Here is a 55,521-nt window from a genome sequence, read left to right on the forward strand (position 1 = left end):
GCCAGGTCTTTTCGGCCCGCCGTGCGATCGAGTCATTGCCGGGTGCCCCACTGACCGCTGCCCTGCCTGGGGTCACCCTCGATGAACTCTGGCGAACACTCTCCGTGGTGGAGCGTGGTTTTGCGCTCGTGGGCTGGGTGGTCTCCATCGGTGCCTTGTTGTCGGTGGCAGCCGTGACCCTGGTCTCATTGGCATCGCGCCGCAGAGAGTTCGCCATTCTTCGTGCTGTGGGGGCTGGCCCGGCGCAGGTGGCCTGGCTCATTCTGCTCGAGGCCACCCTGGTGGGCCTGGCGGGTGTGCTGCTGGGGCTCCTCATTCAGCAGGCCGCGGTCTGGTGGTTTGCCGACTTTTTACGAATTGAATATGGTGTGGCCATGTCAGTGCTGAATCTGCCACCCCAGGCATGGCTCTCGCTCATGGGCCTTGGGATGACCTCTGTGGCCATCAGCCTCCTGCCCGCTTGGCGGGCGCGGCGCCTGTCTTTGGTGGATGGCTTGCATCCTCCGGTGGCCTAGCATGCGGCGTTGGCTCTCCATCTTGGGCTTGTTCGTGCTGGGGGTGGCCTGGGCCAAGCCCGCCCTGGAGATCAGCTGGGATGACCTCATCGACGAAAAATGGGCCAAGCAGGTTCAGGTCGAGATGATGGCGCTTGGCCGGCTTGGTGGCCTGAAGGATGGCTCCGAAGCAGCCGACCGGGCCATGTCCAAGCTGCGCGAGAAGTGGGATGCCGCGCCGATTGTGTCCACCCATCTGGGCAAACAGGTGCGCATTCCAGGCTATGTGGTGCCACTCGATGCAGACCGATCTGCAGACCGGTCGTTTCTGCTGGTGCCTTACTTTGGCGCCTGTATTCACACCCCGCCACCGCCGGCCAATCAGATCATTCTCGTGGTCCCTCAGAAGGGTGCAAGGATTCGCGAGGTGCCGGAGTCCATGGCCACAGTCTGGGTGGAGGGCCGGCTCGAGGGCGTGCGCACCGAGACCAGTCAGGGCGTGACGGGCTACCAGTTGCTGGCCACGGGTGTTCGGCCCTATGAAGAGCCCAAGCGGTAACATTTGGGCATGACCACACTCTTCACCCACGACGCCTTTGCCGCCCATGAAATGGGGCCGCACCACCCAGAATCACCCGCGCGGGTTCGTGCGGTGCTGGCCGAACTTCAGGCCACCGGCCTTTTGGACCGTCTCGATGTGCAAGAGGCGCCCATGGCCCGCGACGAAGACATCCTTCGGGCCCACACCCCTGACCATTGGGAGGCGCTCAAGGCGGCCTCGCCGAGCAGTCGATACGCTGTCATCGACCCAGACACCGCCATGAACCCATTCACCTTAGAGGCCGTCTCGCGTGCCGCGGGGGCGGTCGTCGAGGGTGTGGAGGCCGTTGTTCAGGGCAGGGCGCAGACGGTCTTTTGCGCGGTTCGCCCGCCGGGGCACCATGCCGAGCGCGAGCGCGCCATGGGATTTTGCTTTGTGAACAGCGTGGCGGTCGGTGCCCTGTACGCCACCCAGGCACTCGGCCTGTCTCGCGTGGCGGTGGTCGATTTTGATGTTCACCATGGCAACGGCACTGAAGAAATTCTCGCGGACGTGCCGGGCGTGCTCATGGTCTCCACCTTTCAGCAGGGCATCTATCCAGGCCGTGGAGAGCGGCCCATGGGCCAGAACATGGTCAATGTTCCGCTGCCCGGTGGCAGCGATGGCAAGGCGCTGCGAGAGGCTGTACTTCAGGAATGGCTGCCCGCACTCAATGACTTCGCACCGGAACTCATCATCATCTCTGCTGGGTTCGATGCCCACCGTGATGACCCCCTCGCCGGCCTGCGCTGGTCGGAGGCGGACTATGAGTGGGTGACCGAGCAGTTGCTGGAGGTGGCGGCTCGCCATTGCGAGGGTCGCGTGGTCAGCAGCCTCGAAGGCGGCTATGAGGTGGCCGCGCTCGGGCGAAGCGTGGCCTGCCACGTGAGCGCCTTGATGCGATCGGAGACTGTCGAGGCCTAGCCTCCGATGGTCAGGGCGTTTAGGCCTTGGGCCGGTCGGCCCAGAGCGTGCCGCCAGTCGACCAGTCCTCTCGCTTGATGTCGTAGAAGAGGATGTCCACGGCCTCGGGGCTGCCACCCAGTGTGGCCACGGTGGCCTCTGTGAGGGCCTTGGCCAGGGCGCGCTTCTGTTCAGTGGTGCGTCCTTCGAAGAGTTCAACGCGAATGGTGGGCATGGTTCCTCCTGTTGTTTCTATTGGTCAAAGTCGGGGTCGGTGCGGGCGAGGCTGCGCAGCAGGGCCGGCCATTCATCGATGCCCTCAGGGGCATTCTGAGGCCCAGTCCATTGCCGCTGGGTCAGCGACACCACCGGAGCGGGAATGAGTCGGAGGCCGGCGGGGCTGCCCCCTGCAGTGAGTTGAATCTGGGCGGCGCGCTCAAAGAGGTGCATGAGCATGAAGGCCTCGGCCACCGTTCGACCCACCAGCAAAATGCCATGGTTTTCGAGAATCACCCCATCTTTGTCTGCCAGTGCGGCGACCAGTCGCGCCTGTTCCTGCGCATCGAAGGCCAGGCCCTCGTAGGCGTGGCGACCGAGTCGTCCCACCAGGCGCATGGCAGGCTGCGAGCATGGGAGCAGATCTGCACTGGTGGCTGCGAAGGCCTGGGCCCAGAAGGCGTGCAGGTGGAGCACACAGGTCACGTCGGGCCGAGCCGCGTGGATGCAGCCATGAATCGCAAAGCCGCTGGGGTTCACGGGTGCATTGGTGCTGTCGACCACCGCACCCTGAACATTCACCTTCACAAGGTTAGATGCGGTGACCTCCTTGAACTGAAGGCCGAAACGGTTGAGCAGGTAGTGCCCGTGCTCGCCGGGAACCGCTGCGGAGATATGGGTCCAGACCAGGTCATCCCAACCCCGGTGTGCGGACAGGCGGTAGGCCGCAGCAAGATCGCGGCGAATCGACGCTTCGCTGCTCAAGGGGGGCTACTTCGTTGCTTGGTCGTCTCGGATTTGGATGCCACGCAGCGCCAGCTGACGATCGAACAGAGAGCGTCCCACGAAGGCCCTTGAGATCTGACTCGTGGTCACCACACTGAGCATGGCCAGCACGGTCCACTCATAGCTGCCTGTCATCTCGAACACCATGATGATGGAGGCCAACGGAGCCCCGATCACCGCGGCGATACAGCTGGCTGCGCCCAGCATGGCGAAGCTGTGGGGCGAGTCCACTCCGAGGCTCACAAGGCTGAGGTCGACAACAGCGCCGACCATGGCACCCAGGAAGAGGGCGGGGGCAAAAATGCCGCCAAAGAGTCCAAAGCCAATGCAGGCGCTCGTGGCCAGAATCTTGAAGACAATGAGGACGAGGACCAGTGCCATGCCCAGCTGGCCTGAGAGGGCCAGGTCGATGCTGCTCAGGCCCGGCCCGAGCAAGTGTGGCAGGGCTGGTGAGAGCAGGATGAGCAGGCAGGCGGGCAGAAAGGGCCGCCAGCGCAACGGAATGCCAGAGGCCTTGGCCACGTTGGGGGCCGCCGTCACGGCCTTGATGTAGATGATGGAGGCCACGCCAACAGACACACCGACCACCAAGGCCAGGCCGATGTTGGCCACGGTGAGCTCGGGTGAGGTGGCTGCGAGGTCGAAGAGCCGCTCGTGGCCGATCGAGAGCTTGGCTGTCCAGTAGCCTGCGAAGGCCGCCAGAATGATGGGGCCCGCGCCGAACGCACCGAATCGACGCACGATGGCCTCGTGGGCAAACACCGCTGCGCCGATTGGTGAGAGAAATGCTGCCGAGATGGCCGCAGCGGCTCCGCTGCCAAGCACGATGTCTTTCGGAAGGTGGGGTGACAGCCGTGAGCCCCACCTGCGAAGGCCCGCACTCAGGCAGCCACCGAAATGCACCAGCGGCCCGAACATGCCCACAGATCCGCCACCCACCAGGCTGGTCAGGGCCAGTGCCGTCGATTTAAACCCAGCTTTGAGGTTCGGGTCTTCATTGCGTTGCGCCGCTAAAATGAGATCCGCAGGACCATGTGGGCGGCCGTTCTCAAGCGTGGTGAGGATCTGACCAGCCACCAGGGCGGCCAACAGCAGGCAGACGATGACCGTGACGCTGTAGCCCTGGAATAGGTTTGACCAAGACAAATCAACGGGGATCTGCAGGTCCCAGAGGCGCACGGCCCAGCTCACGATGCTCAGGAAACCAATGGCAGCCAAGCCAGTGAGCACCCCAATGGTGAGGGACGCCAGCATCACGCCGACCCGGGTGTCTAGGCCCCAGGGCTGTTCTTCATTGGTGTGGGTGTTGTCTTTTGGTGTTCGAATCATGGGCAGAAGAATACGCCATCTGTCAGGGTTTAACCGAAGTTTCACAAGAACTTTTGCAAAAGTGAGTTGTCGCCTCGCTCTTTCGCTTATAGACTTCGCCTAGCCAAAGCCATTGGCCACATAGGGAGAAGAAATGCCGCGCTCAATCCGCTTCGGAGATTACGTCCAGGCCATCACGGTCGACTCGGACGAAATCGCTTATTCCAAGCTCATGTCCCGTCCGCTGTTTGACCAGCAGGGAAATGAAGTTCCACAGAAACCAGAGAAGCTTCGCCTCGGCGGCATGGATGTCTACAAGCTCCTGCAGCCCTACCTGTCCGTGCGGTTCATGGAGCAGGCCAAGGCCGTGGTTCCCCTTGCGGCCTACCTGGCACTCTTCCAGCTGCTGGTGCTGAATCAGAGCATCCAAGACTCTGCCACGCTGGGCCTGGGCCTGCTGGCGGTGATGGTCGGTCTCATGATCTTCCTGGAGGGCCTGAAGCTGGGCCTCATGCCCTTTGGAGAAATCATTGGCAGCAAGCTGCCAACCAAGCTCCCGCTGGTCGGGGTGCTGTTCATTGCCTTCCTGCTGGGCATCGGCGTGACCTTCGCCGAGCCCGCCATTGGCGCCCTGCAGGTGGCCGGCCAGATTGTGGACCCGAAGAACGCGCCCTATCTCTACACGCTGCTCAATGACCGGGTGGACGCCACGGTGCTGGTGGTGGGCGTGGGCGTGGGCATCGCGGCCGTGATCGGCACCATGCGCTTCCTTTATAACTGGAGCCTCAAGCCCCTCATTTACTTGAGCCTCATTCCTTGTGTGCTGCTCACGGGCTATGCCTTCATGAACCCAGACCTCCGCACCGTGATCGGCCTGGCCTGGGACTGCGGCGCAGTCACCACCGGCCCCGTGACAGTCCCCTTGGTTCTGGCCCTGGGCATCGGTGTGGCCACGGCGGGTGGTGCTGGTGACAGCAAGCTTCAGGGCTTCGGCATCGTGACCCTGGCCTCACTCTTTCCCATCGTGGCAGTGCTCGGCCTGGCGATCTACTGGCAGATGACCGTGCCGGTGGAGACCATTCTTGCCGAGGCGGCTGCTAAACAGGCCACGCTTGCCGCCGCTGCTGCAGCCACGGGCCCCGTGGACTGGTGGACGGTCTCCCCAGGCATGGAAGTGGTTGGTGGCATTCGGGCCATCGTTCCGCTCGTCATCTTCCTGATGATCGTGCTCTTCGTGGTGCTGCGCGAGAAGCTGCCCAATGCCTTCATCATCTTCTACGGCATCTTTTTGTCGGTGGTGGGCATGTGCATCTTCAGCGTGGGCCTGACTTACGGTCTGGCCAAGCTGGGTGACGGCGCGGGCGGATTGGTGCCTGGCCTGTTTACGGCGATTGAGGCCATGCCGAATGCGCCCCTGTATTCCGCAGGTGTAGGCATCTTCATCGCGGCACTGTTTGCTTGGATCCTCGGCTTTGGTGCAACCCTGGCCGAGCCGGCGCTCAACGCGCTGGGCCTCACGGTCCAAAACCTCACCAACGGCGCCTTCAAGAAATCGATGCTGATGTACTCGGTGTCTTTCGGGGTGGCCGTCGGCATCATGCTGGGCATCGTCAAGTTGATCTTCGATTTCAGCATCCTTTACATCCTGATTCCTGGTTACCTGCTGGGCGTGATCCTCACGTACCTGTCCACAGAGGAATTTGTGAATGTGGGCTGGGACAGTGCGGGCGTGACCACGGGCCCTGTCACGGTGCCGCTGGTGCTTGCCATGGGCCTGGGTTTTGGCAAGGCCGTGGGCGCAGTCGAGGGCTTTGGCATCCTGGCGGCCGCCTCGATCTGCCCGATTGTGTCGGTCTTGGCGCTCGGTGTGTTTGTGCAGTGGAAAGTGAAGCGTGAGAACCAAAAGGCAATGGCCGAGGCCGAGGCCGAGACTGCAGCCGCTGCCCGTCAATAAACGGACCCGTACAACCAGCAATCAATTTTCAAGAGGGAATTAAAGATGGCCAAGCGTAAATTAGTGAACCTAACCGAAGTCGCCCTGATCACCTGTGTGGTCCAAAAGGGCATGGCCGATGCCATCAACCAGTCTTTGCTCGATGCGGGCGTTCAGGGCGCCACCGTCCATCAGGGTGTTGGCACCGGTATCCGGGAGTCAATGGGTTTCTTGGGCGTGGCCGTCGAGGTGGAGCGCGAGATCATCAGCGTGCTGGTGGCCAAAGACCAGCTCACCCGCATCTTTGAGCGCATTTACTTGGCAGCCCGTCTGGACACGCCCGGCATGGGCTACCTGTATGCCACGCCACTGGTGCAGGCAGCCACCTACGTTCCGGCACACCTTCTGGAGGACCGAGCCCAGGGCAGCATGGGAGCCATGGCATGAGCGCCAAGTTCAAGAAAATCCCAGAGGGTGTCGTCCTCGATTACACCCGAGAGGTCACGGTCATTCTCTATGAGGGTGGCGCGGCCGAAATCGCCAAGAAGCTGCTTGCCCGTGGTGTTACTGAGGTCTTCTACGACTCGGTGCGGGGCGCCCCACTTGGCCGTGCGTCGGAGTCCTCTGGCCTGCCGGAGATCCCCAAGACCGAGCAGCTCCATGCACTCGTGTCGGCCGACCAGGCCGACTACATCCAGGAAATGATTTACGACGCGGCAGAGCTTCACAAGCCACAGCGCGGCATCGTGTTTGTGAACAAGGTGCTGCTGTCGACGCGTCACACCCTCCCCTCAGATCAAGAACTTGCAGCCCGTAACGCTGCTTGAATTTGCCAGACACCCTTTAGGAGCCACAGAACATGAATGAAGCCACGAATATCCGGATCCAGAAAAACAAACGTCGAATCTTCGACGCAGATTCTTTTGTCCGGTTCAATTCGGCACAGGTGCTCGTTGGGCGCTCGGCCATCGAAGAAAACCGCACCATGGCCCTGGAGTCCTTCACGGCCGAGGCCAATGGAAATGGCACGCTGCTGGCCAGCACCTACGACGACGTCGTTCGCAATCGGCTTCAGATCCTCGAGTCGCTCGAGCCCTCTACCGATGAGGAGACCCGGTTCAGGAATTCCATGACCAACCGGGTGCGGATCGAGGCCATCGAGCAGCGGGCGTTGATGAATCGCAACCTGATTGACATCAACAAGCGTCTGAGTGAGATGAATAAGCTCTTGGTGGACATCAACATCCTCATCACGAAGTACAACAATGAGTTCTTCGATGCCATCGACGGCCTCACCAACAGCAACGCCAGTTGGATTGACGGCGAGCTGGAGGCCCTGATGAAGGCGGCCAGCCACGAGTCGAATGACGAGCGCGTCACCGAGAACACAGCACGCGTGACCGAGGTTCGTGAGAAGGCGGAGGCCAACCGGGCGAACATCATGGCCCTCTATGAGCAGGAGGAGGCCAGCCGCCACGCACTAGAGAAGGACCTGGAAGACGTCATGGAGTTGCGCAGCCAGATCGTGGCGCTGCGCGAGAAGGTGGTGGCCAACCAGCACCGTGTGGCTGATGGCATTGCCCAGTTGTAAGAAGCGGCTGTACCTGCAGGAAAGCCGCCCTCGGGCGGCTTTTTTTATACGCCGAGGTAATTCAATGATGTGCTGAGCAGTAGCAGCACAACGGCGATCCAGCCCAGCAGGGTGATGTATTTCATGACGCCATGGTATCGATGGATGCCTTGGCGACCAAATGCCAACGGGTGACTGCCGTGATGGACGGTGCACCCGCCACCGGGGTTTGGCCTACAGAATGAGAAATGGTGGCAGCAGGCACAGGCAGACCCCAATCGTGAGGTGCAGGCGAAGCCGTATCCAGGCCGGCGGCCAGCCCAGTGCGCGGCCGTGGAATTGGTCCATCCGGTAGCTGAGGATGGCGAGCACCGCGAGCGCCCCGAGCGGAGCCGTGTCTGGTAGGAACCAGAGCGAGACGGCCACCAGTGAGGGTGCCACGCTCCAAATCATAAGCCGCTTGCGCGCTGCAAGCGGCACAGCGGTGCTGGCCAGGGCCATTCCCCAAGACACCGCGCCCACGAAGGTCACGATGGAGATGCCATAGAGGGTCAGTGCGGTGGTGGCAAAGGCCTGAGTGTCACCACCACTCAAGAGGGCCAGGAGTGAGAGTACGAAGAATGGAATCAGCCCGCCATAGCCGAGCCATTTGAGTGTTGGGAGCAGTGGGGCGATGGAGGCTTGATCGGACATGTCAATGGTTGGTGAGGTGGATTCCAAGAACCGGAAGGAGCTCGTGCAGGCTGCCACCCACATGGTCTGGTGCGGGGCCGATGGCTTCGGGTGGCAGGCCTGCTCGATTGAGCCAGAAGGTTTGAAAGCCAAACCAGCCTGCCCCGAGGATGTCCCATCCGTTGCTCGAGACGAAGGTGATCGGCGCCTGTGGCTCGGGGAAATGACGTGCGACCAGCCCATAGGCGGTGGGTGATGTCTTGAAAGTGCGGGCTTCTTCAACCGAGATCAGCCGATCGAAGTGGGGCAGAAGTTCCGCATGCTCGAGCACCTTGGCCAGCGTGGTGGGGTCGCCATTGGAGAGCACGGCTGTTCGAATGCCCACGGCATTGAGCCTGGCCAGAACCGGCTTGGCATCTGGGAAGGGCTCCAGTCGGAGGTAGGCTTCCAGCAGCCGTGGCAGGGCATGGTGATCGAGCTGGAGTCGATCGAGCGTGTAGCGCAGCGCCGCGGCCGTGATCTCCGAGAAAGGCATGTAGTGGCGGCTGCCGTGAATGGGGTCTGGGTCGGAGAGGGCCACCAGGCGGCTGTACTCGATCTGTTTGTCTCGCCAGCCGGCGGCGATGGCCTGGCCTTGCCCAGGGTAGGCGGTCTCGGCCACCGTGGTGACCGAGAAGACATCCAGTAGCGTTCCGTAGGCATCGAAGACGACGAGTTTTGGCATGGGCTTGTCGGTCTGGTGACGTTAAACTGGCCTCCAAAAAAGGAGACGCCATGAAGAAAAAAGAAGTATATGCCCAGGTCCTCGAGCACCTTCAGATCGAACTCGTGAAGCTTCAGCAGTGGGTCGTGGCCACCGGTGCACGTGTGGTGGTGGTCTTCGAGGGGCGAGATGCAGCGGGCAAGGGCGGCGCCATCAAGCGCATCACCGAGGTCCTCAACCCACGTGTCTGTCGCGTGGCGGCCTTGTCAAAGCCGTCGGAGCGCGAGCGCGGCCAGTGGTACTTCCAGCGTTATGTGGCGCATCTGCCGTCGCCAGGCGAGATCGTCCTGTTCGATCGCTCTTGGTACAACCGAGCCGGGGTTGAACGCGTGATGGGCTTTTGCACGCAGCAGGAGTTGGCCGAGTTCATGCGCTCCTGCCCGGAGTTCGAGCGCATGCTCGTTCGCTCTGGCATTCATTTGGTGAAGTATTGGTTCTCTGTGAGCCAAGCGGTCCAAGAGGCTCGCTTTCAGGAGCGCGCCCGAAACCCATTGAAGCAGTGGAAGTTGAGCCCGATCGACTTTGTCTCCCGTCGTCGTTGGGCGGAATACTCAGAGGCCAAAGACGACATGTTCCGGCACACCGACATCCCCGAGGCGCCATGGCACGGCGTGGCCGCCGACGAGAAAGAGCGCGCGCGTCTCAATTGCATTGCACACCTGCTGGGTCAAATTCCATACCAAGCCGTGCGCAAGGGCCGCATTCGACTGCCCAAGCTGGAGGTGTCCAAGCGCCGCGTTCGGCGTCCGCCCATCGATGAGCAGCGCTGGGTGCCAGATGTCTACGAAGCTTTGGTGAAAACGGACTAGCGAAGGCGCGAGAGGGCCCGAAGCATTTTGAGTCGTTTGGCCGGCAGGCCGAAGCGCTGGCTGCGCCGCAGCAGTGGCTTGGCAAGGTGGTGCCGCAGTGCGCTCAGGCTCATGTTGCGCTGGTCGCCCAGCACGATCAGGCCGGGGTGTTCCGCGATGAGAGGGAACTCAGCCAGAATGGCATCAATGTCGCGCAGTCCTTTCTTGAAGATGAGGATGTGGCGAACGTATCGACCGGCAGATTCGAGATGGCCGGCGATGGCCTCCTCCTGCTCGTTGGCAGTCAGTGGATCGGTGCCGGCCTGCGTGAAGAGGTCGTTGTAGGAAAAGAGGCGGTGACCGATCTCCCGCCGCAGGCTGTCTTCGTCAAAGGCCAGAACGGCCGCGGACACCCTGGTCCAGGTCGAACTGTGCTCGCGGGCGGCCGAAATGCTTCTGCTGAGACTTGCCACCCGAATGGGCTGGTCGCCTGCCACATTGACCACGCCCGGCAGGAGTGGCAGCGCGTTGTCTGGGAGGCGAGAGGTGGCCTGCAGCGTGTCCGAGCGGAGTATGCGCTCCACGTTCTGGATGCTGGTGCCATGAAAGAGCAGGCTGTCGAGCCCAAGGATCATGTAATGGAGAGTTCCTCCTCGTGCAGGTCTTCATAGTGTAAGGCCGGGCGACGCGCATTGCGGCGCTGTTTGTCTCGGCGCGTGGCCTGCACCAGGAGGTCTTGAAGGCTCACCTGCTCAAGAAAGGCCAGTTCGGTCTCGTGGGCCCGTTGGACCAGCGAGCGTGTGCGGGCGCGAATGGGCGACTCTTCCTCAGCGGAACTGTCTTCGGGCTCTCCATCCGCCTGTTGGGGCTCGACCGCAAAGGCCAGGCTCGCCACGCTGATGTCCTGGGGTGGCATGCCCAATCGGTAGCCGCCACCGGGGCCGCGAACAGGCGATACACAGCCAGCGAGTCGGAGCGACTGAAAAATGCCCTCCAGGTAGCTCACGGACACGTTGAGCTCGCGGCTGATCACGGTGAGGTTCACGGGTGAGGATCCCTGCTTGAGCCCCACGTGCGTGAGGGCCTCGACTGCAACCTGAACTTTTTTCGAGAGTTTCATGTTTGCCATCCAGAAGTGGAAGTGAACACAGTAGACACCCGAATACGCGCTAAGATTCAGTTCATATTCGGTTCATCATCACTAAAACGGTTCAATAGGGGTGCATTTTATGGATACGCAACTGAGTGCCGCAGGGGTTTCGACGGATTGGGTGGTCAAGACGGGGGCGGCAGCCCGCCTGTCTGGCATTCCCGTGGAGACGCTGCGTGTGTGGGAACGTCGCCACGCGGTGTCGGGCGAACCGCTTCGCAGGGGCGCCCATCGGCTCTACAGCCGAGCACAGGTCGAACGGCTCGCGTTGGTCAAGCGACTGGTGGATGGTGGCCACGCCATTGGCAGCCTGGCAGCCCTCTCCGATGCCCAACTGGCTCAAATGATGTCGGATGCCTCGGGGCTGCGAGGCGCGGCGCCGCCGCGTCATCCGACCACGGTCACCGCCATTCGGGTGGGGCTGGTGGGATTTGGTGCCGCCAATCGGCCACTGATGTCGAGCCTTCGGGCGGCTGCAGTCGACATTGTTTTCACAGCGCCCACCCTCGAGGGCGTGGGCCACTTGCCAGAGGAGACCCTGGATGTTCTATTCGTGGAACTCAGCAGCCTCACGGCTGAGCAGAGTGCCCGGCTGGTTGCGCTACAACAGGCGCTTCTGCCCAATGAGACCTTGCTGTTCTACCGGCATGCTCCCAGTGCCTTGATTCGAGGGCTCATGCGCAAGGGCATTGAGGCCACCCGACGGCCCACATCCGCCGATGGTGTCGAGCAGGTCTGCGCTTCCGTGCTGCGTCGTCTCATGGCGGCGCAGGAAAATGGTCATGCACCAATCGGCTCGAATGCTTGCCTGTCGGAGGATGTTCTAAATCGGCTTCTGGATGTGAAGAGCGACCTCTACTGCGAATGTCCGCAACAGTTGGCCCACCTGCTGCTTGGTGTGGTGGCCTTCGAGCGCTACAGCGCGGAGTGTGCAAGCCGCGATGGCCTGGATGCCCTCATTCACATTCAACTGCAGCGTGTGGCCGCGGAGTCTCGCAGCCTTCTGGATCAAGCCCTGCGACGGCTGCTGGCCGCCGAGGGCATTGAGGTCTAGTGCTTACTTTGCACTGCCAAAGAAGAGCTGCTCACCGCCAATCTTGTGGCTGGCAATGGCGGCCTGGCCGGCCTTCGATGTGATCCAGTCTGCAAAAGCTTGGCCGTCCTTCACATTGGTCTTTGGGTGTTTGGCTGGGTTCACCACAATCACGCCATAGGGGTTGAACAGGGCCTTGTCTCCCTCGACCAGGATGGTCAGGTCGCCCTTGTTCTTGAAGTTGGCCCAGGTGGCCCGGTCTGAGAGCACATAGGCCGACAGGCCCGAGGCCGTGTTGAGGGCCTGGCCCATGCCGCAGCCGCACTCCTTGTACTGCGAGCCCATGGAGCTGCTGCCAGCGGCCTTCCAGTAACGCAGTTCGGCGGCGTGGGTGCCGCTCTTGTCACCGCGTGAGATGAATGGCGCATTTGTTGCAGCAATCTTGCTGAATCCCGCCAGCACATCCGACCCCTTGGCCTTGGCGGGGTCGGACTTCGGCCCAATGACCACGAAATCGTTGTACATCACGTCGAGCCGCTGGAGGCCGAAGCCTTCTTTCACGAAGGCCTCCTCTTTGACGGTGTCGTGAACGAAGAGGACATCCGCATCGCCCCGCTTGGCAATGTCAATGGCTTGTCCCGTGCCCACAGCCACGACCTTGACATCGATGCCGGTGTCCTTTTTGAAGGCCGGCAGAATGACGGAGAAGAGGCCGGAGGCCTCGGTGGAGGTGGTCGATGCCAAGGTAATGCTGCCGGCTGCATGGGCGGCGCTGGACAATCCAATGAGCAGCGCTGCTGCGCTGCGCGCAAGGCTGTCGCGGGTAGCGGTGTGACGTGCAAAAAACATGATGCCTCCTGAGAAGTTTTCCGATCGAACTCTATGCGGGTAGAGTCGGTTTGGCGATAAGCGCGAGACTTCATAGGTAAAAATGCTCGGAGCGGTATGACAACAACAGATGTGGCGGTGGTGGGAGCAGGCGCTGCGGGCTTGTTCTGCGCGGGCCTGCTTGGTCAGGGCGGACTTCGGGTGGTGGCCATCGACCACGCCCCCAAGCTTGGCGAGAAGATTCGCATCAGCGGTGGGGGCCGCTGTAATTTCACCAACCGAAGCAGTGGTCCCGCAAACTTCCTCTCGCGAAACCCCAATTTCGTTCGTGGTCCGCTGGCCCGATACACGCCGGCAGACTTCATGAGCCTCATGAACAAACATCGCATTGCTGTGCACGAGAAACATCGGGGCCAGATGTTCTGCGATGGCTCGGCCACTCAGGTCGTGGACATGCTCCTCGCTGAGGCCAGATCGGCGGGGGTGGTCTTGCAGCATCCGGCATCGGTGGAGGCAGTGACGCCCACGCCCGAGGGCTGGCAACTGCGAACAAGTGGGGGAGAGGTGAAGGCGCGGGCCCTGGTGGTGGCCACCGGTGGCCTGCCTGTGCCCGCCATCGGTGCCTCGGGCTGGGGCCTCGACTTTGCCGCCTCGCTGGGCCTGCCGGTCACGCCGATTGCCCCCGCACTCGTGCCCTTGTCCTTTACCGCAACATCGGAACAGTGGCTCTTTGCACTTGCGGGTGTTGCGCTCGAGGCGGAGGTCTCGGCCGGCGCACAATCGCTTCCGTACGGTGAGGCCGGCTTTCGTGAAGACCTCTTGATCACCCACAAGGGGCTGTCTGGCCCCGCCATTCTGCAGGCGAGCAGCCATTGGACGCCAGGCACAGACATCGTGGTCAACTGGCTCGGCGGACAGTCCTTCGACGAACAGGTTCGGGAGGCCACCCACGGCCGCCTGACCGTCGAGGCGGTGCTGGCCTGCCTGCTGCCACAGCGCCTTGCCCAGGGCTTTGCGGATTCCCTGTGTCTCGCGGGCCGGCGATGGGCCGAACTCGCAAAGGCCGACAGGCTTCGAGTGCGGCAGACCCTGGAGCAGTGGGTGGCACGTCCTGCTGGCACCCTGGGATGGAAGAAGGCCGAAGTGATGCTCGGTGGGGTCGACACCCATGCCCTCGAGAGTCGAACCATGGCGGTTCGGGGTCGGCCCAACTTGTCATTCATCGGGGAGGCTGTCGATGTCACGGGGCATCTCGGCGGCCATAATTTCCAGTGGGCCTGGGCCAGTGCCTTCGTTGCAGCCCAGAGCTTGTTGGCCCATTTACGAGCCACCCCATCGCTCGGGGAACGCTCTGCTTAAGGGTCCCACTCCACGCTGGCGAGCAGCGAGATGTAGCCGTGCCTGCCCACCTGCCCTTTGAACTCTGGTGTCTTGAAGACCCGCATGATGGCGAGTTTGAAGCCCTGGTCGGCCAGTCGCGTCTGAAGGCTCAGGCCCACGGCGAGCTGCGCGATTCCGATGCGCTTCTGAACAGAATGGCTGTTGTGAAAAAGGTTTCCATCCAGGGAGAAGTCCCAGGCCACCAGCTTGGTCTCGAGCAGGGCAAAGCCATGCATGCCCCAAGGGCTCGCCCGGTCGAGCGAGAGTGGCCGCAGGGGCGGGCGGTTGTCGGCACCAGGACGGATGGGGTAGGTGCCGAAGTCGTTTGGCAGGTTCCACCCAAAGCGTCCCTCGATGCTTCCCACGGTGGAGGTCTCGACATTCCCGAGGCGCAGCCCATAGCCCCAGATCATGTCGGAGGACCATCCCAGCTTTGCGCCGCCCAGGTCTGAGCGGACCTTGCGTTCGGCCGCCACGAGCACGGCTGGTTCATTCTTCAGTTGGTGATGCCAGCCTTGGAACTGAGGTGATCCAATCAGGTTGTGAATGGCGTTCTGGGAGGCCTTGGCCATGGAGGCCGGGCCCATCAGCCCGAGGCCGATCTCTCGCGTGTCGAGTACCTGCACGCCCGCCAAGGGGTCTACCCAGCGTCGGTTCCAGGCCAGGCTGCTCATCAGCAGCCCAGCGTAGGGGCGGTCCTCCACGATGAGGTCGGATCGATTTGGATCTCGGGGTGTGTACATCTGCTGGCCAAGTCGAAGCACGATGTTCTGTCGCGTGTTGAGTCGGCCATCCTCGGCCCAGAAGTCCGCGTCGACCCACTCAATGAGGCGCGCATGGCTGTCGGCCCAGAGCGGTAGGCAGTGCGAGCGCAGTGGCCCTGAGATGTCACGCGAGACCAAGGCCACCGAGACCCCACTCGTGTAGTCGCGGTCTGTGTTGATGAATAAATCGTTCTCGATCCGCAGGCTCGCGGCGTGAAAGGTGATCTCGTCTTCGGGCGAGCAGGTCAGCGCATGCGCAGAAGAACACAGGGCCCATCCGAGGGTGATGCCTAAAAGGACATGCGCGCGCACTAGAATCCGTGAATGACGAGAGATCCGGAAGCTTTGAGACTAACACCAACGCACGCGGTCTCAGAACCGCTTCTGCGACTGGTCTCCGTGGGCCATGCCCATGGTGGAGGGCCATGGCTCTTTCGCGGTGTGAACCTCTCGGTGCAGCCTGGCGAGCGACTGGCCATTCAGGGGGCTTCCGGCTGCGGAAAGTCCACGCTGCTGCAGATCATGGCGGGCTTGGAAGCACCCATCGAGGGCGAAGTCTACTGGGGTCAACAGCCCATGTCTGGCTGGAGTGATGCGCAGCGCCGCGCCTGTCGGCAGTCACAGATGGGCTTTGTCTTTCAGGCCTTCCATCTCTTGCCGCACCTCTCTGCCCTCCAGAATGTGATGGTGCCTGGCCTGCTGGGCGGTCAGTCGGCGCAGGTGGCCAAGGCGGCTGCTACCAAGCTGCTCGAGACGCTCGGCCTGGGTCATCGTCTTGAGGCCAAGCCGGCCACCCTCTCGGGTGGTGAGCAGCAACGGGTGGCACTGGCCCGGGCGCTGGTGCATGGGCCGGCCGTCGTGTTTGCTGATGAGCCCACGGGCAATCTCGATGCGGCGTCTGCCGCCAATGCGCTCGACTGTCTCTTAGACTTGTGCGCGCAACAACAGGCCAGCCTTGTGATGGTCACGCACGCGGATGCCGCTGCGCGAGCCATGGACCGGGTGTTGCAGCTCACGCCCGAGGGCCTTGTGTGACTCGTCCTGTGAGTCGGCCAGTGAGTCGGCCATGAGGCCGTCGGCCCCGCTCTTTGCCTGGATGCTCTGGGGCGCCACGGTTCGGGAGCGTGTGCGCTGGCTGGCCGCCCTCATCATGGTGGGCATTGGGGTCATGCTCGCCGTGGCGATTCACACCGTGAACCATTCCGCCTTGTCCTCCTTTGGTCGTGCGCTGGATGCAGTCAATGGACAGGCCTCTGCACAGTTGGTCTCAAGCCTTGGCGAGTTCGACGAGCGCCGATTGGATGCCCTCGAGCCGGGCCGCCTCGCGATGGGCATCACAGACATGAGTCCTGTCTTGGCCGTGCGCACCGACCGTGTGCTCGTGCTGGGCATCGATGTCTTTCAGGCTGCACGCGTCACACCTGCATTGCTTCCGGCTGCCGCCGAAGGCGCTGGCGGCCTGTTTGATGCGCGTTCCATTTTCTTGTCGGCCAGCGCCCAACGGACGCTTCAGGCTCGCGTGGGTGAAGACATTTTGCTTCGGCATGGCCTACAAGACGTGCGGCTGCGCGTGGCAGGCGATCTGCCGGGTGTGCCGGGAGAGGCCCTCGCGGTCATGGACATTGGCTCGGCTCAATGGGCCTTTGGTCGGCTGGGTCTGATCTCTCGCATCGACATCAAGCTTGCAAGTGAACAAACGGTAGAAGGCCTTCGCGACCAGTTGCGCGCTGTGGGTGAGCCGCTTGCGGTGATGGCCACCGAGGACCGAGACCGACGCATGTCGAATCTTTCGCGGGCCTACCGAGTGAACCTCACCGTGCTCGCCATGGTGGCCCTGCTCACGGGGGGCTTCTTGGTGTCCACCGCGGTGAACCTCTCCGTGATCCGGCAGCGGTCTGAGCTGGCCTTGCTCGGTGTGCTGGGTGCACCGGTGGCATGGCTGCGGCGACTGGTCTGGGTGCAGGGCGGCCTAGTGGGTGCACTCGGTGGCGGGCTTGGTGTGGGTCTGGGCTTGGCCTTGGCCTGGCTGCTCATGCGCCTGTTGGGCGGCGATCTTGGTGGGGGCTACTTCAGTCAGGCCCATGCGCCACTGGTGTTGGACTGGCCTGCATTGGCCGGTTTCTGGGCGCTCTCCACGTTGGTGGGCTTGCTTGCAGCCTGGCAGCCCCTGCGTCGCATCGATTGGCGAGCGCCCATGGCCCTGTTGCGGGCGGGGCAGGCAGAGGCCACGGGCTTGCAGCCACCGGGCCTGCGATGGAGTGGCTTGGGGCTGCTGACTGCGGGGCTGCTCATGCTGGTGCCCCCCGTGGGTGGACTGCCTTGGGCGGCCTATGCCGCCATTGCGGCCATTCTCTTTGCGGGGCTGGCTGCACTGCCATGGCTGCTGGCCCAGACCTGGGGTGGTCTGTCGCGGCGGTTGATGTCTCGAAAGACCAGCGATGCTGTGATGCTGATGGCCAGTTGGCGTCTGGCGCAGGCACCTGGCGTGGCCACGCCAGTGGTCACGGGCACCGTGGCAGCCTTCTCGCTGACCGTGGCCATGATGATCATGGTGGGAAGTTTTCGAGACTCTGTTTCAGACTGGCTCCAGCAGGTGTTGCCAGCCGATCTCTACAGCAGCGGTCAGTCGTTGGTGGATGCCCCCGGCTTTGACCCCTCGGTGGGCCCCGTCATCGCGGGCCTAGAGGGCGTGCGTCGCGTCGAGATGATTCGGCATCGAAGCCTTCGACTCGACACCGATCGGCCAGAGGTCATGCTCATGGCCAGGAATTTGAGGCTTGAAGACCCCATGCAGGCGCTACCGCTGGTGGGTGAGGCCATACTGCCGCCTGCCGGTGGTGATGCCGTCGTGGTGTTCGGCTCCGAGGCGATGGCGGGCCTCTATGGCTGGCGTGTGGGTACCACGGCCGTGCTGCCGCTTGGGCCCAGCGGACAGCAGTCGGTCTGGGTGGCGGGCCTGTATCGGGACTACGGGCGGCAGCATGGCTCGGTGGTGCTCCGAGAGGTGGACTACGAGCGCCTCACTGGAGATCGGTCGCGGTCGGGTCTGTCCATCTGGCTGCAGCCGGGCGCAGACCCAGCGGCCATCACACAGGCCGTGTCCGCTGCCCTGCCCGAGTTGGGCGTGCTGAAGTGGATCACGGCCACTGACGTCAGGGCCCTGTCCTTGCGCATCTTCGACCGCAGCTTTGCCATGACCTATGTGTTGGAGGCGGCTGCGCTCTGTGTGGCGCTCTTGTCGGTGGCGGCTGGCCTGGCGGGCCAGTTGCTGTTGCGCAGGCGCGAGTTCGCCTTGCTGGCACAACTGGGTCTGTCTCGAGGCGATCGGCTTCGTCTGGTGTCTTGGGAGGCGGGCCTGCTGTTGCTTGTGGCCGTGGCCTGGGGCAGTGTGATGGGCTGGCTCATGAGCCAGGTGCTCATACACAAGGTGAATCCGGAGTCGTTTCACTGGACGATGACCACCACGGTGGATGTCACGCAGTGGGCCGTGCTCTCGGCCGCACTGCTCCTGCTCGGTTTGGTCACCGCCCGCTGGGCAGCCCGTCAGGGCCTGGTTGAGAAACACCTCGCTTCAAGCCTTCGGGCAGACTGGTAGAGGCCAGCAGACACATGCATCGACGAGAACTGCTCAAGGCGCCCGTGCTTCTCTCTGCTGCGGGCTTGGCTTGGCATGGGCCGGGGATGTCTGCCGCGCAGGCGTCGTCGTTCTATCCGTCGGTGGTGCCCCGACCACTGGTGTTCCCGAGGGACTTCGGGGCCCACCCGAACCATCGAACCGAGTGGTGGTACCTCACGGGATGGCTGGGGGAGGGTTCTGGCGCCATGGGTTTTCAGCTCACATTCTTTCGCAGCCGCACCCAGCACGCACCCGAGAATCCGAGCCGGTTCGCGCCCAGGCAGCTGCTCTTTGCCCACGCGGCGCTGGCCATGCCTCACCTGCCCAGCCTGCGCCATGCAGAGCGTGCGGGTCGGCTGGGGCGTGCATCACTGCGGGCCTCTGAGCAAGACACCGACTTGAAGTTTGAGGATTGGTACCTGCGTCGGGTGGGTGCGTCGGGTTCCGAGCGCTACCTTGGCTACTTCGCAGGAGATGGCTTTTCTCTAGAGTTGGAGGCACAGGCCTCACAACCTCCTGTGCTTCGCGGTGAGCAGGGCTACTCCAGGAAGGGGCCGCGTCCCGAGCAGGCAAGCCACTATTACAGCCGTGCGCCCCTGTCGGTGAAGGCCCGTGTGCGGGATGGTCAGGCCTTGCAGCTGCGCGAGGGCCAGGCCTGGCTTGACCACGAGTGGTCCAGCCAATTGCTCATGCCTGGCGCAGTGGGCTGGGATTGGATCGGCATCAATTTGCTCGATGGCGGCACCCTCATGGCCTTTCGCATTCGAGATGACAAGGGCCAGACCCTCTACGACCACGTGGATGCCCGCAGCCCAAGTGGTGCGCCTGAGCTCGGCTGGAAGGGCCTGCGGTGGGAGCCCGCTGGCCGTTGGCGGTCCTCGCGCTCCCTGATCGAGTACCCGGTGCCCATGGCCCTGACGGTGGGGTCGCGTCGCCTCGAGCTCGCCCCCTTGATGTTGGCCCAGGAGGTCGACGCACGGGCGAGCACCGGCGGCTTTTATTGGGAGGGGGCGGTGGAACTGCGTGAGCGGGGGCAGTTGCTCGGCCGCGGCTACCTTGAGCTCACCGGCTATGGCGGGGCGCTGCGGCTCTAAAGCGGCCCTGGTGGGCTCCGAGGGGTTGTGAGGGGTCAAGTTTTCGGCCCAGCGACCGACCTTTAGATGTTGGTCATAACTTTTTGAGGTGGCAGCAATGGGCTGGCCCATGAGAATGCTTGTGTTGCGGGGGGCTTGGCTGGCAGGGGCGTGGCTTGCAGCCATGCCAGCCCATGCCCAGAACCCGGCAGGTGTTCTGGGAAGCGTCTGCTCGTCTGGGCCGGCTTCGTTGGAGTTGCTCAAGGCCGACCCCTTGCTGTCGGTCTTCTTTGAACAAACCTGCGGAAAGACAGTGGAGCAGGCCCTCGCGCAGCGCCCTGCCGAACCGGTCGTGGAGGCGCCGCCGGTGCTCCCCACCGACACCAATCAGAGTGCCAGCAAGGCCGTTCTTCGACCGGTTGCACCCGTCACCGTGGATGAGTCGGTGGTGCGCACGCCGGAACCCGCCCGGGTCGATTCCACCATGGCCAAGGAGATTGAGGGCGCCAAGGGCAGTTCGGTCTTCACAGGCTTTGTGGTCCGGGGGGTGACTGCCCTGCCCGTGGAGGACGTTCGCGCAGCCCTGGCCCCATTTGTGGGGGCCAACATGGACCTGCGCAGTCTCGATCGCATCACACAGGTGGTCAACAGCCTGTATCGAGAGCGTGGCTGGCTGGCCCGCTCAACCCTTCCCCCGCAGGACCTCTCTGAAGGTCGCCTGCTCATTCAGGTGGTGGAGTCAACCTTCAGTGGCGTGCGCATTGAAGACCCGCAGGGCTTGCTGCAAAACACCCAGGTTCCCAAGCGTGTCATTGAGACGGCCCAGCCCGTGGGTGAGGCCGTCTCGCTGCCGGCCCTCGAGGAGGCCAATGCCAAACTGGCAGACCTGGCCGGTGTCCAGACGCGGCTCAATGTGGTGCCGGGCCAGGAGGAGGGGCAGACCGGGGCGGTTTTGCAAGTGGAGCAGACCAAGCCTGTCGAATTGACGGTAGGGGTCGACAACAGCGGCTCCCGCTCCACGGGCCCAGAGCGTGCCCATGTGCGGGCGAGCTTCAACAATCCCACCCAACGCGGCGACAGCCTCGTGGCCCAGGGGCTCGTGACCGAGGGCGTTCAGTACGCGCAAGTTCAGTACAGCCTTCCGTTCAATCAGTACGGTTGGCGTGTGGGAGGCCAATGGTCGGCGATGCAGTACAAGCTGATTTCCTCAGACTTCTCCAGCGCAGACATGCGCGGCCCCACCTCGAACCAGGGGCTCTTTGTGGTCGTGCCCCTGCAGCGCAGGCCCTCCGGAAACATCAGCTTTCAGATGATGTTTGACAACAATCGTTATCGAAACGAGGCAGCAGGCCAGGTGGTCTCGCGTTACCAGAGCCAGTTGTTCTCCATGGGCCTGGAGGGCAACGCGGCAGACGGCTGGATGGGCGGTGGCGAGAACAGTTGGTCTGCCTTCTGGAGTCGCGGGGAGCTAGACCTCTCCGATTCACCCGAGGCGCATCGCACCTCAGATGCCAGCACCACGCAGACCGCGGGCTACTTCTCGAAGGTGAGGCTCTCGGCCATGCGCCGACAGGTCTTGGATCCCTCCAACACACTGGTGGTCATGGCGCAAGGCCAGTGGGCCAACCGTAACTTAGACGGCTCCGAGAAATTCTTCTTGGGGGGTGCGAGAGGCGTTCGGGCTTACCCGACCAATGAGGCAGGTGGGGCCCTGGGTGGGTTTGCGAGCCTGGAGTGGCAGCATCGTTGGAATTCGGAGTTCCAGCGATGGACCGTGTCTGGCTTTTACGACCATGGCCGCGTTCGGGTGAACAAGGAGAACGACTTCGCCGGTGCCGCCTCGCCCAACGACTACAGCCTGCGTGGCTATGGCCTCTGGCTCGGCGCCCAGACCGACTTCGGCTTTGCTGAATCGTCCGTGAGGCTCACCTGGGCCCGTCGGCTCGGCGAGAACCCTGGCCGCAGTACCTTGGGCCTGGACCAGGACGGCACGCGAACCTTGAACCGTTTCCGGTTGGATGCGAACCTTCGGTTCTAGGACCGATGCTGAGATGCGACATGCGCACTGACCCATCCACGACCCACACGGCTGCCCGCGCTCTGCGGCAGTTGTTGCTGGGGACGACTGTTTGGATGATGACCACCGCCGCATGTGCGCAGGCTGTCTTGCCTTCCGGGGGGCAGGTGGTTTCGGGCCAGGCCAGCATTGAGGCCAACAATGGTTCGATGACGGTGCGACAGTCGACCCATCAGGCCATCGTGAACTGGGACACCTTCAATGTGGGTCGTGACCAGTCGGTGCAGTTCATCGCCCCAAGTGCCCAGTCGACCACATTCAATCGGATCCTGGATGCCAACCCGAGCCAGATCATGGGTCGCATCCAGGCCAACGGCCAGTTGATTTTCAGCAACCCGCAGGGGGTGGTCTTTGGGGCTACGGCCCAGGTCGACGTGGGTGGACTGATCGTGACCGTCCACAACCTGAGCAACGAAGACTTTCTCGCCGGCCGCTGGCATTTCACCGGGGGCGCTGCTGGTGCGCGCGTGGAGAATTCGGGCCGGCTGCAGGCAGAACTTGGTGGGCACATTGCCCTGCTGGCGCCCGAGGTCCGAAATGACGGCGTGGTTTTGGCCCGTGAGGGCACCGTGGCCATGGCCGCAGGCGAGGCGGTGACCCTGCAGTTTGCCGGCTCACGCCGCCTCTCGGTGGTGGTGGATGCCGCTGTCATGAACGCACTGGTGTCCAACCGTCATGTCATTCGGGCCGATGGAGGCGTGGTTGTGCTCTCGGCGCGAAGCGCCAATGCCATTCTCGAGAGTGTCATCCAGCAGTCGGGAGAAGTCACTGCGCAAAGCCTGGTCAACCAAAACGGTCGCATTTTCTTGCAGGGCGGTGAGCGTGGCGTGGTGGGCGTGGAAGGTCAACTGAATGCGCGTGGCGCTGAGGCCGGCACCCGCGGTGGTGAGATTTTGGTCACCGGTGACAAGGTTTTTGTAGGCGCTGCCGCAGCACTGGAGGCGAGTGGGCCCGCAGGCGGGGGAGAGGTGCTGGTCGGTGGCGGATGGCAAGGCCAAGACCCCCGCATCAACTCTGCCAATGCGGTGGTGGTGGCCTCGGGGGCTCGGCTGGATGCCTCAGCCAGCGAGCAGGGTGATGGCGGCACCGTGGTGGTCTGGTCTGACACCGCCAATCCGCAGGGGGTCACGCGGGTGGCCGGAGACCTTCGCGCGCGGGGTGGCCCGCAGGGTGGCGACGGTGGTCGAATTGAGACCTCTGGTGCGAACTTGGATGTACAGGGTGTCACAGGCGATGCGTCGGCGCCCATGGGTGTGTCCGGCGAGTGGCTGTTTGACCCGTACAACGTGACGATCACGTCGGCCACGGCCAATGGCGCAATGACCAGCGATGTGAACAACGGCAGCACCTGGACTCCGTCTGCAGACAACTCCACCATCCTCAACACCACGATCAACACCCTTCTTGAGGCTGGAACCGACGTGACCGTCACCACCACGGGTGCGGGCGTTCAGGATGGTGACATCGTGGTGGATGCGGCCATCACCAGAGCGACCACGACTGGACGGGCCACTCTCAGCCTCACGGCAGACCGAAACATCACCATCAATCAAGCCATCAACATTGCGGGCAGTGGGTCTTTGTTACAACTCACAGCGGGCGGTTCGAGTGGCGCGGCCGTGGGGTTCCGGGCACCCGTGACAGTGGACACCCTGGTGGTGAATGCGTCTGGTACTGGCGCGATCAATCAGGGGGCAACGGCAGGAGCGGCCGCCCTCACGGTCACCAACCTTGGGCTTAATGCCCCCTTGGCGGCGGTGGACCTCAAAACCAATCAGATCGTCTCCGGAACCACCATCACCAACAGTCTGGGCACGGTGGCCGGAAATGTTGCAAGCCTAGACCTCTTGGCCGGAACCGGTGTGTCCGTGGCCAATGCCAGTCATGGCACCGGTGTGTATGTCGGAACCGTCTCGAGCCTCTCGGGCCTCACCACCACCGGTGCACTCAACCTGAGGGTGACGGACACCAATCTCTACGTGAATTCCAACGTGGTTGCGGGCGGCAACTTGGTGCTGAACGCTGGAAGTGTTTCTGGTAATTCTTTGGCGGCCTCGGCAGCCAACCTCATTGTGTCGGACACCGCAAGCATCAGCACCGGTGGGCAGGGTTTGCTATACACAGGAGCTGTGGCCGAGGGAAGTGCAAACCTGCTTCGTCTGGTGCCCGCCGGCTCAGGCCGGTTCCGTTACAACAGCAATGAGGGCTCTACCGGCTACAGCGCTGCACTGGAGTCGACGGGCCTTCATGTCATTTATCGAGAGCAGCCAACCCTCACGGCGTCGATTGGCTCACTCAGCCGCACGTACGGGTCCATCGGATCGCTCACCCCCAGCATTTCCGGATTGCTGAATGGAGATACCCAGGCCCTTGCCTACACCGTCAACCCCTCTGTGTCTGTTGTCAATAATTTGACCTCCACGTCCGGAAATACACGGGTTGGCACCTACTCTCTGACGGTTAGTACGGGAACGAGTGCACTTGGCTATGCGGTTTTGGGGGGCAGCGGTTCCCTTGCGGTAACCAAGCGAGCCTTAACCACCTCGGCCATCGGCAATAACCGCGTCTACGATCAGTCCACCACCGCTTCAGCCGCGCTTTCGAATGACGCCATCGGAACAGACAAGGTTATTTCGAAGGCCGCATCTGCATCGTTCTTAGATAAAAATGTAGCGAACAACAAGACCATCACAGTGGTTGGAATCAATATTTCGGGCACTGAAGCCGAGAACGTCGATGCAGGGAACTACGATGTTGCAAACACCACGGCAAGCACGACTGCGGACATCACACCATTGGGTATTTCGGCCGTTTATTCCGCCCAAAACAAGGTTTACGACGGTACTGATACTGCTGCGGTCACCGCGAATGTGTCTGCTGAAGTTATCTCGGGAGATACGGTTTCAGCAGTGGCTTCGGGAACGTTTGCTGATAAGAATGTGGGTACAGCCAAGGCTGTGAGTGTCACTGCAGGAGCGCTCACTGGAACAGACGCTGGAAACTACTCCGTGAGCAATCCCACGGCCACAGTCAATGCAAATATCACGGCCAAGACGGTTGCTTTGTCTGCTGCGAAGGTCTATGACGGTGATACGGCGCTGACGGGGTCGGAGGTGACGATCACCACCGGTGTGGGCAGTGAGACCCTTGGCTTTAGCAGCGCCACGGCAAGTAATGAGAACGTGGCCACGGCGGGTAAGTTCATCAACGCCATTACCTTGGTGGATGGCACCAATGGGGGCCTGGCCACAAACTATCAACTGCCCACCCTGGATGCCGCCAATGCCCCGGTGAGCATCACCGCCAAGACCGTCGGTTTGTCTGCTGCGAAGGTCTATGACGGTGATACTACGCTGACGGGGTCGGAGGTGACGATCACCACCGGTGTGGGCAGTGAGACCCTTGGCTTTAGCAGCGCCACTGCCAGTGATAAGAACGTGGCCACGGCCGGCAAGTTCATCAACGCCATTACCCTGGCGGATGGCACCAACGGCGGCCTCGTTACAAACTATCAGTTGCCGACCCTCAATACGGCCAATGCACCGTTGAGCATCACCGCCAAGACGGTTGGTCTGTCTGCTGCGAAGGTCTATGACGGTGATACGACGTTGACGGGGTCTGAGGTGACGATCGCCACCGGTGTGGGGAGTGAGACCCTTGGGTTTAGCGGTGCCACTGCAAATGACAAGAACGTGGCCACGGCCGGCAAGTTCATCAACGCCATTACCCTGGCGGATGGCGCCAACGACGGCCTGGCCACAAACTATCAGTTGCCTACGCTCAACAATACCAACGCAGCAGTGAGCATTACGGCCAAGACGGTTGGTTTGTCTGCTGCGAAGGTCTATGACGGTGATACTGCGCTGACGGGGTCGGAGGTGACGATTACCACCGGTGTGGGAACCGAGACCCTTGGCTTTAGCAGCGCCACTGCAAATGACAAGAACGTGGCCACAGCCGGTAAGTTCATCAACGCCATTACCCTGGCGGATGGCGCCAACGGCGGCCTGGCCACAAACTATCAGTTGCCTACGCTCAACAATGCCAACGCAGCAGTGAGTATCACGGCCAAGCCCATTACGGTTACGGGAATCACGGCAAGCGCCAGGGTCTACGACGCCACGCGAACGGCCAACGTGTCGACTGCTGGCGTGGACTGGGATGCAATCGGGCGCGAGACTGGAGATGACCTTACTTTTGCGTCGGTATCAGGCCTCTACGACAACAAGAATGTGGGGGCCACAAAAACAATCACGCTCACTTCTACTTACTCGGGCACGAGTGCGTCGAACTACGCGATTACATCGCAGCCCACCACCACGGCGGGCATCACGGTTCGGAATCTTTCAGTAACAGCCCTGGCAAACAACAAAATTTATGATGCCACCACGGCGGCAACTTACACGCTGCTCTCGGACATGATCGCAACGGATAGCCTTGTTCTCTCCTCGGCCAGTGGCGTCTTTAATAACAAGCATGTGGGGACAGGCAAGACGGTCACCGTGGCGGGAATTGCCGTCGCAGGAACGGACGCGGGAAACTACCAGTTGATGAACACTTCGACGCAGACCTTGGCAAATGTTTCTGCTCGGACCATACAACTCAATGCCATGACCGCGCAGAGCAAGGTCTACGACGGCAGTACCTCCGGAACCATTACAGGAACATTGTCAGTCACACCATTGCTCAACGATGACCTTACGTTGAGTGCGTCTGGTGCCCACACTGTCGCCTTCTCGGACAAGAATGTTGGAGCAGGTAAGACGGTCACAGTGTCCAACCCCGGTGCCCTTGCTGGCGCAGATGCCGGAAACTACACACTGAATCCCACTGCGACCACCACTGCGAGTATCACGGCGAAATCGTTGACGATCTCCGGAATTACCGCATCGGACAAGGTTTACGATGGCAATGCGGTGGCACAAGTCGATACCAGTGGAGTCACCGCAGCGGTCCTTCAGCAAGGTGGTTTGGTCGCCAGTGATGCATTCGCTGTCGCCGCCACTGGCACATTCCGTAATGCCGACAACACAGCTGATGACAAGAATGTTGGTGTTGGAAAAACCGTGGCACTGACCAGCACCTACTCTGGTGCTGATGTAACCAACTACAACATCACAGGCCAAAATACGACGACCGCAAGCATTACTGCCAAGCCCATCACAATGAGTGGGATCACGGCTTCGGGCAAGGTCTATGACGGAGGGGTATCGGCCACGGTGAGCACGGCTGCACTGACCCAGTCGTATTTGGAGGGTACGGTGGGTGTGGTCAGCGGCGACAGTCTGACGGTGACTGCGACAGGCGTGTTTGCGAACAAGAATGCGGCCCCGGGAAAGACGGTGACGCTGACGTCGAGCTATGGTGGTTCGGACGTGGCTAACTACGACATTACGGATCAGGCCAGCACGACGGCAGATGTAACACCCAGGGGACTCACCATAGTGGGTATTACCGCACTCGACAAGTTCTATGACGGATCGAATGTGGCCTTTGCCAACGTTGGGTCCAGCACCCTCTCAGGGCTGGTCGCCGGCGATGATGTGTCGCTTTCGTCATCGGGGGTCTTCTTAGATGCTGCCGTGGGTGGCAACAAACCAGTATTGTTGACCAACACGCTTGCTGGAAATGATGTTTCAAATTACTCGGTTACCAATCAAGACACAACCTTGGCGAGTATCTTCGACCGGGTCACCGTTCCAGTGGTCCCAACCGCCACCCAGACCGTTGTGCAGTTCAGCCCCACCACGGTTCGGTTTGTGCCACAACCGGTTGCAGTGACATCGGCGGCGCCGGCGGTCTCACTGCCGGTGAGCGCCACCAGTCAGCCTGCAGCGGTGGCGGCCGCCGCAAGCGCTGGGGCAGCCGCCAGCCCGAGTGTTGCGGCCGCTCAGACCGCCACGACCGTCACAGCCGTTACGACTGCTGTTGGCACATCCCCGGCGCTAAGCAGCCCAACGGCGCCCGGGAGCGTGGCCGCAACAGTCGCCGAGGCAGTGGCCGAGGCGGTAGCGGCCACTCCGGCCTCGGCTGCCACACTGCCGGCCAGTGCACTCTCAAGCCTCCCAACCAGCGTGGCGCAGTCCATCCCTGCGGAGACCCTTCAGACGATGAGTCCCGCCCAGGTGAGTAGTGTGCTGGCCGCCCTGGACCCTGCCCAGGCCTCAGCCCTGACCACGGAGCAGGTGGCCCAGGTCGGTGACTTGTTTGCAGCGGCCTCCGATGCCCTCGGCGCATCCACCGCTGCAGCCACTGGTGTCGCGACGTCTTCCCCTGCCGCCCTGGCGCAGGCCAGTCCTGGCGAAGTCCTGGCACTGCTTCCGAGCCTGCCAGCCGAGGCACGCGCCGCCCTGCCCACGGAGACATTGGAGGCTGTACAAGCCCTGATTTCCCAGGCGCTCGAGGCCGAGAAGCCCACGAGTGAGTCCATGGGACTAGGTGCAGGCTCTCGCCTGGCCGGCGCCTCCCTGCCGCTCTCGGAGGTGCCGCAGCTGACACCCGACGCCTTACAGGCGCTGACTGCCCAAGACATGGTGGCTTGGGATGCGGCAGCCCTTCAACAGCTCACCGCGGCCCAGGTGGCCACGCTGCCAGCCGAAACACTGGCTGGCTTGTCCGCCGCTCAGCTGGCTGCTCTGGACGCAGTGCAGCTTCAGGAGTTGAGTGCGTCGCAGCTCGCAGATGTGTCGGCCCTGCTCACGCCGGCGCAATTGGCAGATCTCACCACGGCACAGAAGACTGCAGCGCGAGATGTTCTAGCAAGCACCGCCACGGCCACGGAGACCTCCGCAGCCGGCACTATCCCTGCATTGCCTGCATCAACCCCGCAAGAGGCCGGCACCAGCAGCCTGCTGGGCAGCGCACCGGCTGATGTTGCAAGCCTGTTGCTCAGCCCGTCAGCGATCTCGGCCGAGCAGCTTGCGGTGCTGCCCCTGGGCACTTGGCAGCAACTCGATCCCTTGATCATTCAACAGCTCTCACCCGCGATCATCTCGAACGTACCTCTGGCCGCAATGGCCACCTGGTCGCCGGAGCAGATCGCTGCCTTGCGCGGTGCACAACTCTCGGCCCTGAGCATCCCCCAGTTGCGGGTTGTCTATTTGCTTTTGGCGCCAGCCCAGTTCGCACAACTGCCTGAGGCACAGGTGGCGGGGCTTCGTCTGTCGCAGCGGTTTGTGTGGGTGAGTCGGGTTGGGCGCAACCCGGCGCTGTTGCAGGAACTTCTCGCCTCGGCAAAGCGCGACCCCGTTCGGCTAGACACCCAGGATCTGGCCCAGCTCGGCCCGCGCGAGGCTGCTCGCCTGTCTCCTGTCTCGATTCGTCAGCTCGAGGCTGCGCAGATTTCAATGCTGCAGCCTGCCGTGTTCTCGGCCCTGTCGGATCAGCAGGTTCGAGCCCTTCGGTCTGAGCAGATTGCCTCGCTCGACCCGAGTCAGTTGAGCAGCATCCTGCCCTGGCTCACCTCCGAGCAGGTGCGCGCCATCACCCCCGGACAGCTCAGCGGGCTGAGAAACCTGGTCGAATCGAATTAATCCTTCAAGCCTTTTAAGCCCATCAAAGCGCTGGCATTGAATTGAAGCCGTCCCAGGTTAAAGTAAGCCAAATTCACCAGCCGGGAGGGCAATCCGATGCAGCAGGCTGTTTCCGCGTCACTTCTTTTGACAGCCGCTGAAGTCGTTCAGCAGGACGACCCCAAGCGTGTAATGTCACTGGTGACCGAGCGCATCGACGCGCTGTTTCGGGATGAACGGGTGGTCTTCGCAGAGGGATTGGCAGCGGAGAACATGTCTCAGCTGCAGGGCGCAGCCTATCTGGCGGGTCTTGAATACGGCCCATCGCAGTATGCCCAGCTCGCCATTTTTCGCGCTGCACCGCTTGAGCCTGAGACCAAAGAGAGTCTGGATGCATTCTTCGGGATTGCCCGCCAATGGCTTGCAGCCCTTGCCGAGGTGTCTGATCGCGAGGCTGAGCTTCAGCAACTGCTGGGCAAAGACCCGCTCACCCGTCTGCTCACGGGCCGAGACCTTGCGCGGCAGATGTCTGCGGCTCTCGACGAGGCCAGCCCCGGTGGTGAGAAGCTGGCCTTCCTGCACATCGACCTCATCGGCTTTCGGGCGGTCAATGAGCAGCTCGGCGATGAAATGGGAGATGAGCTTCTCTTTGCCCTCTCCGAGAAATTGCTGCGCGCGGTTCGAGACGGGGATCTTGTGGGCCGCCTGGGCCCAGATGAGTTCGGAATTCTATTGCGCGACATGTCGACGGATCGGGCCCTGCAGGGCGTGATGGCGAAGTTTGAGGCGATCATGGAGTCGCCTCCGATTCCCACCGAACTCTGGAACGGTGCCCGCATTGCACTGGTTCTGGCCCCCGACGATGGCCAGACGGCCCAGGCCCTGATGGACAAGACGCGTGCTGCACTGGCCGCTGCCAAGCACAAGGCGCCCAAACAGCAGGGCCGCGTCTAAGGCGCACGCGCATGCTCTCAAGGCTCTTTTCCGGAAAAGACAAGGACGCCCTCGAGCAGGCCAAGGCTGCCTTTGAGCAGGCCTGCCTCATCAAGGGTGACTCTCGCGAGGCACAGGTTGCGCGCATCCGCATCGCCCTGCGCTGTCGTGCGGTGCTCGACAAGACCTTTGTCGAGGGTGCAGAGCGATCGCTCGACCATGCCGAGCGTTGCATGATTGCCCTGGTGCAGGGCGAGGGGCGGCCCCCTGATCCCAAGGCCTCCGCCTTTCAGAAGATCAAGAGCATCAATGGTGAGATCGATGCCTACATCCCCTTGGAGTACGCCGAGGAAGTCTTCAAGATTGGTGCCGCCTATCAACTGGAGCAGATCTCCGCGCGGCAGGCCGTTGAGCTGGCCCAAGATGTGGCCGATCGAATCTCATCCCACCTGAACCTGGATGTTCCGTTTGAGGCCCTGGGCTTCATGGCCAAGAACATCGAAGAGGAGGAAGCCGCAGCCGCGGAAGCCCAAGAGACTACAGCGCAAGATCAGCCTGATCTGGGCGACGCCACAAACACACCTGCTGCGCAGGACTCAAACACAGACAAGAAGTCGACTGGCAAGGCCAGTTGGCTCGAGCGGGCGGGGCTCTACTGATGCGCATCTCGATGATCGGCGTGGGGCTCATGGGCCATGGCATTGCAGCCAACCTCCTCAACAAGGCCCATGAACTTTCCTTCCTGGAACACCCCGGCAATCAGCCCACGGCTGACCTCATGGCCCAGGGTGCACTGGCCATGCCCACGATCGAGTCGCTGGTGGCCTCTGCAGACATGGTCCTGGTGGTGGTGACCGGGTCACCGCAGGTGGAGCAAGTGGTGCGTGGCCCGGGAGGCCTGCTGGCGCACATGAGGCCAGGCCTCGTGGTGATCGACTGCTCCACGGCCATCCCAGACTCCACGGTGGCCCTGGCGCAGGCTGTGGAGGCGGCTGGCGGGGCCTTCGCAGATGCAGCCATGACGAGAACACCCAAAGAGGCCGCAGAGGGTCGATTGAACCTCTTGGTGGGAGCACCGCCCGCGCTCTTTGAACGGATTCAGCCGGTGCTGGCGTGTTTTGCGGAGAACATCACCCATGCCGGGCCGGTGGGGGCCGGTCATCGGTTAAAGCTCCTGCACAATTTTGTGTCCTTGGGTTCGGTCACGCTCATGGCCGAGGCCTTTGCCTGTGCAGAACAGTCGGGCATCCCGGCCGAGCTCTTGGTCGACACCCTGGCCAAGGGCGGCGGTTGGGGGGCCGCCCTGGATCGAATCAAGCCCTATGTGCTGGAGGGCAAGGCAGAGCACTTTCGATTCAGTGTGGCCAATGCCTCCAAAGACCTGACCTACTACAACGGCATGGCTCAGGCCAGCGGGGTCTCCAGTGCGGTGGCCCAGGGCGTGCTCAGCGACCTTCAGGCTGTCGTGCAGGCCGGCCAGGCAGACGCTTACATGCCGCTTTTGGCGTCTTTGCTGGGCGCGGAAAAACCCCGAAAGGCCTGACAGGGGTCTGGCCGCTCGATCGACGGGCTCTGCCAGCTGACATCAAAAGGTGGGGATGCATCGGGGGGCTGCTCAACAAAGCCCACTGACACCACCTTGAGATCTGGACGGCTCGCCCTCAGGATTTGGGGCACGCCGTAATCCAGCCGGGCATGGCCATTTCCCAGCACCACCACCGCAGGAAGTTGCTCCAAGGCAGCCAACGCCATGCTTGCATCACGCAGCCTCTGTATCTGGCGAATATGACCAAGGTGTTGCTCGGGAAGCATGCCGCAGTGCCCATCTCGAAGGTCAGTGTCGAGCAGTGCCTGCGCCTCAGCAGACAGCGGTGCCTGCTTCAACAGTGCCAGCAGCTTCGGGTGCCCAACGGAACGCAGCTGGGCCCGGGTTAGATTGCCCCCGTGCACGGCCCAGCCCAGCTCGTCTGTTGCATCGAACAGGGGTTTGTGAAGCGGCCATCGCCAGCCCGATGGATCAAAGCCTGCGGCCTTCAGCCGCTGCAATTGCGTCTCTGGGGTGCCGGCAGGCATGTGCTGCGGCGCCATCAGGTGCTCGGCCACCACACGGAGGGACCGACCCGACAGTGCGCGCAAGAGATCCGCCCTCGCCTGGTGATGGTGCGGGTTGTCGTGCAGTTCACCGAGCAAAATGACGTCAGCTTCCTGCAGGAGCGTGAGCAGTGCCGCTCTGTCGGCCGTGGCGCCCTGGATCTGAAGCGCTCTTGGGGTCGTCTCCCCTGCGGCAACAGGGGAAAGCCCAAGCGTCAGCAAGGCGCCCGCGACCAGTAGAAGCCGAGTGGCTCGCAGGAAAGCCGCCGTCGAACGTTGATTTGAAGCGGAAATTGGGCTCATTTTTGACTCGGGTCTGACTTCTTGTATTGTGCACAGCATTACACCCATTGTTGCCCGCATCCCCTTTCATGGCCCGACGGTTTATCCAGAAGTTTCTCCCCACACAGGAACAGATCGCAGCCAACAAGACGCTGCGCTTCCTGGGGCCGGCCATTCTGCAGCCGGGGCTCTGGCATGTCACGCGCCGCAGCGTCTCCGTGGGCGTTGCGATTGGGCTTTTTTGTGCCTTCATCATCCCAGTCGGTCAGATTCCGTTGGCAGCCGTCATCGCCATTTATTTCCGGGCGAATTTGGCGGTGGCCACACTCAGCACCTTCGTGACCAATCCATTCACCTTTCCGCCCATCTATTACGTGGCGTACCTCGTGGGCTCGGCCATGCTCGGCGAGAAGGTGGTCGAGTCTGAGGTGGCCTCGGTGGTGTCAGAGATTTCCCAAGAGTCCGACCAAGGCTTGATTGACGGTCTGCTGAGCTGGGTCTCGAGCCTGGGTGATTTGGGCGTTCCACTGCTGCTCGGCATGGTGACCTTTTCAGTGGTCTCTTGTGTGCTCGGTTACTTCATCGTGAACCTCGCCTGGCGGGCCAGTGTGGCCATTCGCTACCGCAAGCGCAAAGCCTTGCCAAGGCCAGAGGGGAACCCCAGGCCCTGATCCGAGTCTCATGATCATGAGACCATCGGAGGTGGGCGCATGAAGACCTTTCAATGGATGACAACCGGCCTGGTGCTGTCTGCGCTGCTGGGTTGTGAGGGGGCACCATCATCAAACGTTCACAAGACTGTGAACCAGCCCGAGAAACAGATTGATATCCCCTGCTATATCAGTGAGCAGTCGGTGCGAAACGGCATGAGAACCTGCATCTACAAGTGCCAAGATGGCAGCGCAGACTCCGCATCCACCGAGAGTCAGTTCACCTGCCCAAATACCATCTTCAAACGGGTCTAGCCGGCAGGTTTTGTTCGGCCAAGGCCACGGCATCGGGTGCGCTGGTACAGCATCCAATGGTTTCGAGCGACGCCGCCATCCTCAGCGCCTCGGCCCCAAAGGCCGAGACAAAGATTGGGCCGCCCAACATGAACTTTAGGCCTGGGTTTCGTGAGGCCTGCCGCACCTGAGGAAGCAGCCGCTGTAGTTGTCTCAGTTCATGCTCCGTGGCCACCGACACGCCCGCAAGGTCGAACCATTCATTGGCCACCGTTTCAAGAATCGTTTCTTCGCTGGTGCCCACTTCGATGACGACCTCCCAGTTGGCACGACGAAAGAAGTCCGAGACGACGATGAGTCCTAGCAGGTGCTGCGAGCCAGGTGCAGTGGTGAGCATGATGCGATGCAGTGGGCCCGAGGTCTGTGGCCCGTCCTGGTAGGCATAGCCAAGCCGATGTGCAATCTCATGGAGCCTGGCCAGGCCAATGGTTACATTGGCAAAGTCCGATAGATCTCGCTCCCAGAGTTCTCCCAGGTATCGGGCTGTGGGCGTGATGAGATGGATAAAAAGATCGGTTGATTCCGTACCTCGCTCCAGCGACCGATCGATGATGGCCTGCGCAGCAGCAGGGCTCTCGCCGATGCAGGCATTGGCAAAGGCCACGATGTCGGTGGAGCCAAATACATGCTCCGGTCTACGCGTCTCGAGCGCATGGACATTTGTAACCATGGGATGCGCGCCAAGGAGCCGAGGGAGGATCTCATCCTCGATGATTCTCGACAGTGATGCGTCGCAACTGGACGTTGTTCTTTTCAGCATGTGTCCCCCAACACCTTGGCCTTGATTGCGTTATAGACCCCTTCTCAGGGGCTTTCAACTCCGGTCATGGCGGCTGCGTTTGTCATTCGAGGCGCTGAGGAGCTTGGGCACCACGGTTCCCTCGATGAAAGCGAGCAGGCTTTTGCGCTGATGGGGCGTCAACCCCCCGGCGACTGCGCGCGAGGACAGGCCGAGAACGGGCTCTGGCGACGGTTTGGTGGTCAGTTTCTTGAGGCTCGAGCCCATGCGTCGTTATAGCGCCGGGCCCTGGAGGGGTCAACCTGAGGTTTATCTCTATGTCTTAGCGCTGCCGCCAGGCGGCCAGGATCAGTGAGAGCCATCCCAGAATAAATGCCAGGCCACCCCAAGGGGTGATGGCCCCAAGACCTGCAATGTCGGTCAACACCCGAAGGTAGAGGCTTCCGCTAAAGACAAGAATGCCCGCTGTGAAGGCCAGGGCGGAAAAGGTTGTCCAGGGGCCCGTTCGGCCGGCCAGCGCCAGCAAGGCCACCGCATGAATGAGGTGGTAGTGCGCACCGGTCTTAAAAATTTCCACCAGGCGGGGCTCTGCGAAGGCCGACAAGCCGTGGGCAGAGAAGGCCCCCGCCACCACGCCAGTGGCCCCGAAGAGACCTGCGAGGGCGAGGATCACCCTGCTGCCACTGTTGGAATGGATCGTGTTCATCATCACCTCGATTCGTTTCGCTTCTGTCGACGCCACTGCCACGGTGGCGTCGGGCTCTTGTCGACCCATAGTCCTCGTTTGTCCGACCTGGCCTGCGCCTCCGAGTCTAGAAGCGCCTTTGCAAAGGGCTTCGGAAGTTTCCCAAGGTATTGACGGTAAGCCCAGGCCAGGCCTCTTGCCACCTGTTGCTGATTGATGTTGTTGCTGCCCTCATAAACGATGCCCACCTGTCGCGTGTAGCGGTCTTTTGCGTGCACCTCGATACGCACCTCTTTCCGAAAAACAAGGTCGGATAGAGACTGCTTGCTGCGTTGTCCGAAAGGCTGTGCCTGTTCGGGGGCGTCGATGCCCGCGAGGCGCACTTTGTATTGTTTCTTGTCTGCGGTGAGCACTGTGATGGAATCGCCATCGGCGATGCCCACCACCTGCCCGCGAATCTCCCAAGGGGTCGCCCAGGCCTGCCCAGCAACGAGGACAAGCGTGAACAGCCCAATCCAAAGCCGAGGCAGGCTAGCGGTTGGCACCAATTCGAACACTTCGAGATGCCACAAGGATCTCTGCCAGGTAGAGCACGCAGGCCATGATGAAGCAGACCAGGCCAGACAGAAATGTGATGGACACCCAACTGGAGAGCTGCAGGCGGCCGGTAATGCCAGCTGAGTAGAAAAGCTCGATCACGGTGAGCCCGATGAGTAGGGCGCAGATCACCATCAAGGCCGTTGACCAATTGATGATTCGGCCTCGCGTGGCAAGGGATTCGATCTCATCCTCGAGCTTGGCCCGGGCATCTGCGCCATCGAGCTGCTCAAGCTTGGCCTCCAGGGCGCGTGCCCGGTCGATCACTCGTGCCAGCCGAACACCGAGTGCATTGAGCATGCCGGCCACACCAGTCAGGAGGAAAACAGGCGCAATGGCCAGCTGGATGGCCTCGGCCAGTGGGCTCCAGTCGCCCATCATGGGGAGCCGCACGCGCGGTTTAAGTTCATCGCCACATTGTAATGAGTCGCGGTCAGTCGGCTGCCGAAGGCCTGCTGCGCTTGCCCAGTTTGCGACAGGCATCTGAGCAGTGCTTTACCTCATCCCAGTTCTTGGCCCAAGACTTTCGCCAGGTCATGGTGCGTCCGCATACGCTGCAGAGCTTGCTTGGCAGGAAGCTTTTGTTGCCCGGGTGGTCGCGCTTGGTCATGTCAGGTCAGGCAATAGGCCTGAATGGCGGCCTCAAACGTCTGCCGATGGGCCTGGACTGTCAGCTCGATGGGGTCGGAGTAGCCACCGGCCATGGCTACGGCAATCGGAATGGCACGTGCCCTTGCAAACGCAAAGACCGCGCGGTCGCGGTCAAGCAGTCCTGCAAGGCTGATGCTCAGGCGTCCAAGCTTGTCACTCTCCAGTGGATCTACGCCCGCCAAGTAAATCAACAGGTCTGGTCGGGGAAGGGCATCCAGCCGCTCGAGCAGATGGTGAACGGCAACTAAATAGTCGGCATCGGTGGTGCCATCGGCCAGTGCGATGTCGATGTCCGACTCGCACTTCTGAAAGGGAAAGTTTGAGGCCCCGTGGATAGAGCAGGTTAGGGTGTTCGGACGGCCAGCCAGGATGGTGGCGGTGCCATCGCCCTGGTGAACGTCGAGATCAATGATGGTCACGCGCAGGCCAGCATGGTTCTTCTGCATCCAGTGGCAGGCCACCGCAGCATCGTTAAAGCAGCAATAGCCAGATCCAAAGTTTCGGTGCGCATGATGCGTTCCGCCGGCCAGGTTAAAGGCCACCCCGGGCGCCGACCCATAGGCCTGTTCGCATGCCGCAAGGGTGGCGCCCACCGAGCGCCGTGAGCGCTCCACCATTGCTTCGGACCAGGGAAATCCAATCTTTCTCATCGCCTGCCCATCGAGTTGGCCTGTGCAGAGTTGGTGTACGTAGTCCGCGTCGTGGCAGAGCATGAGCTGCTCGTCTGTGGCGGCCTGTGGTGGGCAGACCTCGATCTGCTCTAGCGCATTCAAAGACTCGCGCAGCCATCGATACTTCACCATGGGGAAGCGGTGCCCTTGCGGCAGTGGCAGCTCGAATTGGTCCGTGCTGAAGGCTTTGATGAGGGGTGTGGGGCTGGCCATGGTCGATTTCAGCTGGCTGGCTGTGGTCTTTGTCTGGAATGCAGTGGCATCATCGTTGGCAATTATGAGCACAGCCCAACTCGATTCCGCCCCAGGAAAACTCAGTGTCTACTTTGACGGCGGCTGCCCCGTGTGCCGCGCCGAAATCTCGTCTTATCAAAGTGGCCCCGGTGGCGATGGCATCTGTTGGCTCGATGTCACCAAGGTGAGCGCAGATGAACTCGGGCCTGGCCTGGTACCAGAGGCTGCCATTGCTCGGTTTCATGTTCGCCGGCCAGATGGTGAACTGGTGAGCGGGGCTGCGGCCTTTGTCGAGGTCTGGAAGCAGTTGCCCAGGTGGCGTTGGCTGGCCATCATGGCGCAGTTCCCCGGCGCCATTGGCCTTATGGAATATGCCTACCGGTTGTTCCTCAAAGTAAGGCCGCTCTGGCGCAAGACGGCGCGGTAGTGGTCCTCTAGCGTGGCCACGCCGTGGCTCGGTGTTGCGTCTGCATCGTAGGACTTCGTCTCCTCACTCCACAGCAGCATCGACTCGGTCGCGTAGTAATGCCCAATGCGGGCGTACTCCGCCTTGGCTTCGAGGCCTGGGAAGGCCTTGCTCAGCACGTGCAGTGCGCGCGAGACCCAGAGCAGAAGCCCAGGCGGCACCTGTCGTATCCGCACTGGGCGCCCCAGAATCTGCGCCAATAGCGCTGCCTGATCACGTGGCGTCAGGGCCTCTCCGGGCCCACCAACGGGAAGAATCTTGCGAGACCGCTCCGGCTGATTCAAGCAGCCGACCAGGAACTCCGCCAGGTCATCATCGGCAATGGGCTTGCAGGCGGTAAGCGTTCCATCTCCGAAGACCAGAAACGGTTTGCCGCGCTGCACCCGCGAGAGCTGTCCGCTCAAGGATTTGAAGAAGGCTGTGGGACGCACAATGCTCCAGTCGAGTGGCGAGGTCATCAGCTCATGCTCGAAAGCCAGTTTTGCGTGTTGAAAGTGCAGCCTCGGCCGCTGAACACAGATGGCCGAGAGCAGGACGAACTGCCTTAAACCCGCCTCCACACAGGCCTTGAGGAGCATCGATTGCGCCTGATGGTCTACCCGCCATGCATCGGCCTTGGTGCCCGTTCGAGAGGCCATGCAAGACACCACTGCAGAGGCGTCATGGCTTCTCAGTTGATGGCACAACTGGTCTGCGCTGTGGAAGGCCTCACGGCCAAGCGTCAGGACACGGTGGCCTTGGGCCTCCAACGCTTTCTTGGTTGCGGCGCCAATCGTTCCGCTGGCGCCCGTCAGGGCAACATTCTGTGGACGCATCGCCGCATGTTAGAGCACGTCTGTGCTGGGCTCTCCGGGGAATGCTTTCTGTAATACTTTCCAGATGAACATTCTCATCACAGGCGGCAGCGGTTTTCTGGGTGCAAGGCTGGCGACCGCCTTGCTCAAAGCGGGGGCGCTCTCGGTCGGGGGTGGGCCAGCCCGGAGCATCAGTCGGCTTGTGCTCACAGACCTCAATGAGCCACCTGTGGCCCTCCAGGCCGATTCAAGGGTTCACTTCCTCAAGGGCTCGCTTCAGAGCGTCCTGCGGGATGGCCTGCCGGGCCCTGAGGTGGATCTGGTGTTTCATTTGGCCGCTGCGGTGAGCGCGGAATGCGAAGCCAACTTCGACCTGGGCATGTCGAGCAACCTGCAGGCCACGATCGACCTTCTCCAGGCCTGTCGGGCTTCGGGAAGGGCGCCCACGGTGGTGTTTGCGAGCTCCGTGGCTGTCTTTGGCCGCCGGACGGGTGAGTCTTGGGAGGGTGTGACGGTCGATGACGACACGCTGCCCACGCCCCAGAGTAGTTATGGCATTCAGAAGTTTGTAGGCGAGCAGTTGATGGCGGACTTCGGCCGCAAGGGCTACATCAAGGCCAGAGCCGTGCGACTGATGACTGTCAGTGTCCGGCCAGGTCGGCCCAATGGTGCCGCCTCCGGGTTTCTCTCGGGAATGATTCGCGAGCCATTGGCGGGTGTTCGGGCTCAGGTGCCTGTGAATCCAGACACGCGGGTGGCGTTGTCATCGCCCTCGACAAGCATTGACGGGTTGATTCGTGCAGCCCAGGCCTCTGACGGTGAATGGGGCCCACTGACGGCCATGAACCTGCCCTCGCTCACCACCACGGTGGGGGCCATGGCCGACACCCTGCTGAGAAAGGCTGGCCCTGAGGCCCATGGCCTGCTCGACTGGGAGCCAGACCCTACGGTTGCACGAATCGTTGGCGGTTGGCCCAGCCAACTCAAGGCAAGCCGAGCGGCTGGGCTGGGCTTGATGCCGGACGCTTCTTTCGATGACATCATGGACCAATACCTGCGGGAGCAGGGCGCGCCGTGAGCCCGTTGGCGCGTTGTCAGGCTGCACCGATGCCAAGGCTTCTGTGGGCTGCGGCTGCCATGGTTGCCGTGTTGACACAGACAGGCTGCGTGCAGCGCAACCTTGAGTTCAATTGCCAGGGGCTCGATGAGTCTGAGATGGAGATGACGCCCACCAGCCTTCAGTTCAAGGGCGTTTCGTATTCCTTTCAGGAGGAGTCTGGTGCCTGGCGTTCTTACGGGGCGGAAAACACGAGGCCTCCCATTCGTTTCAACCCCTCTTCGGGAGAGCTCGTCCTCGGTGAGCGGACATGGACCTGCCGAAAATATGAGGCGCTTTTGGAGCGGGTCAATTGACGGTGCTCTGGCCGAGTTGCGGCTACGAACTCCTACAGATCAACGAACAAAACCAACTGCTGGTGACCGATGCTTTTCTGTCGCAGCTGCTTCAACGCCCCGAACTCGCTCCGGTCGAGACATCCTGCGAGACCGAGCGTGAGATTTTTAGTCGATTGGTTGAGACGCCCAGGGCCGCCATTTCCCCGGAGTCACTCGCCAAGATTCAGAATCAGGATGTGGCGGACAACTACCGCGTCTGGCTTCGATTTCGAGATCGTCTTGTCACGGCCCCGACGCTAGAAGCCAACTACAAGGCATTCTTCCAGGATGGCCGCATCGATTTCCCACCAGTGCTGGTGGATGACATCACCCAGGTCTTGGTGCGTCATGTGCTGGGGCAATCTGTCAGTGCGATCCAGGCGCGGGTTGGGGAAATGTTCTTTCGGGCCCAGACGGTCACACTGCATGAGCAGACCAGCCTTCTGGCCGCCGACAGCCTGACCCTCGAGCAACGCGCCCAGTCTCCAGGCTATGGGGCCTTGGGGCAATTGCTCAAGAAAGGGGGTGTGTCGGTCTCTCAAGGAGACCTTGATGTGCTCACGCAAGACCATGCGCAGCGGTATTGGCGTGACACCGAGGCCTTTGACATGGCCGTCGTTCTGAACTGGGGGCAGCCTGCGGCAGTGGCCATTTGTCATCTGATTGAGCGATGGGTGCAACACCTTCTGCATGCACAGGTGAGGGTGGCTGCCGTGGGTGCCATTGAGGATGAGCAGTGGGCCTGGCATCTCGGTCTCGATGCACAGTCGACGGCGATTCTCAACGATCTCTACTTGGGAAAGTCCGTGGATGCTGATCGGTTGCGCCGCTTGTTGGTGCTCTTTCGACTCGACTTCGCAGACCCCTCTGACATGCTGCAACGGGTGGCGGGCAAGCCCGTTTACATGGCGATCGCCATGGATGAGGGGAGCCGCCTGCGAATCAAGCCACAGAACCTGTTGCTCAACCTGCCAATGGCCCTTCGGTCCTAATTCAATACTGTTGGGTAGAGGTAGAGTCGGCTGTAAATATTTCGTAAGAAATTTGAAGCCGGAATGTCATTTGAGCGCGAGACGATGTCTGGGCTGTGAAGTTCCCAACATCTCACCAATCCACGGAGTCTCAAATGCTCTCATCCTTCAAAGGCCGTCGGGCCGTATTGGCTGCCGCGCTGGCAGCGTCCGCATCACTCTGGGTGGCTGGCGCAGCCGCCCAGTCAAAAACCGAGCTGATGGTTTACACGGCCCTCGAAGCCGATCAGATCCAGGCTTACAAGCAGGCCTTTGAGGCCAAGAACCCATCTATCGAACTCAAGGTGGTTCGGGACTCAACCGGCATCATCACCGCAAAGCTCCTTGCGGAAAAAGCGAACCCCCAGGCTGACGTGGTTTGGGGCTTGGCTGCCACATCGCTCATGCTGCTCGACAAAGAGGGCATGCTGCAAGGCTATGCTCCAAAGGGATTGAACCAGGTCAAGGCTTCCATGAGAGACGCTCGCCCTGCACCCACCTGGGTCGGCATGGATGTCTGGTCGTCTGCCATCTGCTTTAACACCAAAGAGGCTGCCGCCAAGAAACTTCCAAAGCCCGCCTCTTGGGCTGATCTGACCAAGTCTGCATACAAAGGCCAGATCACCATGCCCCATCCGGCGAGCTCGGGAACTGGCTACCTCATGGTTTCGGCCTGGATGCAGATGATGGGAGAGAAAAAGGCCTGGGAGTATATGGACAAACTCCATCAGAACATTGGCGTGTACACCCACTCTGGAAGCAAGCCATGCCGACAGGCTGGAGCGGGCGAGTATGCGGTGGGTCTGAGCTTTGAGTATCGCGCTGACAAGACCAAGAGAGATGGCGCTCCCATTGATGTGGTGCTCCCCAAGGAGGGCCTCGGCTGGGACATGGAGGCCACAGGAATCATGAAAGCCACCAAGAAGCTCGATGCGGCCAAGGCCCTGGCAGACTGGTCTGTCACCCGTGAGGCCAACGAGCTCTATGCCAAGAACTTTGCGGTCGTGGCCATACCCGGCGTTCAGCAGAAACTCGAGTTCATTCCTGCTGATCTTGAGAAACGTCTCATCAAGAACGACTTTGCCAAGGCTGCAGCCGACCGCGAGCGCATCCTGAAGGAATGGAGTCGCCGCTACGAAGGAAAGGCTGAGGCCAAGTCTTAAACGGACGAGGCGCGCATCATGCTTGTGGCCAAAGGTCTTTCAAAGGCCTTTGGTTCATCCAAGGTGCTTCGGCAGGTCTCCCTGGCGCTGGGGCCTGCCGATTTTGTCTGCCTGCTCGGGCCATCTGGGTGCGGCAAGACCACACTATTGAGAATTCTCTGTGGCATTGAAACTGCTGATGCGGGGCAGATTCTTCTGCGTGGGGAAGACATCACGCACACCCCGGCGCAGGATCGTCGCTTCGGGGTGGTGTTTCAGTCCTATGCACTCTTCCCGAATCTCACTGCAGAGCAGAACGTGTCCTATGGCCTTACGCACCTGACTCCCCCCGCTCGCCGGCGACGAGCCCGAGAGATGCTCGACCTGGTCGGGCTCATCGACTTCTGCAATCGTTTTCCAGCACAACTCTCAGGCGGTCAACAGCAACGGGTTGCACTCGCCCGAGCACTGGCACCTGAGCCGGCCATTCTCTTATTGGATGAGCCATTGTCGGCGCTCGATGCCAAAGTGAGAGAGAACCTGCGCCATGAGATTGTCAGCATTCAGCGCAGCCTTGGCGTGCCAACCATCATGGTCACCCACGACCAAGAGGAAGCCCTCGCCATGGCGGACCGTGTGGTGCTGATGTCGGACGGGGTCATTGAGCAAGAGTCCTCACCTGTCGACCTGTATCGATCGCCGAAATCCATCTTCGCCGCTCAGTTTGTGGGCCGTGCGAACCTCGTTCCAGCCTTGTATGCGCATGGCGTTTATCGGGTTGGTCCATTCTCTGTGCCTGCGCGAGGTCCTGTTCCCGCCAAGGATGGTGAGGAGGTGATGCTGGCCGTTCGCCCGGAGCGCTTTGATCTTCTCAATGGGGTCGACGCGCCGCATTCGGATCGCCTTGCGTTTCATGGGCAGGTGCGCTCCATTCGATTCGGCGGCGCATTTTGGAACCTGGAACTGGACTGCCCAGATCTACAGCAGCCCATTTGGGTAGACCTTCGAAATGCAGGCCATACCGGATGCCCTTGGGCGATTGGAGGCTCCATCGGGGTCTCCGTTCCCCATGATGCGCTTCATCCTGTCGGTCCTGTATGGCTGTCTTAACAACATTCAGCTCCGACCGCAGTCAGCAAACTGGGATTGCGTTGCTGCTCTTGATCGGTGGCATGGCCTTTGTTCTGCTGCCAGTGCTGACACTGCTCGCCAGGAGTGTTTTTGAGGGGCAGGGTGGTTTTGTCGGGCTTGTCTACTTTGCGGCTTATTTTGAGACGCCCAGCCTCGTAGATTCTCTCGTTCGGAGTATTTGGATTGCGGCGGTGTCATCCTTGGTCACGACTGTCTTGGCCTTTCTCTTTGCCTACTGCATTTGCATGACCCGTATGCCTTTTAAGGGCCTTTTCCGGGGCTTGGCGCTGATTCCACTCATGGCGCCGTCGCTCCTCATGGCCATCAGTCTTGTTTACTGGTTTGGAAATCAAGGCGTGCTCAAGTCGTGGCTTGGTGGCGTCTCCATCTACGGTGAACTCGGAATCTTCTTGGGCTCTGTGCTCTGGACCTTTCCCCATGCCCTCATGATTCTCATGGCCAGTCTTACCGTGCGAGATGGACGGCTGCCCGAGGCTGCGAGAAGCCTTGGCGCGAGTGAATGGCGAGTCTTTCGAACCGTAACGCTACCTCAGGCCCGTTATGGGCTTTGGATGTCATTGATCCTGGTATTCGTCCTGGTCATCACCGACTTTGGTGTTGCAAAGGTGATTGGTGGACAGGCCAACGTGCTAGCCACCGACCTCTACAAACAGGTCATTGGCCAGCAGAATTTCTCGATGGGTGCGGTGGTGGGTGTGATCCTCCTGATGCCTGCGCTGGCTGCATTCTGGCTGGAACGTTATGTCAGGGCTCGGCAGGCGGCAGCGCTCTCAGCGAGGGCCGTGCTGGCCACACCCTCTAAGAGCCGCCTGCTGGCGCTTGTGGCCACGCTGTTCTGTGGCCTGATCAGCCTGGTGTTTCTGGCGATGATTGGAATGGCCATCTTTGCGGCCTTCGCCACCTACTGGCCCTATAACTTGGAGCTGTCTCTGAAGAACTTTCGTTTCAATGACATGGATGGCGGTGGCTGGCAGACTTATTGGAACTCCACTCAAATGGCAGCCGGAACAGCGCTCATTGGTGGTGGCCTGGCCTTTATGACCGCTTGGATCGTTGAGAAATCGAGGGTTCCGAAGGCAGTTCGCGAGGCGACGAATCTACTGGCGACCATGCCCATGGCCATTCCGGGGCTTGTGCTGGGGCTGGGATACATTCTCTTCTTTAACCATCCAGCCCAGCCACTCGGATTTCTCTATGGCTCGATCTGGATTCTCATTCTTTGCACGGTGGCTCATTTTTTCTCAACTGCACACCTCACCATGCTCGCAAGCCTTCGCCAACTCGACAAGGAGTTCGAGTATGTCTCTGAGTCTCTTGGGCAGCCATTCTGGAGGACACTCAGGCGAGTGACCATGCCTGTCTGTCTGCCAGCCACACTAGAGGTCTCGGGCTATTTTTTTGTCAATGCCCTCACGACGGTGTCCGCCGTGGTGTTTCTCTATAGCCCTGCGACGCAGTTGGCATCGGTGGCCGTGTTGAACATGGATGATGCCGGTGATGTGGCTCCCGCTGCGGCGATGGCCGTGCTTATCTTTCTCACGGCCTCAGTGGGGCGGTTACTCTTCGGGGCCTGCTCTTGGTTACTACTGCATCAGACTCAGCGTTGGAGGCTGACTTGAGACGGATTCATTCAGATCTGTTGGTGATTGGCAGCGGCATTGTTGGCCTGGCCCATGCCTGGGCAGCGGCGTCTCGGGGCATGTCGGTCACTGTTCTTGAGAAGAACGATCGCTGTACGGGTGCATCCATTCGAAACTTTGGCTTTGTAACGGTCACAGGCCAGCGGGCCGGCACCACCTGGCAGAGGGCTCGTCGATCGCGAGAGATCTGGGCCGAGATTGCTCCGCAGGCCAAGATTCCCGTCTGTCAGACGGGCCTATGGGTGCTCGGAAGGCGACCCGAGACGGGCCCGGTGCTAGAGGCGTTTGCAGCCTCGGACATGGGGGAAGGCTGCCGGCTCTACTCTGCGGCCGAGCTCTCAGAGCGTGCGCCTTATCTTCGTTCCCAGACGGCATGGGGGGGGCTTTACTCACCCCACGAGCTTCGCGTGGAGTCGGTCACGGCAATCCCCCAGCTTGCAAAGTGGTTGAGTGACCAACTCGGTGTCCGCTTCTTTTTTGGCCAGGAGGCACTCGAGCTCGATGTGGGGCGAGTGAACTGTGCAAATGCATCCTTTGGGGCCGAGCGTGTCGTGCTGTGTCCTGGCACCGAATTGGCAGGACTGGCAGCTCCCTACTTGGCAGGCCATGGTCTGGGGCTGACGCAATTGCAGATGATGCGGCTTGTCCCCCGCAACAATGCGCGGCTACCGAGCGCTGTGATGTCTGATCTGAGTCTTGCTCGCTATGCAGGGTACACCGGGCTTGGGGTGCACCAGCCGCTGCTCGCCCGACTGCAGGAGGAGCAGCCAGAAGCACTGGCCGCGGGTGTGCACCTGATTGTGGTGCAGGGCCTGGACGGTTCATTGGTGGTGGGAGATTCTCACCATCCTGCCCAGGATGTGCTGCCCTTTGTTGATTCAGACATCAACGCCATCATCCTGCGGGAGATGGGCGAGACCTTGGACATCGGTGAGTGTGGGCTGGCCGCCATGTGGCTGGGCTGGTATCCCGTTGGGGGCACAGATGACGCACTGGTGCTCGCACCGCATCCGAGTCTTCGGGTGGTCACTGTGACCAGTGGAACCGGTGCAAGCACCGCTTTTGGATTGGCAGAGGAGGTCATTGAGACATGGATCGGCAACCTTTAAGGGCAGTGGTCTTTGACTGGGCAGGGACGCTCATTGATTTTGGGAGCCATGCGCCGATGGGCGCCTTCGTGGAACTCTTTCACAGGCATGGCGTGGAAATCAGCATCGAGGATGCCCGTGGGCCGATGGGCTTGCCGAAGTGGGATCACATACAGGCTCTGGGACAACTCGCTCACGTGCAGCACCAATGGGAGAGTCGCTACGGTCGTTCGCTCGGTGACGCCGATGTGGACGCGCTCTACGAGGTCTTTGTTCCCATGAATCTCGAGGCGGTGAGGCACCATGCAACGCTTGTTCCGGGAGCGCTTGACACCATTGCATGGCTACGGGATCGGGGGATCAAGATCGGCACCACGACTGGCTACAGCCGCGCCATCATGGAGGTGGTCCTGCCACTGGTTGCGCAACAGGGCTTCGAGCCAGACAGCCTTCTGTGTGCTGGCGACCTTCCAGTGACACGTCCCACACCCCTTGGTATGTATCAGGCCCTCATCGATCTTCAGGCCTGGCCAGCCCAGGCGGTTGTGAAGGTGGATGACACCGTGCCAGGGCTTCTCGAGGGGCGATTTGCAGGCTGCATGACGGTCGGCATACTTGCCAGCGGGAATGAGGCTGGCCTGACCGCAAGTGCTTGGGGATCCATGGATCGAGATGCCCGCCAGGCCGTTCGCATTCGGGTGGCAGAGCGACTGGTCGAGGCACGTCCCGATTATCTTATCGACACGGTGGCCGACTTGCCTGACCTGTTGGAGAAAACCCATGACATCGCTTGACGACCTGCTGTCGATTTATGAGGTCCGAGGGGAGCGGCAGTATGCGGGTGAGCCGGTGGATCAACTGGCGCACGCCTGGCAGTCCCTTCGATTGGCAAGAGATGCAAAGGCTGGTTCCGCCCTGCAATTGGCCGCCTTCTTTCATGACATCGGTCATCTATTTGATGATGCGGATGTTCCGCATGAGCGGGTGGGTGCCGCGGTGCTTGCAGGGCTCCTCGGACCAACGGTGGCACAGGTGGTTGCTCTTCATGTCGATGCCAAACGGTACTTGGTTGCCACCGAGCCAGACTATGCTGCGCTGCTGTCAGAGGACTCTGTCCGAAGTCTGGCTCGGCAGGGAGGGCCGATGACACACAGCGAGACTTTGGACTTTCGGCGCAAGCCCGGGGCCGATCAGGCCATTCGGCTGCGGCGATGGGACGAGGCGGCGAAGGACGGGTCTCTTTGCTCCCCTCCATTTCAGCTCGTTCGGGAGACTGTACACGGCATTCTGGCTAGATAAGGCGCCTTCGTGCTGCGGCGGAGACCCACTCGCTCAGAATGACCGTGACCAAGATGGCCATCAGAATAAGCGTCACCTCTGGCCATGCCAATCGGCTCATGGCGCTCTCGAGCAAAAGCCCGATTCCGCCGGCACCGACCAGCCCAAGCACCGTCGACTCGCGGATATTGATGTCCCAGCGAAAGAGACTGATGGCCACCAGGGTGGGCATGACCTGTGGAAGCACCCCATAGTCAATGACCTGCAGCTTGGATGCGCCTGTGGCTTGAAGTGCCTCGATGGGCTTGATGCTCACCTCTTCAATGCCCTCATAAAGCAGCTTCCCAATGAACCCGATGGAGCGCAAGGCGATGGCAAGGATGCCGGCCAGCGGACCGGGGCCAACGATGGTCACCAGTAGCAGCCCCCAAATGAGAGAGTTGATGGAACGTGAGGCAACGATCAGCAGCAGTGCAATGGGCTGAATGAATCGCCGGCTGGGCGTGGTGTTGCTTGCAGCCAGAAAGGCCAGGGGAACTGCGATGAGAAGCGCCAGGACTGTGCCGAGGGTGGCGATGTGAATGGTTTCAATCAAGGGCGGCCAGAGACGGTCGAGCAGCTCCCAGCGTGGAGGCCACATCCGCGCCCCAATGTCGGCGGCCTGGCGTGGGGCATCCAAGACAAAACCCCAGAGAGTCTGCTCGGTCATGACTTGCCAGCAGAAGACGACCAGAATCACCAACAAGAAGTAGGCAAAGAACCGAATCCACTCCTGTCGAGATGTCCTTCGGTGCCAGCCGGAAGGGCCGTCCTTTGTCTGAATAAGTGGCATGGTGACGCGCCTCCTGGCCCTACTGAATCCGTCGGCGAATGAAGCCCGAGCTGTACTCGGTGGCCAAGACAATGAGGATGATGATGATCAAAATGGCCGCAGCAGAGTCGTACTCGTAGCGATCCATCGCGGTATTCAGCGTCCCGCCGATGCCGCCTGCACCAACAATTCCCACCACAGCCGACTCTCGAAAGTTAATGTCAAAACGGTAGGCCGAGAGACCGGCAAGTCTTGGGAAGATCTGAGGCCAGACGGCATAGTCCACCACCTGCCACCAGCCGGCACCGGTGGATCGAATGGCCTCAAGGGGGGCGGCATCAATCTCCTCGATGTCCTCCGCCAGTAACTTTCCGAGAAAACCAACCGTGGAGAGGGTGAGGGTGAGAAAGCCTGCGAAGGTCCCGAACCCGAAGAGGGCCACAAAGAAAATGGCAATGAGAACCTCTTGGAATGTTCGGGAGAATGCAATGACGCCCCTGCAGAAGAAGTAGACCGGTGCTGGCGCAATGTTTCGGGCGGCTCCGAGCCCAAACGGCACCGAGAGCAGCACTCCGGCCACAGTCGACGTGACCGTCATCGTGAGGCTTTCTTGAAGACCAATCCAGATATCGGCGCCGCGTGAGGTGAAGTCCGGCCTCATGAAGCCCTCGAGAAACCTCACTGCTCGACCAAGACCCTCGGCCACCCGTTCCCAGTTCACATTCACCGAGTCGGTTGCCCAGACCATGTAGGCGAGTACGACCAACAGGGTGCCCCATTTCTGCCAGGCGTGAGCAAAGAGTGGTGGCCGCCGCCAGGTTGGCGCAGACCTCGATGCGGCTGCGCCCATCGGGCTGTAGACCAGCGGCATCAGTCGCCCGTGCCTTCGGTCACGTGTCCCCAGTCCTCTTGACCATAAATGTCGCTGAGTACAGATGGGCTCAATCCCTCCGGAGGACCGTCATAGACCTTCCGACCAGCCTTCAGTCCGACAATCCTGGATGCGAATGAGGTTGCCAAGGGCACATCATGAATATTGATGATGCTTGGGAGTTGCCGCTCCCCGCAGACTTCAACAATGAGTCGCATGATCTGCCGAGAGGTCTTTGGGTCTAGGCTGGCTGTGGGCTCATCAACGAGGAGCAGGCTGGGGGTTTGCTGTAAGGCGCGCGCAATGCCCACCCGTTGTCGCTGGCCACCAGAGAGCTGGTCGGCACGTTTATCCATGTGTTCGGAGAGACCGACCCGTTCAAGGAGAGACAGCGCGCGCGAGACGTCCTCCGCAGAGAAGCGTCGAAGGAGTGATCGCCAGAAAGAGACATAGCCAAGCCGCCCTGAAAGCACGTTCTCCATCACGGTCAGGCGCTCGACCAGCGCAAACTCTTGAAAGATCATGCCAATGCTGCGCCGAATGGTGTGGAGGCGGTTTGCCGGCGCCTGAGTGATGTCGAGGCCATCGAGCAGAATCTGCCCCCCAGTGGGTTCAACCAGGCGATTGACGCATCGAATGAGTGTTGACTTCCCCGCTCCTGATGGTCCGATCAACGCAACAACTTCTCCGGGGCTAACCGTAAGATCCACCCCAGAGAGCGCCAAATCGCCGCGGGCGTAACGCTTTGTCAGATTCCGTATTTCAAGCATCCGAGACCGCTCCGAAAACCTTCGACCTCGGATGGTGCTGCAGGATCACTTACAGGTGTACTTCACATCCATGGCGGTGTCGATCTTGCGAACAACATCCCAATGCTGCTTGTAGGTGATGGGGATGAACTTGGCCTCGCCCGACTTCTCGAACTCTTTCTGCAGATCGGAGCCGGCCCATGGAAAGCTAAAGAAAGCGTCCTTTACCTTCTGAGCCAACTCGGGCTTGAGGTTGTAGACATGGCCATACCCAGTGGTGGGAAACGTCTGCGATTTATAGATGGTTTTGATCTGTGTGGGCTTGACTGCATCTCGGGCAATCATGCGCTTGAGAACTGAGTTTGCAATGGCTGCAGCATCGTAGTCCTTATTGGCCACACCGAGAATGGAGTTGTCGTGCTTGCCCGAGAAGGCCGGGGTGAAATCCTTACCCGCTTCCATCTTGAACTCGGATTTCAACAGGGCCGATGGGGCCTTGTACCCAGAGTTGGAGGTCTCAGAAGTAAACGCCATGCGCTTGCCTTTGATGTCTTCCACCTTGTTGATGCCACTTGTTGGATGGGTGATGATCTCCATCTCGTAGCCAAACGAATTATCGGCTCTGGCCATCATTGCAAATGGCACGAAGCCCGTGCAGTTGACGGCCAGCGGGTTAGAGCCAGTGTTAAAGCCGGCCACGTGGAGTCGGCCTGCACGCATGGCTTCCAGTTGAGCTGCGTTGGACTGGACTGGAAAGAACTGAACTTTCTTGCCAGTTGTTTTTTCCATGTGCTTGATAAAGCCATCCCAGACCTTCGCATAAACGGCGGGGTCTTCTACTGGTGTGTATGCGAAGACCAGGGTGGCGGGATCGACCCAATCTTTGGGATTTGTGGGGGCATCGGCCACAAGGTCGCCATTGGTGTCTTTGAATCGGGCATCCATGGCAAGTGCCATTGGGGCGGTGGCGAGCAATACGGGTGCAAGCGTGAGGGTCAGTAGGCGGTGCATGAATTGAACTCCTAGCGTGAGGGGTTAGACGGCTCGCTCGAATTCTGGGGTGGGGAGATGACAAATTTGTGAAGCAGCCGGGGGCTGAAACTACTTGAGCACCTGTGCGGCAAGTAACCCGCTTGCATCATGCGCAGCCGGCTCAATTCCCAAGAGCCTGCAGAGCAGGGGGTAGACCTCTCGATTGGGCATTCGCGCCAGGGACACTGGCTTGATGGTTGGCCCGTGGGCAATTAGGAAGCCCTGCATCTCCGGGTGCTCAGGGTCAAAGCCGTGCTGCCCTGGTATGGGAAAGGCTAGCCGCCGGTCGCTGAGTGACCATCCCAGCTTGGCCAGACAGACGACATCCGGAACGCGTCGGTGTTCGAGTGGACCGAGCCGCTCTGGTGCCAGGGCCTTGGGCCAACACTGCAGGTTTGGCTCTCTGGAGAGAGCAGCCAGAACAGCCTCTTGTGATTCACCGCCCAAGCGCAACGCGGGGGCCGGGCCCGTCCATTCCCAGCGCGCATTGGGGAAATGCCGAAGCAGTGCAACTCCATCGATGGTCTGGCCCAAGGGCACATGGCTCATGCCATGGTCCGAGACAATCACGAGTGTGGTCTTATCCCAGAGGCCCGCGTTCCGTAACCCTTCGATCAGCAGTCCGATGGCGGCGTCCACCAGTTCCATGGCCTGATTGACCTGTGCACTGTCTGGGCCATGGGCGTGCCCCTCGGAGTCCACGTCGGAGAAATAGAGTGTGGCGAAGTCGGCCTGTGGCCGATCTGGACGAATGTCGGTCAGCCAAGTGAGCAGTCGCTCTGCACGCTCCTTGGAGCTGAGGTCGTGCTGGTAGGGCAGCCAGTCTCTCGGCTGTATGCCGTTGATCAATACCTCAGACCCCGGCCAGAACAGGGTTGAACTGATGCGCCCCTGCCTGCCGGCGGTGACCCAGATGGGTTCGGCCTCTGACCACCAGGCCGGGTTCGTGACGGCTGCACGATCTCGCAGGCGAAAGACCTGATGGGTGATGGTGGGGTCGACCATGGCGTTGTTCAAAATGCCGTGTCGCCCCGGGTATCGGCCGGTCACGATGCTCACATGGTTGGGGAAGGTCACGGAGGGAAAGACGGGGGTGAGTTCCTCAACCCGGGCCCCGCCTGCTGCCAGACGTTGCAGGTTTGGCGCATGTCCACGCGCAAGGTAGTCGGCCCGAAAGCCATCAATGCCGATGAGAATCACCATGGGCTTGGGCACCGTGCGTTGGTCAGCCGCCTGAACGGCGAGCCCGATCAGCGCAGTCAGCAGGGCCGCAGCAGCCCGACGGTACAGGTTGGTCATGTGATGGATCCCGACATTTGCCTCGCCCCATGTTAACAACGGGACAAGACATTACTTGGCTGCTGCGCGCGTCACTGAACTGTCATGTTCATCGTTCAATCTTTCTGAAACATTTCTAAAACAGTGTCAGCGGGAGGCTCAGCATTCATGGCAACCAACTCCATTGCAGTCGATGCCGTTCTTGGCGATTCACCTTCTGACCAAGGGCTGCGGCTGTCAGATCGTTTCTTTGCCTCCCTGTTCAATCATCTTGTCTACCCCCAGATCTGGGAAGACCCGGAGGTGGATCTCGAAGCCCTCGGCCTCCAAGACGGTGAGCATGTGCTTGCGATTGCCTCGGGAGGCTGCAATCTTCTCAATATGCTCACGGCCGCAGATGTTCGCATCTCTGCGCTGGATCTGAGCCGCGCACACATTGCGCTCAACCGCCTTAAGCATGCGTCTGTCAGGGCGTTTGAGTCGCATGACGAGTTCTTTAACTTCTTCGGCCATGCAGACCAGCAGGGCAATCTGAGGCTTTACAGGGACAAGGTGGCCCCGCACCTGGATGAGGCCAGTCGAGCCTACTGGGAGAAGCGGGCACCTCTGCGGCCCCGGATCCATGCGTTTACCCGAAACTTCTATGCCAATGGGGTGCTTGGTCGTTTCATCGGCGTAAGTCACTTCTTTGCGCGGCTTTTCGGGGTGAACCCGCAAGACATTCTCTCGGCCAAGAATCGGCAGGAGCAGGTGGAAATATTTGATGCGACCATGGGCCGAGTGCTCAAGCGTCCCATGGTTCGTCGGGCACTTCAAACACCGTTCGCCCTCTACGGGCTTGGCATTCCGGCGGCCCAGTTCGAAAAGCTCCAGGGTGATGCCCCGTCGATGGCACATGTCGTACACGATCGTTTGCGCAGGCTTGCCTGTGACTTCGACTTGGCCACCAACTACTTTGCCTGGCAGGCGTTTGGAAGACGCTACGACACCGAGGCAAGACAGGCGGTGCCGCGCTACCTAAAGCGGCAGCACTATGCGCACCTGCGAGATCGCATCGACAACGTGGCCATCCATCGGAAGATCGCCACCACCTTCATGGCCGAGCAGCCCCAGGCATCGATTGACGCCTTTGTCTTGCTCGATGCCCAAGACTGGATGAACGACCAGCAGCTCAATGCCCTGTGGTCAGAGATTGACCGAACGGCAAGCTCGGGTGCAAGGGTCATTTTCCGGACTGCAGGAGAAGAGAACATTCTCCTGGGCCGTGTGAATCCAGCCGTTCTTCAGCACTGGCACTACGAGGAGCAGTTGTCCAAACAGCTGCATCAGCAGGATCGGTCCGCCATCTACGGGGGCTTTCACCTGATGCGACGCACGCGGGTCTGATGGCGTCGCAGGGCCTGGAGCAGCATGGGGAGAAGATGGACGGGGTCTACCGCTGGACCCGATACGTGTATGACTGGACCAGGCCCTTTTTCCTATTTGGCCGAGATGCATTGGTCGATGGATTGAACCCGCCTCAAGGGGGCAGGGTCTGTGAACTGGGCTGCGGCACTGCGCACAACCTGATTCGTCTGGCTCGACGCCGACCAGACTTGCAGATCATCGGAGTCGATGCGTCTGGCGCCATGCTGGAAGTGGCTCAACGAAACATTCGGCAGGCTGGGCTGCAAGATCAGGTGGTGTTGGTCCGTGGCTATGCGGAGTCCTACAAGCCGCCGGAGGCAGTGGATGCGGTGCTGTTTCCGTATTCGCTTTCCATGATGCCCGAGCCAGCGCTGGCCATGCAGAACGCAAGTGACTGGCTGAGAGAAGGCGGGGCGATCCATGTGGTGGACTTCGGAGATCTCCGGAGCTGGCCAGGCGTTGCCCGAAAGGCACTGCTGTGGTTTCTCAACCGTTTTGAGGTCTATCCGAGGCCAGAGCTCTTTGAATCGATGCCCGGCTCCATGCGAGTAACGGCCTCGTGGAGGCTTGGGGGCTACTGTGTGAGCGCTATGTTGCAGCAGGCCCGCGCCGTTGACGGCGATACTTCAGCAAAGGCAGTTGCAACCTAAGAGATCTTCGCCAGAGGGGTTATGCGACCCGTTCGAGCAGCAGTTGGAGGGCAGCCGAGCTCTGCGCATCATTGGCCTGTTCGAGGGCATCCAGCAGCACCTCACGGATATCTTCTTGCCCGACCAATTCCATGTCCCAGTTCGGAAAAATGCGCTCTCGAACCTCCTCACTTGTACTCAGTATGACAACGGTCTCATGTCGAGGGTCTGACGTGATCAGTTCCATCAGTCGGGTCACATGTGCCTTGGGTCCTTCGATCCACTGAAAGAAAACGCCGCCGCCAAAAACCAGCAGGCCGGTAATTCCCAAGGGCGGGTTTCGGCGGCGAGACGTGGCCACAATGGCATCCACAGTCTTGTCATCAGCGCCTGCCGATGCATGACTGCAGTACACGAGGTTGTAGAGCAGGTCGTCTCGTAGACCTTTGAGCGGCTCGTCCCTTTGAGGCTCATCTGGCGATGTCATGGCTTTGTACCTGTTACGTTCGAGCTAGCAGTCTTAGCTGACCTGTGGCGATGACAACCAGGCCTTGAATTACGCCTTTGCCCAGGCGGAGCACCATCCTGCTGCGGCAACTTGTTTACCAGCGAAAATCGTACATCCGCCGGCTTTGTCCGAGGCTTTCTTGTAGAGGGCGCAGTTGGCGCAGTTTTGGCTGGCCTGGTGCTTTGGGTACTTCTTGTTGTCGACCTTGGTCGTGTCGGCCTTGTAGCCAAGTGCAGCCGCCTGCGGATCTGTTTCTGCAACCATGGCCTGAGCCTGAACTGCCAATCCTGAGCCCAGTAGTCCGAGTCCAACAGCCGAGTGGATAACAAAAGTGCGTCGTGAATTCATGTCGAGCTCCAAATGAGTGGGGGAGATGGATAGAAATGCAACTGCATAGGCTTGAATCATATTCCCAAAACCACCGCGGCCGTATCCTGACTCACCAACTTGCTGCTACGCGTAGGCGTTTAGTGACGCCTTTACTTTAAATAGTGGGTTTGAGAGTCTTTTGATTGATCGACTTTGTCAATCCCTCCGTGCCGGCCCGGTCTGTGGTCGATGCCTCAGCCGTATTCTCTTCCCTGAGCTTCGGAAACCTCATGCTCGTACCGTCCCATTGCTGGCCACACCAGCAGCGACCTTCTGCGTTAATGATGCAAGTCCCACTCCCACAGCAACGCTCGTCTTCCATCTCAACTCCTTCGAAAAGTTGTTGTCAATTTAAGCAGCATAATGCGCCAGCTTGGGAGGGAAACGTTCGAACCACGCAGGCTCAGTGGGCAACGATCCGTAAGAGCTTTCTTTGAGTAGGGGCATGCTGCGCGTGTGGGATGCGGAGCGTTGCAGATACTAGATTCGGTGCATGGATACGAATCGCGCAACCAAATCAAAAAACAGGGC

55 protein-coding genes and 1 pseudogene (1 of these 56 running past the window's edge) are annotated in these 55,521 nt (G+C 60.9%); 32 read left to right on the forward strand and 24 right to left on the reverse strand.

Going from position 1 to position 55,521, the window contains the following annotated elements; genetic code table 11:
• The 3 genes in view from AC8GDA_RS02535 to AC8GDA_RS02545 are tightly spaced (at most 9 nt apart) and all read left to right on the forward strand, a layout consistent with a single transcriptional unit that may run on beyond the window.
• Positions 1–515 carry the final stretch of an ABC transporter permease gene (locus AC8GDA_RS02535; protein ID WP_506556739.1) on the forward strand. The gene continues 703 nt to the left of window position 1, outside the view, so 515 of the gene's 1,218 nt are visible here — the last part of the coding sequence; the start codon falls outside the window, past its left edge; it ends in the stop codon at positions 513–515.
• A 1-nt stretch (position 516) separates the two neighbouring features.
• A complete protein-coding gene (locus AC8GDA_RS02540) occupies positions 517–1,053 on the forward strand; it encodes a DUF3299 domain-containing protein (protein WP_506556740.1) in 537 nt (178 codons plus the stop codon).
• 9 nt (positions 1,054–1,062) lie between these two features.
• Positions 1,063–1,998 carry a histone deacetylase family protein gene (locus AC8GDA_RS02545; RefSeq protein WP_506556741.1) on the forward strand — a complete coding sequence of 312 codons (936 nt, stop codon included), beginning with the start codon at positions 1,063–1,065 and terminating at the stop codon, positions 1,996–1,998.
• Positions 1,999–2,017: 19 nt separating this feature from the next.
• Here the strand turns inward: AC8GDA_RS02545 and AC8GDA_RS02550 are convergent, their stop codons facing one another.
• The 3 genes from AC8GDA_RS02550 to AC8GDA_RS02560 are packed head-to-tail and all read right to left on the reverse strand — an operon-like array spanning position 2,018 to position 4,308.
• The gene (locus tag AC8GDA_RS02550) at positions 2,018–2,212 is read right to left on the reverse strand and encodes a 4-oxalocrotonate tautomerase (RefSeq protein ID WP_506556742.1); all 195 of its coding nucleotides are present in this window, start codon (positions 2,210–2,212) and stop codon (positions 2,018–2,020) included.
• A 17-nt stretch (positions 2,213–2,229) separates the two neighbouring features.
• Entirely contained in the window at positions 2,230–2,958 is a 729-nt protein-coding gene (locus AC8GDA_RS02555; RefSeq protein ID WP_506556743.1) for a class II aldolase/adducin family protein, read from the reverse strand.
• Between the two features lie 6 nt (positions 2,959–2,964).
• Entirely contained in the window at positions 2,965–4,308 is a 1,344-nt protein-coding gene (locus tag AC8GDA_RS02560; RefSeq protein WP_506556744.1) for a chloride channel protein, read from the reverse strand.
• Positions 4,309–4,441: 133 nt separating this feature from the next.
• Here AC8GDA_RS02560 and AC8GDA_RS02565 point away from each other — a divergent pair, with 133 nt between their 5' ends.
• The 4 genes from AC8GDA_RS02565 to AC8GDA_RS02580 are packed head-to-tail and all read left to right on the forward strand — an operon-like array spanning position 4,442 to position 7,811.
• A complete protein-coding gene (locus AC8GDA_RS02565) occupies positions 4,442–6,241 on the forward strand; it encodes a DUF1538 domain-containing protein (RefSeq protein ID WP_506556745.1) in 1,800 nt (599 codons plus the stop codon).
• A 45-nt stretch (positions 6,242–6,286) separates the two neighbouring features.
• Positions 6,287–6,667: a P-II family nitrogen regulator gene (locus AC8GDA_RS02570; RefSeq protein WP_506556746.1), complete on the forward strand. Its 381-nt coding sequence runs from the start codon at positions 6,287–6,289 to the stop codon at positions 6,665–6,667.
• On the forward strand, positions 6,664–7,047 hold the full coding sequence (locus tag AC8GDA_RS02575; protein ID WP_506556747.1) for a hypothetical protein: 384 nt from the start codon (positions 6,664–6,666) through the stop codon (positions 7,045–7,047). The genes AC8GDA_RS02570 and AC8GDA_RS02575 overlap by 4 nt, the downstream gene beginning before the upstream one ends.
• A 32-nt stretch (positions 7,048–7,079) precedes the next feature.
• On the forward strand, positions 7,080–7,811 hold the full coding sequence (locus AC8GDA_RS02580) for a hypothetical protein (protein ID WP_506556748.1): 732 nt from the start codon (positions 7,080–7,082) through the stop codon (positions 7,809–7,811).
• 213 nt (positions 7,812–8,024) lie between these two features.
• On the opposite strand, the gene AC8GDA_RS02585 is transcribed toward AC8GDA_RS02580, so the two are convergent.
• Together AC8GDA_RS02585 and AC8GDA_RS02590 are read right to left on the reverse strand one after the other, a co-directional pair.
• A complete protein-coding gene (locus AC8GDA_RS02585; protein ID WP_506556749.1) occupies positions 8,025–8,483 on the reverse strand; it encodes a DUF3429 domain-containing protein in 459 nt (152 codons plus the stop codon).
• Position 8,484: 1 nt separating this feature from the next.
• Positions 8,485–9,186 (reverse strand): haloacid dehalogenase type II, encoded by a 702-nt coding sequence (locus AC8GDA_RS02590; RefSeq protein WP_506556750.1) that lies wholly within the window; start codon positions 9,184–9,186, stop codon positions 8,485–8,487.
• 17 nt (positions 9,187–9,203) lie between these two features.
• Here AC8GDA_RS02590 and ppk2 point away from each other — a divergent pair.
• Positions 9,204–10,034, forward strand: a pseudogene (gene ppk2 / locus AC8GDA_RS02595) (polyphosphate kinase 2); the annotation flags it as partial.
• Here ppk2 and AC8GDA_RS02600 read toward each other — a convergent pair.
• Both AC8GDA_RS02600 and AC8GDA_RS02605 read right to left on the reverse strand, forming a co-directional pair.
• Positions 10,031–10,648, reverse strand: coding sequence for a hypothetical protein (locus AC8GDA_RS02600; protein ID WP_506556751.1), 618 nt, complete (start codon positions 10,646–10,648; stop codon positions 10,031–10,033). The pseudogene ppk2 and the gene AC8GDA_RS02600 sit on opposite strands and share 4 nt — an antisense overlap.
• Positions 10,645–11,142: an RrF2 family transcriptional regulator gene (locus tag AC8GDA_RS02605; protein WP_506556752.1), complete on the reverse strand. Its 498-nt coding sequence runs from the start codon at positions 11,140–11,142 to the stop codon at positions 10,645–10,647. Before AC8GDA_RS02605 ends, AC8GDA_RS02600 begins: the two co-directional genes overlap by 4 nt.
• A 100-nt stretch (positions 11,143–11,242) precedes the next feature.
• Here AC8GDA_RS02605 and AC8GDA_RS02610 point away from each other — a divergent pair, with 100 nt between their 5' ends.
• Complete coding sequence (locus AC8GDA_RS02610; RefSeq protein ID WP_506556753.1) at positions 11,243–12,217, forward strand: MerR family transcriptional regulator; 975 nt, start codon at positions 11,243–11,245, stop codon at positions 12,215–12,217.
• A gap of 3 nt (positions 12,218–12,220) precedes the next feature.
• Here the strand turns inward: AC8GDA_RS02610 and AC8GDA_RS02615 are convergent, their stop codons facing one another.
• A complete protein-coding gene (locus AC8GDA_RS02615; protein WP_506556754.1) occupies positions 12,221–13,045 on the reverse strand; it encodes an ABC transporter substrate-binding protein in 825 nt (274 codons plus the stop codon).
• A 96-nt stretch (positions 13,046–13,141) separates the two neighbouring features.
• Between AC8GDA_RS02615 and AC8GDA_RS02620 the strand changes: the two genes are divergently transcribed.
• Complete coding sequence (locus tag AC8GDA_RS02620; protein WP_506556755.1) at positions 13,142–14,383, forward strand: BaiN/RdsA family NAD(P)/FAD-dependent oxidoreductase; 1,242 nt, start codon at positions 13,142–13,144, stop codon at positions 14,381–14,383.
• On the opposite strand, the gene AC8GDA_RS02625 is transcribed toward AC8GDA_RS02620, so the two are convergent.
• The gene (locus tag AC8GDA_RS02625) at positions 14,380–15,480 is read right to left on the reverse strand and encodes a lipid A deacylase LpxR family protein (RefSeq protein WP_506556756.1); all 1,101 of its coding nucleotides are present in this window, start codon (positions 15,478–15,480) and stop codon (positions 14,380–14,382) included. The two genes, AC8GDA_RS02620 and AC8GDA_RS02625, sit on opposite strands and share 4 nt — an antisense overlap.
• A gap of 12 nt (positions 15,481–15,492) precedes the next feature.
• Here AC8GDA_RS02625 and AC8GDA_RS02630 point away from each other — a divergent pair, with 12 nt between their 5' ends.
• The 8 genes from AC8GDA_RS02630 (at position 15,493) to AC8GDA_RS02665 (ending at position 31,921) form a co-directional block, all read left to right on the forward strand.
• A complete protein-coding gene (locus AC8GDA_RS02630) occupies positions 15,493–16,203 on the forward strand; it encodes an ABC transporter ATP-binding protein (RefSeq protein WP_506556757.1) in 711 nt (236 codons plus the stop codon).
• A gap of 31 nt (positions 16,204–16,234) precedes the next feature.
• Positions 16,235–18,763 carry an ABC transporter permease gene (locus AC8GDA_RS02635; RefSeq protein WP_506556758.1) on the forward strand — a complete coding sequence of 843 codons (2,529 nt, stop codon included), beginning with the start codon at positions 16,235–16,237 and terminating at the stop codon, positions 18,761–18,763.
• Between the two features lie 14 nt (positions 18,764–18,777).
• Complete coding sequence (locus tag AC8GDA_RS02640) at positions 18,778–19,878, forward strand: lipocalin-like domain-containing protein (RefSeq protein WP_506556759.1); 1,101 nt, start codon at positions 18,778–18,780, stop codon at positions 19,876–19,878.
• Positions 19,879–19,987: 109 nt separating this feature from the next.
• On the forward strand, positions 19,988–21,895 hold the full coding sequence (locus AC8GDA_RS02645) for a ShlB/FhaC/HecB family hemolysin secretion/activation protein (protein WP_506556760.1): 1,908 nt from the start codon (positions 19,988–19,990) through the stop codon (positions 21,893–21,895).
• A 20-nt stretch (positions 21,896–21,915) separates the two neighbouring features.
• Positions 21,916–29,466 carry a YDG domain-containing protein gene (locus AC8GDA_RS02650; protein ID WP_506556761.1) on the forward strand — a complete coding sequence of 2,517 codons (7,551 nt, stop codon included), beginning with the start codon at positions 21,916–21,918 and terminating at the stop codon, positions 29,464–29,466.
• 126 nt (positions 29,467–29,592) lie between these two features.
• Positions 29,593–30,399 (forward strand): GGDEF domain-containing protein, encoded by an 807-nt coding sequence (locus AC8GDA_RS02655; RefSeq protein ID WP_506556762.1) that lies wholly within the window; start codon positions 29,593–29,595, stop codon positions 30,397–30,399.
• Between the two features lie 11 nt (positions 30,400–30,410).
• Positions 30,411–31,037, forward strand: coding sequence for a hypothetical protein (locus AC8GDA_RS02660; protein WP_506556763.1), 627 nt, complete (start codon positions 30,411–30,413; stop codon positions 31,035–31,037).
• Positions 31,034–31,921, forward strand: coding sequence for an NAD(P)-dependent oxidoreductase (locus AC8GDA_RS02665; protein WP_506557181.1), 888 nt, complete (start codon positions 31,034–31,036; stop codon positions 31,919–31,921). Before AC8GDA_RS02660 ends, AC8GDA_RS02665 begins: the two co-directional genes overlap by 4 nt.
• On the opposite strand, the gene AC8GDA_RS02670 is transcribed toward AC8GDA_RS02665, so the two are convergent.
• Positions 31,867–32,691 carry a ChaN family lipoprotein gene (locus AC8GDA_RS02670; RefSeq protein ID WP_506556764.1) on the reverse strand — a complete coding sequence of 275 codons (825 nt, stop codon included), beginning with the start codon at positions 32,689–32,691 and terminating at the stop codon, positions 31,867–31,869. The two genes, AC8GDA_RS02665 and AC8GDA_RS02670, sit on opposite strands and share 55 nt — an antisense overlap.
• Before the next feature lie 149 nt (positions 32,692–32,840).
• Here AC8GDA_RS02670 and AC8GDA_RS02675 point away from each other — a divergent pair, with 149 nt between their 5' ends.
• Positions 32,841–33,422 (forward strand): DUF2062 domain-containing protein, encoded by a 582-nt coding sequence (locus AC8GDA_RS02675; protein WP_506556765.1) that lies wholly within the window; start codon positions 32,841–32,843, stop codon positions 33,420–33,422.
• A gap of 39 nt (positions 33,423–33,461) precedes the next feature.
• Positions 33,462–33,716 carry a hypothetical protein gene (locus AC8GDA_RS02680; RefSeq protein WP_506556766.1) on the forward strand — a complete coding sequence of 85 codons (255 nt, stop codon included), beginning with the start codon at positions 33,462–33,464 and terminating at the stop codon, positions 33,714–33,716.
• On the opposite strand, the gene AC8GDA_RS02685 is transcribed toward AC8GDA_RS02680, so the two are convergent.
• From AC8GDA_RS02685 to AC8GDA_RS02710, 6 genes are all read right to left on the reverse strand, one after another.
• The gene (locus AC8GDA_RS02685; RefSeq protein WP_506556767.1) at positions 33,703–34,515 is read right to left on the reverse strand and encodes a cobalamin B12-binding domain-containing protein; all 813 of its coding nucleotides are present in this window, start codon (positions 34,513–34,515) and stop codon (positions 33,703–33,705) included. The genes AC8GDA_RS02680 and AC8GDA_RS02685 overlap by 14 nt on opposite strands.
• Before the next feature lie 301 nt (positions 34,516–34,816).
• Positions 34,817–35,203 (reverse strand): DUF423 domain-containing protein, encoded by a 387-nt coding sequence (locus AC8GDA_RS02690; RefSeq protein WP_506556768.1) that lies wholly within the window; start codon positions 35,201–35,203, stop codon positions 34,817–34,819.
• Positions 35,203–35,724 carry a thermonuclease family protein gene (locus tag AC8GDA_RS02695; protein WP_506557182.1) on the reverse strand — a complete coding sequence of 174 codons (522 nt, stop codon included), beginning with the start codon at positions 35,722–35,724 and terminating at the stop codon, positions 35,203–35,205. The genes AC8GDA_RS02690 and AC8GDA_RS02695 overlap by 1 nt, the downstream gene beginning before the upstream one ends.
• Positions 35,711–36,169 (reverse strand): DUF2721 domain-containing protein, encoded by a 459-nt coding sequence (locus AC8GDA_RS02700; RefSeq protein WP_506556769.1) that lies wholly within the window; start codon positions 36,167–36,169, stop codon positions 35,711–35,713. The genes AC8GDA_RS02695 and AC8GDA_RS02700 overlap by 14 nt, the downstream gene beginning before the upstream one ends.
• A 40-nt stretch (positions 36,170–36,209) precedes the next feature.
• A complete protein-coding gene (locus AC8GDA_RS02705; protein WP_506556770.1) occupies positions 36,210–36,386 on the reverse strand; it encodes a DUF2256 domain-containing protein in 177 nt (58 codons plus the stop codon).
• Position 36,387: 1 nt separating this feature from the next.
• Complete coding sequence (locus AC8GDA_RS02710; protein WP_506556771.1) at positions 36,388–37,311, reverse strand: histone deacetylase family protein; 924 nt, start codon at positions 37,309–37,311, stop codon at positions 36,388–36,390.
• Here AC8GDA_RS02710 and AC8GDA_RS02715 point away from each other — a divergent pair.
• Positions 37,310–37,759 carry a thiol-disulfide oxidoreductase DCC family protein gene (locus tag AC8GDA_RS02715; protein WP_506556772.1) on the forward strand — a complete coding sequence of 150 codons (450 nt, stop codon included), beginning with the start codon at positions 37,310–37,312 and terminating at the stop codon, positions 37,757–37,759. The two genes, AC8GDA_RS02710 and AC8GDA_RS02715, sit on opposite strands and share 2 nt — an antisense overlap.
• On the opposite strand, the gene AC8GDA_RS02720 is transcribed toward AC8GDA_RS02715, so the two are convergent.
• Positions 37,708–38,613 (reverse strand): NAD(P)H-binding protein, encoded by a 906-nt coding sequence (locus AC8GDA_RS02720; protein ID WP_506556773.1) that lies wholly within the window; start codon positions 38,611–38,613, stop codon positions 37,708–37,710. The genes AC8GDA_RS02715 and AC8GDA_RS02720 overlap by 52 nt on opposite strands.
• Before the next feature lie 64 nt (positions 38,614–38,677).
• On the opposite strand from AC8GDA_RS02720, the gene denD reads away from it, so the two are divergent.
• The 9 genes from denD (at position 38,678) to AC8GDA_RS02765 (ending at position 47,357) form a co-directional block, all read left to right on the forward strand.
• Positions 38,678–39,670 carry a D-erythronate dehydrogenase gene (gene denD, locus AC8GDA_RS02725; RefSeq protein ID WP_506556774.1) on the forward strand — a complete coding sequence of 331 codons (993 nt, stop codon included), beginning with the start codon at positions 38,678–38,680 and terminating at the stop codon, positions 39,668–39,670.
• The gene (locus tag AC8GDA_RS02730; RefSeq protein ID WP_506556775.1) at positions 39,667–40,005 is read left to right on the forward strand and encodes a hypothetical protein; all 339 of its coding nucleotides are present in this window, start codon (positions 39,667–39,669) and stop codon (positions 40,003–40,005) included. The genes denD and AC8GDA_RS02730 overlap by 4 nt, the downstream gene beginning before the upstream one ends.
• 2 nt (positions 40,006–40,007) lie before the next feature.
• Complete coding sequence (locus tag AC8GDA_RS02735; RefSeq protein WP_506557183.1) at positions 40,008–41,018, forward strand: DUF6352 family protein; 1,011 nt, start codon at positions 40,008–40,010, stop codon at positions 41,016–41,018.
• A gap of 134 nt (positions 41,019–41,152) precedes the next feature.
• On the forward strand, positions 41,153–42,199 hold the full coding sequence (locus AC8GDA_RS02740) for a putative 2-aminoethylphosphonate ABC transporter substrate-binding protein (protein WP_506556776.1): 1,047 nt from the start codon (positions 41,153–41,155) through the stop codon (positions 42,197–42,199).
• Positions 42,200–42,217: 18 nt separating this feature from the next.
• Complete coding sequence (locus AC8GDA_RS02745) at positions 42,218–43,288, forward strand: ABC transporter ATP-binding protein (protein ID WP_506556777.1); 1,071 nt, start codon at positions 42,218–42,220, stop codon at positions 43,286–43,288.
• A 41-nt stretch (positions 43,289–43,329) separates the two neighbouring features.
• A complete protein-coding gene (locus tag AC8GDA_RS02750) occupies positions 43,330–44,949 on the forward strand; it encodes a putative 2-aminoethylphosphonate ABC transporter permease subunit (RefSeq protein WP_506556778.1) in 1,620 nt (539 codons plus the stop codon).
• Positions 44,946–46,079 (forward strand): TIGR03364 family FAD-dependent oxidoreductase, encoded by a 1,134-nt coding sequence (locus tag AC8GDA_RS02755; protein ID WP_506556779.1) that lies wholly within the window; start codon positions 44,946–44,948, stop codon positions 46,077–46,079. Before AC8GDA_RS02750 ends, AC8GDA_RS02755 begins: the two co-directional genes overlap by 4 nt.
• On the forward strand, positions 46,061–46,852 hold the full coding sequence (gene phnX / locus AC8GDA_RS02760; protein WP_506556780.1) for a phosphonoacetaldehyde hydrolase: 792 nt from the start codon (positions 46,061–46,063) through the stop codon (positions 46,850–46,852). The genes AC8GDA_RS02755 and phnX overlap by 19 nt, the downstream gene beginning before the upstream one ends.
• Positions 46,839–47,357, forward strand: coding sequence for an HD domain-containing protein (locus tag AC8GDA_RS02765; protein ID WP_506556781.1), 519 nt, complete (start codon positions 46,839–46,841; stop codon positions 47,355–47,357). The genes phnX and AC8GDA_RS02765 overlap by 14 nt, the downstream gene beginning before the upstream one ends.
• Here AC8GDA_RS02765 and phnE (AC8GDA_RS02770) read toward each other — a convergent pair.
• The 5 genes from phnE (AC8GDA_RS02770) to AC8GDA_RS02790 form a co-directional block, all read right to left on the reverse strand.
• Positions 47,350–48,168: a phosphonate ABC transporter, permease protein PhnE gene (gene phnE, locus AC8GDA_RS02770; RefSeq protein WP_506556782.1), complete on the reverse strand. Its 819-nt coding sequence runs from the start codon at positions 48,166–48,168 to the stop codon at positions 47,350–47,352. The genes AC8GDA_RS02765 and phnE (AC8GDA_RS02770) overlap by 8 nt on opposite strands.
• Positions 48,169–48,187: 19 nt before the next feature.
• On the reverse strand, positions 48,188–49,018 hold the full coding sequence (gene phnE, locus AC8GDA_RS02775; RefSeq protein ID WP_506556783.1) for a phosphonate ABC transporter, permease protein PhnE: 831 nt from the start codon (positions 49,016–49,018) through the stop codon (positions 48,188–48,190).
• Positions 49,018–49,788 carry a phosphonate ABC transporter ATP-binding protein gene (gene phnC, locus AC8GDA_RS02780; RefSeq protein ID WP_506556784.1) on the reverse strand — a complete coding sequence of 257 codons (771 nt, stop codon included), beginning with the start codon at positions 49,786–49,788 and terminating at the stop codon, positions 49,018–49,020. Before phnC ends, phnE (AC8GDA_RS02775) begins: the two co-directional genes overlap by 1 nt.
• A gap of 45 nt (positions 49,789–49,833) precedes the next feature.
• Positions 49,834–50,778 carry a phosphate/phosphite/phosphonate ABC transporter substrate-binding protein gene (phnD, locus tag AC8GDA_RS02785; protein ID WP_506556785.1) on the reverse strand — a complete coding sequence of 315 codons (945 nt, stop codon included), beginning with the start codon at positions 50,776–50,778 and terminating at the stop codon, positions 49,834–49,836.
• Positions 50,779–50,868: 90 nt separating this feature from the next.
• Positions 50,869–52,098 carry an alkaline phosphatase family protein gene (locus AC8GDA_RS02790; protein ID WP_506556786.1) on the reverse strand — a complete coding sequence of 410 codons (1,230 nt, stop codon included), beginning with the start codon at positions 52,096–52,098 and terminating at the stop codon, positions 50,869–50,871.
• Between the two features lie 147 nt (positions 52,099–52,245).
• Between AC8GDA_RS02790 and AC8GDA_RS02795 the strand changes: the two genes are divergently transcribed.
• Both AC8GDA_RS02795 and AC8GDA_RS02800 read left to right on the forward strand, forming a co-directional pair.
• Positions 52,246–53,463, forward strand: coding sequence for a BtaA family protein (locus AC8GDA_RS02795; protein WP_506556787.1), 1,218 nt, complete (start codon positions 52,246–52,248; stop codon positions 53,461–53,463).
• A complete protein-coding gene (locus AC8GDA_RS02800; protein WP_506556788.1) occupies positions 53,463–54,134 on the forward strand; it encodes a class I SAM-dependent methyltransferase in 672 nt (223 codons plus the stop codon). Before AC8GDA_RS02795 ends, AC8GDA_RS02800 begins: the two co-directional genes overlap by 1 nt.
• Positions 54,135–54,153: 19 nt before the next feature.
• On the opposite strand, the gene AC8GDA_RS02805 is transcribed toward AC8GDA_RS02800, so the two are convergent.
• Positions 54,154–54,600 (reverse strand): BLUF domain-containing protein, encoded by a 447-nt coding sequence (locus AC8GDA_RS02805; RefSeq protein ID WP_506556789.1) that lies wholly within the window; start codon positions 54,598–54,600, stop codon positions 54,154–54,156.
• 69 nt (positions 54,601–54,669) lie between these two features.
• Entirely contained in the window at positions 54,670–54,969 is a 300-nt protein-coding gene (locus AC8GDA_RS02810; RefSeq protein WP_506557184.1) for a high-potential iron-sulfur protein, read from the reverse strand.
• Between the last annotated feature and the right edge of the window lie 552 nt (positions 54,970–55,521).

Origin of the sequence: Hahnella aquatica (SeqCode) (assembly GCF_965194505.1) — a bacterium.
Lineage (GTDB): Bacteria > Pseudomonadota > Gammaproteobacteria > Burkholderiales > Burkholderiaceae_A > Hahnella > Hahnella aquatica.

Coding starts and splice junctions, on each gene's coding strand:
- AC8GDA_RS02630 (WP_506556757.1), top strand. CDS start 15,493: ATGACGAGAGATCCGGAAGCTTTGAGACTAACACCAACGCACGCGGTC.
- AC8GDA_RS02590 (WP_506556750.1), bottom strand. CDS start 9,186: ATGCCAAAACTCGTCGTCTTCGATGCCTACGGAACGCTACTGGATGTC.
- AC8GDA_RS02550 (WP_506556742.1), bottom strand. CDS start 2,212: ATGCCCACCATTCGCGTTGAACTCTTCGAAGGACGCACCACTGAACAG.
- AC8GDA_RS02560 (WP_506556744.1), bottom strand. CDS start 4,308: ATGATTCGAACACCAAAAGACAACACCCACACCAATGAAGAACAGCCC.
- AC8GDA_RS02675 (WP_506556765.1), top strand. CDS start 32,841: ATGGCCCGACGGTTTATCCAGAAGTTTCTCCCCACACAGGAACAGATC.
- denD (WP_506556774.1), top strand. CDS start 38,678: ATGAACATTCTCATCACAGGCGGCAGCGGTTTTCTGGGTGCAAGGCTG.
- AC8GDA_RS02570 (WP_506556746.1), top strand. CDS start 6,287: ATGGCCAAGCGTAAATTAGTGAACCTAACCGAAGTCGCCCTGATCACC.
- AC8GDA_RS02585 (WP_506556749.1), bottom strand. CDS start 8,483: ATGTCCGATCAAGCCTCCATCGCCCCACTGCTCCCAACACTCAAATGG.
- phnX (WP_506556780.1), top strand. CDS start 46,061: ATGGATCGGCAACCTTTAAGGGCAGTGGTCTTTGACTGGGCAGGGACG.
- AC8GDA_RS02715 (WP_506556772.1), top strand. CDS start 37,310: ATGGTCGATTTCAGCTGGCTGGCTGTGGTCTTTGTCTGGAATGCAGTG.
- AC8GDA_RS02690 (WP_506556768.1), bottom strand. CDS start 35,203: ATGATGAACACGATCCATTCCAACAGTGGCAGCAGGGTGATCCTCGCC.
- AC8GDA_RS02610 (WP_506556753.1), top strand. CDS start 11,243: ATGGATACGCAACTGAGTGCCGCAGGGGTTTCGACGGATTGGGTGGTC.
- AC8GDA_RS02745 (WP_506556777.1), top strand. CDS start 42,218: ATGCTTGTGGCCAAAGGTCTTTCAAAGGCCTTTGGTTCATCCAAGGTG.
- AC8GDA_RS02795 (WP_506556787.1), top strand. CDS start 52,246: ATGGCAACCAACTCCATTGCAGTCGATGCCGTTCTTGGCGATTCACCT.
- AC8GDA_RS02620 (WP_506556755.1), top strand. CDS start 13,142: ATGACAACAACAGATGTGGCGGTGGTGGGAGCAGGCGCTGCGGGCTTG.
- AC8GDA_RS02685 (WP_506556767.1), bottom strand. CDS start 34,515: ATGCTGAAAAGAACAACGTCCAGTTGCGACGCATCACTGTCGAGAATC.
- AC8GDA_RS02660 (WP_506556763.1), top strand. CDS start 30,411: ATGCTCTCAAGGCTCTTTTCCGGAAAAGACAAGGACGCCCTCGAGCAG.
- AC8GDA_RS02635 (WP_506556758.1), top strand. CDS start 16,235: ATGAGGCCGTCGGCCCCGCTCTTTGCCTGGATGCTCTGGGGCGCCACG.
- AC8GDA_RS02540 (WP_506556740.1), top strand. CDS start 517: ATGCGGCGTTGGCTCTCCATCTTGGGCTTGTTCGTGCTGGGGGTGGCC.
- AC8GDA_RS02720 (WP_506556773.1), bottom strand. CDS start 38,613: ATGCGTCCACAGAATGTTGCCCTGACGGGCGCCAGCGGAACGATTGGC.
- AC8GDA_RS02575 (WP_506556747.1), top strand. CDS start 6,664: ATGAGCGCCAAGTTCAAGAAAATCCCAGAGGGTGTCGTCCTCGATTAC.
- AC8GDA_RS02805 (WP_506556789.1), bottom strand. CDS start 54,600: ATGACATCGCCAGATGAGCCTCAAAGGGACGAGCCGCTCAAAGGTCTA.
- AC8GDA_RS02710 (WP_506556771.1), bottom strand. CDS start 37,311: ATGGCCAGCCCCACACCCCTCATCAAAGCCTTCAGCACGGACCAATTC.
- AC8GDA_RS02645 (WP_506556760.1), top strand. CDS start 19,988: ATGAGAATGCTTGTGTTGCGGGGGGCTTGGCTGGCAGGGGCGTGGCTT.
- AC8GDA_RS02680 (WP_506556766.1), top strand. CDS start 33,462: ATGAAGACCTTTCAATGGATGACAACCGGCCTGGTGCTGTCTGCGCTG.
- AC8GDA_RS02640 (WP_506556759.1), top strand. CDS start 18,778: ATGCATCGACGAGAACTGCTCAAGGCGCCCGTGCTTCTCTCTGCTGCG.
- phnD (WP_506556785.1), bottom strand. CDS start 50,778: ATGCACCGCCTACTGACCCTCACGCTTGCACCCGTATTGCTCGCCACC.
- AC8GDA_RS02545 (WP_506556741.1), top strand. CDS start 1,063: ATGACCACACTCTTCACCCACGACGCCTTTGCCGCCCATGAAATGGGG.
- AC8GDA_RS02580 (WP_506556748.1), top strand. CDS start 7,080: ATGAATGAAGCCACGAATATCCGGATCCAGAAAAACAAACGTCGAATC.
- AC8GDA_RS02790 (WP_506556786.1), bottom strand. CDS start 52,098: ATGACCAACCTGTACCGTCGGGCTGCTGCGGCCCTGCTGACTGCGCTG.
- AC8GDA_RS02810 (WP_506557184.1), bottom strand. CDS start 54,969: ATGAATTCACGACGCACTTTTGTTATCCACTCGGCTGTTGGACTCGGA.
- AC8GDA_RS02740 (WP_506556776.1), top strand. CDS start 41,153: ATGCTCTCATCCTTCAAAGGCCGTCGGGCCGTATTGGCTGCCGCGCTG.
- AC8GDA_RS02765 (WP_506556781.1), top strand. CDS start 46,839: ATGACATCGCTTGACGACCTGCTGTCGATTTATGAGGTCCGAGGGGAG.
- phnC (WP_506556784.1), bottom strand. CDS start 49,788: ATGCTTGAAATACGGAATCTGACAAAGCGTTACGCCCGCGGCGATTTG.
- phnE (WP_506556782.1), bottom strand. CDS start 48,168: ATGCCACTTATTCAGACAAAGGACGGCCCTTCCGGCTGGCACCGAAGG.
- phnE (WP_506556783.1), bottom strand. CDS start 49,018: ATGCCGCTGGTCTACAGCCCGATGGGCGCAGCCGCATCGAGGTCTGCG.
- AC8GDA_RS02800 (WP_506556788.1), top strand. CDS start 53,463: ATGGCGTCGCAGGGCCTGGAGCAGCATGGGGAGAAGATGGACGGGGTC.
- AC8GDA_RS02565 (WP_506556745.1), top strand. CDS start 4,442: ATGCCGCGCTCAATCCGCTTCGGAGATTACGTCCAGGCCATCACGGTC.
- AC8GDA_RS02705 (WP_506556770.1), bottom strand. CDS start 36,386: ATGACCAAGCGCGACCACCCGGGCAACAAAAGCTTCCTGCCAAGCAAG.
- AC8GDA_RS02650 (WP_506556761.1), top strand. CDS start 21,916: ATGCGCACTGACCCATCCACGACCCACACGGCTGCCCGCGCTCTGCGG.
- AC8GDA_RS02605 (WP_506556752.1), bottom strand. CDS start 11,142: ATGGCAAACATGAAACTCTCGAAAAAAGTTCAGGTTGCAGTCGAGGCC.
- AC8GDA_RS02600 (WP_506556751.1), bottom strand. CDS start 10,648: ATGATCCTTGGGCTCGACAGCCTGCTCTTTCATGGCACCAGCATCCAG.
- AC8GDA_RS02615 (WP_506556754.1), bottom strand. CDS start 13,045: ATGTTTTTTGCACGTCACACCGCTACCCGCGACAGCCTTGCGCGCAGC.